The organism is Janibacter hoylei PVAS-1 (assembly GCF_000297495.1).
GTDB lineage: Bacteria > Actinomycetota > Actinomycetes > Actinomycetales > Dermatophilaceae > Janibacter > Janibacter hoylei.
The window spans coordinates 1-56535 of record NZ_ALWX01000006.1; the positions used below are offsets into that span (position 1 = coordinate 1).

The window sequence follows — 56535 nt, forward strand, 5'->3', positions numbered from 1 at the left end:
AGTCCGGGGGCATCCACCGATTGTGGGCRATGCTTGATCCGCCATGTCCGACTCTCGTCATCACGTCCCCGGCCAACCAGCGCCTCAAGGACCTCGTCACCCTGCGCCGCCGCCGCATCCGCGAGAGCACCGGCACGACCCTCGTCGAGGGGCTCGAGGAGACCTCGCTCGCTCTCGACGCCGGTGTCCGGCCGCGCACGCTCTTCCACTGCCCCGAGCTCATGCTCGACCCCCGGGTCGGTGCCGCTCTCGTCGAGCGGGCCCGCGACGCGGGGGCTGAGGTCGTCGAGCTCGGCCGCACCGCCTTCGAAAAGGTCGCCTACCGCGAGGGCCCCGACGGCATCCTCGCCAAGGTGCCGGCTCCCGGCCGACGCCTCGACGAGGTCGATCTGCCGGACGGTGCTCTCGTCCTCCTGTGCGAAGGGGTCGAGAAGCCCGGCAACCTCGGCGCGATGCTCCGCACCGCCGACGCCGCCGGCGTCTCGCTCGTCATCGCCGCCGACCCGGTGACCGACTGGGGCAACCCCAACGTCATCCGGTCGAGCAAGGGCACGGTCTTCAGCGTCCCCGTCGCCGCCGCGAAGACCGAGGAGGCCTGGGCCTGGCTGGCCGCCCACGAGGTCGAGATCATCGCGACGACGCCCGACACCCAGGTCGAGCACACCGACGTCGACCTCACCGGGGCCGTGGCGGTTGCCGTCGGGTCCGAGAAGTACGGGCTCACCGACATCGCGCTCGAGCGCGCCCAGCACCACGTGCGGATCCCCATGGTGGGCCGGGCGAACTCGCTCAACGTCGCCACCTCGGCGGCGATCGTCGTCTACGAGGCCGTGCGGCAGCGGCGGACCGCCTGACCGACCCGATTACGGCCCCACGCGTGGCCTGTGCCACCATGCCTGCATGCGCGTCGACCACGTCTCCTATGCCGCAGACCAGTCCGGTGTCAAGGCCACTGCCGAGCGTCTCGGCGAGGCCCTGGGCGTCACCCCGTGCGACGGGGGCATCCACCCGCGCTTCGGCACGCGCAACATGATCCTGCCGCTCGCACACGAGCGGTACGTCGAGATCGTCGAGGTCCTCGACCACCCGAGCTCCGACAAGGCCCCCTTCGGCCAGGTCGTGCGCGCCCGCTCCGAGGCCGGCGGCGGTTGGATGGGCTGGGTCATCCGCGTCGACGACGACCTCGCCGCCGTCGAGGCCCGCCTCGACCGCACCGCGGTCGAGGGCAACCGTCGTCTCGCCGACGGTCGCGAGTTCCTCTGGAAGCAGATCGGCATCAAGGGCACGCTCGCTGACCCGCAGCTGCCCTTCTTCGTCAAGTGGGGCGAGGGCTCCCCGCACCCCTCCGCCGAGGCGAGCACCGACGTCACCATCTCGTCCCTGATGATCGCCGGCGACCCGGCGCGGGTCACCGACTGGCTCGGCGGCCTGCCGCCCGAGGAGACCTCGTCGGTCATCACCTTCGACTTCGTCGCCCCGCACGGCACCCCCGGCCTGATGTCGGTCACCTTCAACACCCCGGGTGGCCCGGTCACCCTCTGACCGCCCCGACATGGCCTGGTCCGACCGCCTCGGCGACTTCTTCGCCCTCGACGACGACTGGGTCCGCCCCGGCGGCACGATCAGCCGTGGCGACGTCGTCTTCACCGCGGCCGTCGTCGCCGCCTCGCTCTTCGTCCTGGAGCTCATGCGTTCGCTCGGCGGACTCGTCGACAACGACTCCGGGCGGTGGATGCAGTGGGTCTACACCGCGGTCCCCGCGCTCTTCCTGCTGACCCGGCGGCGCTTCCCGCTCGCCACGGTCATCGCCGCCTCGATCGCCTACTGGGCCATCTCGACGATCGACCCGCCCATGGCGAGCCTGCTGTCGACGCAGATCGCGTACTTCCTCGTCGTCCTCGGTGGCGTGGCGTGGGCACGGCAGCGCAGCGAGATGGCGATCGTCTACGGGGTGATCATCTTCGCGATGTTCCTCTGGCTGGTCTGGGGGATGGCCGTTGGGCAGTCTTTGAGCGACCTGGTCCAGGCCGCTGACCCCGCCGCCTGGCTGCCCGCCACCATCGCCGCACCCCTCATGCTCGGTCTCATCAACCTCCTGTACTTCGGCGGCGCCGTCCTCGGCGGCCAGGTCGCCTGGCGTGCCGCCCGGCAGCGCGCCCGCCTCGAGCAGCAGACCGTGACGATCAGCGAGCAGACCGAGCAGCTGCGCGAGAGCGCGGTCGTCGAGGAGCGTCTGCGCATCGCCCGCGAGCTGCACGACGTCGTCGCACACCACGTCTCGAGCATCGGCGTGCAGGCGGCAGCGGCCCGCCGGGTCCTCGACCGTGACCCCACCGCGGCGAAGGGGGCCCTGGCCACCATCGAGGACGCCTCCCGTGACGCCGTCACCCAGATGCGCGGTCTGCTCGGCACGCTGCGGACCGGGGGCACCGTCCGCGACGAGGACGAGCACGCACCCCAGCCGACCCTCGCCGACATCCCGTCGCTCGTCGCCGAGCGGAGCAGCGCCGGCCTGAGCGTCGCCCACGAGGTCGTCGAGGCCACCGACGGGGACCTCGCCGCCGTGCCGCAGGCCGTCGGGCACTCGCTCTACCGCACCGCCCAGGAGGCGCTCACCAATGTCACCCGGCACTCCACCGCCCAGCGCGCCCGCGTCACCGTCCGCGTCGACGCGAGCTATGCCGAGGTCGAGGTGACCGACGACGGCCGAACGCGCCCCGGCACCTCCGGCACCGGCATGGGGCAGCTCGGCATCCGCGAGCGCATCTCCTCCCACAAGGGGTCGGTCGAGATCGGCCCGCGCCCCCTCGGCGGCTACCGGGTGCGGGCGCGGATCCCCCTTCGACCGGGGCCGTCGACGTGACCGCACCCCTGCGGGTCCTGCTCGTCGACGACCAGGCGCTCATCCGCTCCGGCTTCGCGATGATGCTCTCCGTCGAGGACGACCTCGAGGTGGTCGGGCAGGCGTCGACGGGCCGCGAGGCCATCGACCTGGCGGCCGAGCTCCACCCCGATGTCATCGTCATGGACGTGCAGATGCCCGTCATGGACGGCATCACCGCGACCCGCGAGGTCGTCGCGCGGGACCTCGGCCGGGTCATCATCCTCACGACCTTCGACAGCGACGACTACCTCTTCGCCGCGCTGCAGGCGGGCGCGAGCGGCTTCCTGCTCAAGAATGCGCAGGCCGAGCAGCTCGTCGACGCGCTGCGGGCCGTCGGTCACGGGCACGCGCTGCTCGCGCCCGAGGTGACCCAGCGGGTCATCGCCCAGATGTCCGTCGGGCCCGCCACCCAGCCGGGGGGTACCGGTCGTCACGCCGGGCTGCTCGGCCAGCTCACCGACCGTGAGCGCGACGTGCTGCGGCTCATGGGCGTGGGCCGGTCCAATGCCGAGATCGCCGACGAGCTCGTCATCGGCGCGGCCACGGTCAAGACGCACGTCTCGAGCATCTTCGCCAAGCTGCAGGTGCGTGACCGCGTGGGTGCGGTGATCATCGCCCACGAGTCGGGTCTCGTCGTCGACGGCGGCTCGGCGGGCTGACCCCCCTTCGTCGGACGAAGGGGGGGGGAGGGCCCCACCGTCGCGGGGGAGGTGCCTCCCCCCACGGGGGGAGGGGCCCGCGACCCCAAGACCAGCCTCGAGGCTGATCCGCGGTGCCGGCGGGATCCATAGCGTTGGGGTCATGGACACGACACCGCAGACGATCACCGTGGAGGGGCTGACCCGACGCTTCGGCGACTTCACCGCCGTCGACCACATCGGCTTCACCGTCCCCCAGGGCAAGATGACCGGATTTGTCGGGGGCAACGGCGCCGGCAAGACGACGACGATGCGCATGATCATGGGCGTCCTGTCGATCACCGAGGGGCGGGTGCTCTGGGGTGACCGGCCGATCACGGCCGCCGACCAGCGATCCATCGGCTACATGCCGGAGGAGCGCGGCCTCTACCCGAAGCAAAAGGTCGCCGACCAGCTGATCTACCTCGGGCAGCTGCGGGGCATGACCGCCAAGGCCTCCCGCGAGTCGGTCATGACCCTGCTCGAGCGCCTCGGGCTCGAGGAGCGCACCGAGGACACCGTCGAGTCCCTCTCCCTCGGCAACCAGCAGCGCGTGCAGATCGCCGCGGCGCTGATGATCGAGCCGGCCGCGCTCATCCTCGACGAGCCCTTTTCCGGGCTCGACCCCGACGCCGTCGACTCGATGGCCGACCTGCTGCGCGAGCACACCGCCCGTGGCGTGCCGGTCCTGTTTTCCAGCCACCAGCTCGACCTCGTCGACCGCCTGTGCGACGAGCTGGTCATCCTCGCCAAGGGGCAGGTCCGCGCCTCCGGTACCCCGACCGACCTGCGGGGCGGCGCGCCGCGCCGGCACCGCCTCGTCGCGGCCCGGGACGCCGGCTGGGTCCGTGACCTGCCCGGCATCGCCGCCGTCGACGTCGACGGGCCCGTCGCCGTGCTCGACCTGAGCGCCGACTCCGAGGCGGAGCGGCAGCGACTGCTCGGCGAGGTCCTCGCGGAGGGCCTGCGCCGCGGTGGCGTCACCGAGCTCTCCCCGATCATCCCGCCACTGTCCGAGGTCTACCGAGAGGTGACAGCATGAAGACCACACACGCATGGACCCTCGTCGCCAAGCGCGAGCTGTCCGTCCGACTGCGCGACAAGACCTTCATCGGGTCCACCCTGCTCTCGCTCGTCATCCTCGTCGCCGTCTTCGGGTTCCAGGCGTGGAATGCCAACAAGGCGACGACGTACGACCTGGCCGTCACCAGCCAGTCGCAAGAGATGGGCCAGGCGATCGTGGACGCGGCTCCCGGCATCGACGACAAGGTGAGCGTCCAGCTCATCGACGTCGACGACGCCGCAGCCGCAGAGGCGGCCGTCACGGACGAGAGCGCCGACGCCTACCTGGCGCCCACCGACGACGGCTGGCAGCTCACCGGCAAGGCGGACGTCCCGAGCACCCTCCAGGACATCGCCACCCAGACCGTGAGCAGCGTCGCCCTGGCCGCCAACGCCGACAAGGCAGGCACCGACATCGCGACCCTGCAGCGGGGGACGACCCTGACCACGGACATCCTCGACGGGGACGCCGAGCAGCAGGGCATCGCCAAGGCGGTCGGCTTCGGCATGGCGATCCTCTTCTACATGTCGGCGGCGATCTTCGGCATGTACCTCGCGATGAGCGTGACGGAGGAAAAGCAGTCCCGGATCGTCGAGATCATCGCGACGTCGATCCCCCTGCGCCACCTGCTCTTCGGCAAGCTCATCGCGGCCATCGCGCTCGCGGTCGGGCAGCTGCTGCTCTACGCGGCGGTGGCAGTGGTCGGCGCGAGCTTCACCGACTGGGGTGACATGCTGCCGGGCCTGACCTCCGGGCTGGCGTGGTTCGTCATCTTCTTCATCGCCGGCTTCACGATGATCGCGGCGCTGTACGCCGTGTCGGGTGCTCTGGCCTCGCGCCAGGAGGACATCCAGTCGACGTCCTTCCCCGTGACGATGCTGCTCATGGTGATGTTCTTCGGCGCGATGTTTGCCAGCGGCACGGTCGTCGACGTGCTGGCGTGGATCCCGCCCTTCTCGGCGATCCTCCAGCCGATGCGCCTGGTCTCGGGCGAGGCGCAGTGGTGGGAGGCGGTCATCAGCCTGGGTCTGCTCGCCGCGGCCACCGTCGCCGTCATCCTCGTCGCCGAGCGGATCTACCGCCGGGCGCTCATGCAGACGGGCGGCAAGCTCACGTACAAGGACGCGTGGAACGCCGAGCTCTGACGCACACGGACCGATCGGCCGGGCACCGCAGGGGTGGTGCCCGGCCGATCGTGCGCCCCTCCAGTGCCGGAGCGAAGGGGGAGAGCCGTCAGTCCTCGACGGCCCGCCGCAGGCGCAGGGAGTTGAGCACGACGAGCACCGAGCTCAGGGCCATCGCGGCGCCGGCGACCATCGGGTTGAGCAGGCCGGCCATCGCGAGCGGGATGGCGGCGATGTTGTAGCCGAAGGCCCAGGCGAGGTTTTGCTTGATGACGTCGAGCGTGGCCCGGGAGAGGGCGATCGCGCGGGGGACGGACTCGAGGTCGGCGTGGACCAGGACGATGTCGGCGGACTCCATCGCGACGTCGGTGCCCGTGCCCATCGCCATGCCGAGGTCGGCCCTGACGATGGCGGCGGCGTCGTTGATGCCGTCGCCGACCATGGCGACGACCCTCCCGGAGTCCTGGAGGCGCGCGATCTCGTCGTGCTTGTCCTGGGGGCGCACGTCGGCCACGACGTGCTCGGGGTCGATGCCCACCTGGGCGGCGATCTTGGTCGCGTTGTGCTCGTTGTCGCCGCTGAGCAGCCACACCTGCAGCCCCTCGGCCCGCAGGGCCCGGATCGCGTCACCGGAGGTGTCGCGGACCTCGTCGGCGACGGTCAGGGCGCCGCGGGCGACGCCGTCCCAGCCGACGAAGACGGTCGTGCCGGGCCGCTCGAGCGTCGCGAGCTCGGTCGGCACCTCGTCGAAGAGGTCTGCGCGGCCGACGGTGACCCGGGTGTCCTTGATCGTCGCGACCGCGCCGGAGCCCGGCAGCGCCTCGAAGTCCCGGATCGCCGGGACCTTGATGCCCTTGTCCTGGGCACGCCGGACGATCGCCCGGGCGATGGGGTGCTCGCTGCCCGACTCGACCGCGGCCGCGGCGGTGAGGACCGCGGCCGGGTGCAGGCCGGGGGCCGCGGCGAGGTCGGTCACCTGCGCGACGCCCGTGGTGATCGTGCCGGTCTTGTCCAGGACGATCGTGTCGATCCGTCGGGTGTCCTCGAGGACCTGGGCGCCCTTGACGAGGATGCCGCGCTGGGCGCCGCGGCTCGTGCCGACGAGCAGGGCCATGGGCGTCGCGAGACCCAGGGCGCAGGGGCAGGCGATGATGAGGACCGTGACGGCGACGCCGAGCGCCGTCGTCGCCGAGCCGCTGCCGATCCACCACCCGACGAAGGTGAGCAGCGCCAGACCGAGCACCGCGGGCACGAAGTAGGCCGAGACACGGTCGGCGAGCCGCTGGATGTCGGCCTTGCCGGTCTGGGCCTGCTCGACGAGGCGGACGATGGCGGAGTACGTCGTGTCGGACCCGACGGCGGTCGCCTCGACGACGAGCCGGCCGGAGGTGTTGACCGTGCCGGCGTCGACGTGGTCACCGCTGCGGACGTCGACGGGCAGGGACTCGCCGGTGACGAGCGAGGTGTCGATGGAGCTCGTGCCGTCGATGACGGTGCCGTCGGTGGCGACCTTCTCGCCCGGGCGGACGATGAAGTGGTCGCCCACCTGCAGGTCGTCGAGGGGGATGTTGACCTCGGTCGTCGCGCGGGTGCGGGAGTCGATCCGCTGGACGGCCACTCCCTTCGACCCGAGGTCCATGAGCTCGGTGAGCGCGGAGCGCCCCTCGTCGGTGCTGCGGGCCTCGAGCCACCGACCGAGGAGGAGGAATGTGGTGATGACCGCCGCGGTCTCGAAGTAGTAGTGGCCGTGAGGTCCGGCCCCGGTGAGCAGGGTGACCGTCGACCAGAGGTAGGCGGCGCTCACGCCGAGGCTCACGAGGGTGTCCATCGTGGAGGCGAGGTGGCGGGCGTTGAGGTAGGCCGCCCGGTGGAAGGGCCACGCCGCCCACGTCACGACCGGCGTGGCGAGCAGCCACTGCAGCCACGGGTTGGCGGCGAAGTCCCACGGGCCCATGGCGAGGACCACGACGACGAGGGCCAGGGCTCCGGCCACGACGGCCCGGCGCTGCAGATCGGCGCGCTTGATGGGCGTGTGCGTCGGGGGAGCGAGCCGGCTCTCGGGGGTGATGACGCTGGCACCGTAGCCGGCGGACTCGACCGAGGCGACGAGGTCGTCGACGGTGACGTCGTCGGGGTAGCTGACGCGCGCCTTTTCCGTCGCGAGGTTGACCACGGCCTCGACGCCGTCGATCTTGCCCAGGTTGCGTTCGATCCGGGCGGAGCACGACGCGCACGTCATGCCGGTGATCGCCAGGTCGACGCTCTGCCCGGAGGTCGTCGTGGTGGCCGGATCGGTCGTGGGGCTGGTGGTGCTCATGGGGTCATCATCTCGAGTCGTGTCGGCATGGCCGGGGGAGGCGAAGGGGGGTGGGTCGGGTCAGGAGCGCACGAGGCGGGCGATGGCGGCGCTGGCCTCGGTGACCTTGGCGGCCGCAGCCTCGTCGGACTCCTTGGCAGCGTCGACGACGCAGTGACCGATGTGGTCCTCGAGCAGGCCCAGGCTCACGGCCTGCAGCGCCTTGGTCGCGGCGGCGACCTGGGTCAGGATGTCGATGCAGTAGGTGTCCTCGTCGACCATCCGCGAGATGCCGCGGATCTGCCCCTCGACGCGCCTGAGTCGCTTGAGGTAGTCGTCCTTGCTGCCGCTGTACCCGGGCATGCGGTCCTCCGTCTCGTGGGTCTCACCATCGCGAACACCATACCCCCTTAGGGTATTTCCCCGACGCTCGAACCTGTGCATTTCCCTAGGCAAATACGGCAGGCCTGCGCATTTCCCTAGGCAAATACGGCAGGCCTGCGCATTTCCCTAGGCAAATACGGGGGGCCTGCGCATTTCCCTAGGCAGATGCGCAGCGTGAGGGAGAGCGGTCAGCCGATGAAGCGGAAGAGCGGGCTCGTTGGGTCGACCCGCTCGATGACCAGCGGGGAGGCCTCCATCCGGGCGAGGAGGGGGACCAGGTCGTCGGGGTGGCCGAGCTCGAGACCCACGAGCGCCGGCCCGGTCTCCCGGTTGCTCCGCTTGACGTACTCGAAGTAGGCGATGTCGTCGTCGGGCCCGAGCACCTCGTCGAGGAAGCGGCGCAGCGCGCCCGGCTCCTGGGGGAAGGTGACGAGGAAGTAGTGCTTGCGGCCCTCGTGGATCAGCGCCTTCTCGACGATCTCCGCGTACCGGGAGACGTCGTTGTTGCCGCCCGAGACGACCGCGACGACGGTCGACCCGGGCTCGATCCGCAGGTCCGGCAGGACGGTCGTGGCGAGGGCGCCGGCGGGCTCGGCGATGATCCCGTCCGCCTGGTACATCGCGAGCATCTCGACGCACAGGGCGCCCTCGGAGACCGAGGTGAGGTGGGTGCCGGTCGCCGCGACGGCCGCGTGGGTGAGGTCTCCGACGCGGCGGACCGCAGCCCCGTCGACGAAGGGGGAGACCTCCTCCAGGTCGACCGGCCGGCCGGCGGCGAGGGCTGCCGCCATCGACGCGGCACCCTCGGGCTCCACCCCGACGAGGCGGGTGGTCGAGGCGTGGGCGGCCAGCCACGTCGCCATCCCGCCGAGGAGCCCGCCGCCGCCGACGGGCACCGTGACGAGGTCGGGGACCCGCCCCAGCTGCGCGACGATCTCGTTCGCGACGGTGCCCTGACCGGCCATCGTGTCGAGGGCGTCGAAGGCGGGGACGACCACGGCCCCGGTGTGGGCCGCGTCCTGCGCGGCCGCGGTCGCCGCGTCGTCGTACACCTCGCCGGTGACGATGACCTCGACGAGGTCGCCCCCGAGGGCCGCGACACGGTCACGCTTCTGCCGAGGGGTGTTGCGCGGCAGGTAGATCCGCGCCCCGACGCCCAAGCGCTGACCGGCGAAGGCGACGCCCTGGGCGTGGTTGCCCGCGGAGGCGGCGACGACTCCCTTCGCCCGCTCCTCGTCGCTCAGGCCGGCGATGAAGTTGAAGGCTCCGCGCAACTTGTAGGAGCGGACCGGCTGGAGGTCCTCGCGCTTGAGCCAGACCTCGGCCCCGGTCGCGGCGGAGAGGCGGTCGCTGCGGTGCAGCGGGGTGGGGGGCAGCACGTCGGCGAACACCCGGGCGGCGGCATCGACGGCGGCTGCGGTGAGGAGGGGAGCGGTCACGACCCCACGGTAGACCTGCTCGCTCCGCCGCCCCCACCCCGCTCAGAGGAGGTCGAACTCCCGCAGCTCGTCCTCGGTCATCAGGCGCGAGCGGATGAGGAAGCGCACGCCCTCGGGCGCCTCGACCGAGAAGCCGGACCCGCGCCCCGGGACGACGTCGACCGTGAGGTGGGTGTGCTTCCAGTACTCGTACTGCGACACGCTCATCCAGAACTCGATCGGTGTGAAGCCCTCGCCGGTCAGGGTGCCGAGGTTGATGTCGGCCTGGCTGGTGATGAAGTCCCCCGCCGGGTAGCACATCGGCGACGACCCGTCGCAGCAGCCGCCGCTCTGGTGGAACATCAGCGGGCCGTGGCGCTGCTCGAGCTTCGCGAGCAGCGCTGCTGCCTCGTCGGTGAGGTCGACGCGTGCACCCATGGCGGGGGACTCCCTTCGGTCGGGCTCGATCAGAAGAAGCCGAGCTTGTTCTGGTCGTAGCTGACGAGCAGGTTCTTGGTCTGCTGGTAGTGCTCGAGCATCATCTTGTGGTTTTCGCGGCCGATGCCCGACTGCTTGTACCCGCCGAAGGCCGCGTGGGCCGGGTACTGGTGGTAGCAGTTGGTCCACACGCGACCGGCCTGGATCCCGCGCCCCATGGCGAAGGTCGTGTGCGCGCTGCGGGACCAGACGCCGGCGCCGAGGCCGTAGAGGGTGTCGTTGGCGATCTGCAGCGCCTCGTCCTCGTCGGCGAAGGAGGTCAGCGAGACGACCGGTCCGAAGATCTCCTCCTGGAAGATCCGCATCGAGTTCTTGCCCTCGAAGACCGTCGGCGCGATGTAGTAGCCGCCGGACAGGTCGCCGCCGAGGTCGACCGACTCGCCACCGGTGAGCACCTTGGCGCCCTCCTCGCGGCCGATCGCCAGGTAGCTCTTGATCTTCTCGAACTGGTCGTTGCTCGCCTGGGCGCCCATCGTCGTCTCGGTGTCGAGCGGGTTGCCCTGCGTGATCGCCTCGACGCGCTTGACGGCGTCGCCGACGAACTGCTCGTACATGCCCTGCTGCACGAGCGCGCGGGAGGGGCAGGTGCAGATCTCGCCCTGGTTGAGGGCGAACATCGTGAAGCCCTCGAGCGCCTTGTCGTAGAAGGCGTCCTGCGCGGCCGCGACGTCGTCGAAGAAGACGTTGGGCGACTTGCCGCCGAGCTCGAGGGTGACGGGGATGATGTTCTGGCTGGCGTACTGCATGATCAGCCGGCCGGTGGTCGTCTCGCCGGTGAAGGCGATCTTGGCGATGCGGGGACTGGAGGCGAGCGGCTTGCCGGCCTCGACGCCGAAGCCGTTGACGACGTTGAGCACGCCCGGGGGCAGCAGGTCGGCGATGAGCTCGACGACCTTGAGGATCGACCACGGGGTCTGCTCGGCCGGCTTGAGGACGATGCAGTTGCCGGCGGCCAGCGCCGGAGCGATCTTCCACACGCCCATGAGGATCGGGAAGTTCCACGGGATGATCTGGCCGACGACGCCGAGAGGCTCGTGGAAGTGGTACGCCATCGTGTTGTGGTCGATCTCCGAGATGCTGCCTTCCTGGGCACGGATCGCGCCGGCGAAGTAGCGGAAGTGGTCGACCGCGAGCGGGATGTCGGCGGCGAGCGTCTCGCGCACGGCCTTGCCGTTGTCCCAGGTCTCGATGACCGCGATGTCCTCGAGGTTGGCCTCGATGGTGTCGGCGATCTTGAGCAGGATGTTGGAGCGGTCGGTGGTCGAGGTGCGGCCCCACGCGTCCTTGGCGGCGTGCGCGGCGTCCAGCGCCTTGTCGATGTCCTCGGCGGTGCTACGGGCGACCCGGGTGAAGACCTGACCGGTCACCGGGGTGATGTTGTCGAAGTACTCGCCGTTCACGGGGGCGACCCACTCGCCACCGATGAAGTTGTCGTACTGCTCCTTGACCTCGATGGTCGAGTCCGAGCTGCCGGGCGGGCTGTAGACGGCCATGTCTGCCTCCTGGGGTCAATCGACGACGCACCGTTGCGAAGTCGTCCTGGGCCGACCGTAGGACGAGGAAGGTTGGCCAAAGGTTGGTCGGTCGTCAGCCGCCCAGTGCCGCGTCCACGACGGCCTTGGCGTCCGTCTGCACCTGGGCCAGGTGCTCGGGTCCGCGGAAGGACTCGGCGTAGATCTTGTAGACGTCCTCGGTGCCCGACGGGCGGGCGGCAAACCATGCCGACTCGGTGGTGACCTTGAGCCCACCGATGGCCGCGCCGTTGCCGGGGGCCTCGGTGAGCTTGGCCGTGATCGCCTCTCCCGCAACCGAGTCCGCGGTGACGGCGGCCGGGGTCAGGGCCTTGAGGGCAGCCTTCTGCTCACGGTCCGCGGGCGCGTCGACGCGGGCGTAGGCGGGCTCGCCGTGGCGGGCGACGAGGTCGGCGTAGTGCTCGCTGGGGGAGCGGCCGGTGGTCGCGAGGATCTCGGAGGCGAGCAGCGCGAGGATGATGCCGTCCTTGTCAGTGGTCCACACCGACCCGTCGTGGCGCAGGAAGGAGGCGCCGGCCGACTCCTCGCCGCCGAAGCCGACCGAGCCGTCGAGCAGGCCGGGGACGAACCACTTGAAGCCGACCGGCACCTCCCACAGGTCCATGCCGAGGTCGGCCGCGACGCGGTCGATCATGGAGCTCGACACGAGCGTCTTGCCGATGCGCCGGCTCGACCATCCCGGACGCGCGCCGCCGTGCAGGTACTGGATCGCGACGGCGAGGTAGTGGTTGGGGTTCATCAGCCCCGCGTCGGGCGTGACGATGCCGTGCCGGTCGGAGTCTGCGTCGTTGCCGGTCGCGATGTCGTACCGATCGCGTTGTGCGACAAGGCTCGCCATGGCCGCAGGCGAGCTGCAGTCCATCCGGATCCTGCCGTCCTTGTCGAGGGTCATGAACCGCCACGTCGGGTCGAGGAGCGGGTTGACCACTGTCAGGTCGAGGCCGTGGCGCTCGCCGATCTCGCCCCAGTAGTGCACGGCCGCCCCGCCCATCGGGTCGGCGCCGATCTGCACTCCGACGTCCCGGATCCGTTGCAGGTCAACGACGCTCGGCAGGTCGGTGACATAGGCGGCGAGGTAGTCGTGGTCGGTCGCGGCGGCCCGGGCCCGGGCGAAGGGAGTCCGCCGCACCTGCCGCAGGCCGTCGCGCAGGTGGGCATTGGCCGCGTCGGCGATGGCGCTGGTGACGTCGGTGTCGGCGGGCCCGCCGTGGGGCGGGTTGTACTTGAACCCACCGTCGCTCGGGGGGTTGTGCGAGGGGGTGACGACGATGCCGTCGGCCAGCCCCGTCCCCTTCGCCGTGAGGTCCTTGCCCCGGTTGGCCGTGAGGATCGCGTGCGAGATCGCGGGGGTCGGGGTGTAGCCGTCGCGGGAGTCGACGAGGACGGTGACACCGCCGGCGACGAGGACCTCGAGGGCGGTGGTCCACGCCGGCTCGGAGAGGGCGTGCGTGTCGCGGCCGAGGAAGAGCGGGCCGTCGATGCCGGCCGCGCGGCGGTGGTCGACGATTGCCTGGGTCGTCGCGAGGATGTGCGCCTCGTTGAAGGACCCGGTGAGCGAGGAGCCCCGGTGCCCGCTCGTGCCGAAGGCGACCTGCTGGTCGACGTCGTCGGGGTCGGGCTGGACTGCGTAGTAGGCGGTGACGACGTGGCTGACGTCGATGAGGTCCTCGGGCAGTGCGGGCTGGCCCGCTCGGTCGGCTGCGCTCATGGCCCGACGCTACCGCCCTACCGCAGCACCGCCGCCAGCCGCGCGGTCAGCGGTGCCCGGGCCGGGTGGCGCCCATCGCCCAGCTCGTCGAGTGCCCGCTGCAGCACCTCGGTGTCGGCGACGACCTCGCTGTAGGCGAGGACCGCCGAGGGGTCGGGGTCGGTGAGCAGGCACTCGCGGACGGCGACCGCGAGGTACTCCGCGGTCTCGGTGAGCAGGGGTGAGCTGGTCCCGGGGACGAGGTCGCCGCCGTAGGCGTCGACGGCGGAGCGGGCATCGCCGCGCCGCACCGCTGCTCGCACCGCGTCGACGTCGCTGACCACCGGCAGGTCGAGTCGGTAGGGGCGCGATGCGAGCCGGCCGCCGAGGGCCGAGCGCAGGTGGCTGACCTCCGACTTCAGGGTGCTCGTCGAGACCCGCTCGTCGCCGTAGAGGTGGGCGTGCAGCTCGCCGAGCGAGAGCCCGTCGGGGTGCAGCGCGAGGATCGCGAGGATCTCGACCTGGCGTCGGGTGAGGAGCAGCCGTGACCCGTCGAGGTGGACCTCGCTCGCGCCGAGCAGCCGCAGGTGCAGCCCCTGGTGGGCGGGCAGGGTCAGCGTCGACGCGAGCGACGACGCGGGGATCGCCGTCTCGAGGAGACGCGCCAGCGCCTGGGCGGTGGCGGCGCCGATGGGGTGGCTGCGGTCCCACGTCGTCGACAGGTCGAGCACCCCGAGCTGGGCACCGGTCACCGGGTCGTGGACGGGCGCGGCCCAGCAGGCCCAGCTGTGCACGATCGGGGCGTAGTGCTCGGCGGCGAAGACGGTCGAGACGGCGTCGGTGCGCAGGGCGAGGTTGAGCGCATTGGTCCCCACGCTGCCCTCGTCCCACCGGCCGCCGGCGACGAAGTTGACCTGCTCGGCGGCGCTGCGCATGACCCGCCCGCCGTAGGTCCACAGGATGCGGGTCTGCGGGTCGGTGACCGCGACGACGAGGTCACCGTCCTCCGCGGCGGACCGCAGCGCGCCCTCGAGGCGGTTGACGGCGGCCGACAGCGGTGACTCCGCGAAGAGGGTGGCGGTCTCCCCTTCGTCCGCCAGTGGCGCGGCCTCGACGGTCGCCGGCAGGTGCTCGGCGGACCGCTCCCACGACGAGAGGATCTCGGGGCGCACCTGCTCGGGGGCACTCCCCTCGCGCCAGTGCTCCCAGGCGCGCTGCAGCGTGCGCTGTCGGCCGGACTCCGCCATCGGCCACCTCCTCGTGGTCGCCGCCAGCGTAGAGCGCGGGCTGCGCATCTGCCTAGGAGAGGCGCAGGCCCCGCCGTATTTCCCTAGGGAAATCACCGAACCACACCCGACCGCACCTCGTCGCTTTGACGTGGGGGCCTCGCGCGCTGTCCCATGGACCTATGACCGACCTCGCGATCGTCGACGCCGCTGCCACCCCGCTCCAGGCCCGGGTCGGCACCAAGTTCGCCTACAGCACGACGGGGGTCCGCGAGGCGCTGCTGTCCTTCGCGGTCTCCAACGCCCACGACATCCTCGAGGAGGAGATCCTCATTCACGCCGGCGGGCGTGAGGTGCAGGCGCGTGAGCTCGCGGGCAACCACGGCACCCGGCTCCACCTCGTCGAGGGCGTCGGCGACGGGTGGCTCGAGGTGACCTACTCCGCACTCGTCGACATCACCCGGCCGACCGGCGACCAGGTGGGACGCGAGATCGACTTCGACCGGTGGGTCTTCACCCGGCCGAGCCGCTACGCCGAGTCGGACCGCCTGGCGCCCATGGCTGCTCGGCTCTTCCCGACCCAGACGGGCGTGGAGCGGGTCGAGGCCGTCGGCGAGTGGGTCAACACGCACATGGCCTACATCTCCGGCTCCAGCCGGGGAACCGACGGCGCGGTCGACTCGATCCTCCAGGCGTCGGGGGTCTGCCGCGACTTCGCGCACGTCGTCGTCGCGCTGCTGCGTGCGCTGGGGACGCCGGCGCGCCTGGTCTCGGTCTACGCGCCCGGTCTTCAGCCGATGGACTTCCACGCCGTCGCCGAGGCCTGGGTCGACGACGCCTGGCACATCGTCGACGCGACGCGGCTGGCGCCACGCGAGTCGATGATCCGCATCGCCACCGGCCGCGATGCGGCCGACACCGCCTTCCTCACCACCCGCGGCGGGCGCATGACCTTCAACCGGCAGGTCGTCACGGCCACGCTCACCGAGGGCACCCTCCCGCAGGAGGACCCCTCCGCGCTCGTGCGTCTGCCCTGAGGACGGCTGTCCCATGCTCGTCTAGGTTTGGGGCATGTCACTCCGCAGACGGCCCACGGCCGTGCCCCGCCTCATCGCGGGCGTCGTCATCGTGCTCTGGTTTGTCGTGGCCGGCGTCGGTGGCCCGCTCGTGGGGCAGCTGAGCAGCGTGCAGGACAACGACCAGGCGTCCTTCCTGCCCGCCGACGCCGAGTCGACGCAGGTGAGCGCGCGGCTCGGTGACTTCGGCGCCGACGCGACCTTGCCCCTCCTGCTCGTCGTCGAGGACGACGGCGGCATCGACCGGTCGACGATCGGCCTGCTGCAGGGCTGGGCCGAGCGGTTGCCCGACCAGCAGGTCGACAGCGTGCCCGGCACGCTGGGTGACCTGCTCGCGTCCGACACCGTGCCGGTGATCCCCGCTGACGACGGGGCGGCCGTCCTCGTCCCGATCGAGCTCGACGCCGCCGAGGTCGAGGAGCGTGTCGACGGCGAGGCGATCTCGACACGCGTCGTCGACGCACTTCGCGGTGACCTTGCTCCCGACGTGACCGGAGAGGTCTCCGTGACCGGACCGGCCGGCTTCACCGCTGACCTCGGTGAGGCCTTCGCGGGCATCGACGGGATCCTCCTGCTCGTCGCGCTCGCCGTCGTCCTCGTCATCCTCGTGCTCGTCTATCGCAGTCCGGTCCTCCCCTTCGCCGTGCTCGTCACGAGCGTGTGCGGTCTGGCCCTGGCCGCGCTGGTCATCCACCCGATGGCCGAGGCCGGGTGGATCCAGCTGTCGGGACAGAGCCAGGGCATCCTCTTCATCCTCGTCGTCGGGGCCGCGACCGACTACGGGCTGCTGCTCGTCGCCCGCTATCGCGAAGAGCTGCACCGGGCCGACCCGCTGCCCGCGCTGCGCGTGGCCTGGCGGCAGACGCTCGGCCCGGTCATGGCGAGCGGGCTGACGGTCATCGCCGGCCTGCTCTGCCTGCTGTTGTCGGACCTGGGCAACATCTCGGGTCTCGGGCCGGTCGGCGCCCTCGGCATCGTCGGGGCCATGGTGGCCGCGCTCACCCTGCTGCCTGCGGTGCTGGCGCTGCTGGGGCGCGTCGCTTTCTGGCCCTCCCCGCCCCGCCGCGACGACGCGCCGCGGCACCGCCTCTGGCAGGGCGTCGCCGACCGTGTCACCCGACGGCCGCGCCGCACGTGGGTCGTCACCGCCGCCGCGATGTTCGTCGCGGCGGGCGCGGCGACGACTTTTGACGCCTCGGGCATCACGCAGGCGCAGTTCTTCACGACCGAGGTCGAGTCGGTGCGTGGGCAGGAGGTCATCGACAGGCACTTCGACGGCGGTGACCAGCGGCCGGTCCAGGTGATCGTCCCGGCGTCCGCGACGACCGAGGCGAAGGCGGTGCTCGCCGACCACCCGCAGGTGGCCGAGCGCGTCGAGGAGTCGGCCGAGCGGGGCGGCTCCGACGCCCTGCTGAGCGCGCCGCTCACCGTGGGTTCCGAGTCCGACGAGGCGCGCGAGGTCGTGCTCGAGCTGCGTGACGAGGTGCGTGCCGTGAGCCCCGAGGCCCTCGTCGGCGGGGCGACGGCCACGAGCGTCGACACCGACGCCGCGAGCCAGCGCGACTACGTCGTCGTCATCCCGGCGATCCTGCTCGTCGTCACGCTCATCCTTGTCGGTCTGCTGCGATCGGTCGCCGCGGCCGCGTTGCTCGTCGTCGTCAACGTGCTCGGCTTCGCGGCGACGCTTGGGGTCGCCGCGGTGGTCTTCGGCCTGCTCGGGTACCCCGGCGCAGACCCGTCGACCCCTGTCCTCGCCTTCGTCTTCCTCGTGGCGCTCGCGGTCGACTACTCCATCTTCCTCATGACGCGGGCGCGGGAGGAGTCGCTGCAGGTGGGCACGCGCCGCGGCATCGCCCAGGCGGTCGCGGTGACCGGCGGGGTCATCACGAGCGCGGGCGTGGTGCTCGCGGCGACCTTCTCGGCGCTGTGGGTCATCCCGCTGCTCTTCCTCGCGCAGATCGCCTTCATCGTCGCCTTCGGGGTGCTGCTCGACACCATCGTCACGCGCTCGATCCTCGTCCCCTCCCTCGTGGCCGATCTGGGGGACCGCGTTTGGTGGCCGTGGGCAGGGCGGATCGCGGCCGACGAGCCGCGAGAGTGATCGAGGTGGGTCCCTCGGGCCCACGAGGTGCTCCGCAGCGCCGGTACGGGGGCGGGCTGCTCGCGGGGTGAGACGCATCTGGTGCACGCCCCACCTCCTGAAGTTACTCTGGAGTAACCAAGGTCGATCACCGGCGATCGACCCCCTGCCAGGAGGCCTGCCATGCGTCGCCCTCGAGTCCTGTCCACCCTCGCTGCGACCGCGGCACTCCTCGTCGCAGGTGCCTCAGGGGGTGCGTCTGCTGCCCCGGCGTCCACCGCTGCAGCGAAGACCCGACCCCACTACGTGACGCTCGGTGACTCCTACTCTGCCGGCAACGGGGCCGGCGCCTACGTGGAGAAGACCTGCTGGCGCTCACCCAACAACTACGGCCAGCGGGTGGCGACGCGGCAGGGTGCCACGCACACGACGGCCGCGTGCAGCGGCGGCGTCATCGACGACATCCTCTCCCCGCGTGAGCTCGGGTCCCCGACGCTGCGGACCCGGACCTACCGCGTCCCGGTGGGTGCGGTCGACGCACGCGCCCAGTGGCTGCGCCAGGCCAAGGCGGACAAGCTGTGCGGCACGCCGAGCCAGCGCGACTTCTCCTACACCTACTCGATCCGCTCGAGCGCCTCGGCGGGCTCCCTCTTCACCGCCACCGTCCGCTGCCAGCTCGTGGCACGCCCGCAGATCGACTCCGTGACGACCTCGACCGATGCGGTCTTCGTGACGATCGGCGGCAACGACCTGGGGTTCACGACGATCGCCACGCAGTGCATGGCGCTACGGGCGGCGGCCGGCTGCAAGCAGGCCATCGACGCTGCCAATGCCGAGATCGGCACCCTCAAGTCACGCACCAAGACGGTGCTCAAGGCGGTGCACGCCCGCTCCGGTGGTCGCGCAGAGGTCTACCTCCTGGGCTACCCGCACCTCATCAACACCCGGAGCCACAAGCTGAGCTCGACCTACGACTTCGGGCAGGAGCTCGACCGGCTGCAGCGGCGTGGCGACACGGCGCAGCGGGCCGCGATGCTCGAGCTGGACCGATCCACGACCGGGCGGGGCGGCTTCACCTTCGTCGACGTCAAGCCGGACTGGGGTGGCTACACCCACGGCATCGACCCGCGTCCCCTCGCCAGCCAGTCCAATGCCTGGCTGGTGCCGATCTTCGGCACCGGTCGCGAGTTCTCCGAGTGGGTGCACCCCAACGCCGCCGGGTGGGGCGCGAGTGCGCTGGCGCTCTACGCCGCCATGCGCTGAGCCACCCGGCGCCGGCAGATCAGTCGAGCAGGTCGACCAGCTGCGGCGCGATACCGATGTAGGTGGCGGGCGTCATCGCCGCGACCCGCTCCTCGACGTCGGCCGGCAGGCCGAGCCCACGGACGAAGTCGACGAGCTCGGGTTGACCGATGCGGCGCCCGCGGGTCAGCTCCTTGAGCCGCTCGTAGGGCTCGTCCATGCCCTCGACGCCCCGGGCGCCCAGCGCCCGCATCACCGACTGGATCGGCTCGCCGAGCACCTCCCAGTTGGCGTCGAGGTCGGCCGCCATGGCCTCGGGCACGGCGTCGAGACCGGCCAGGCCGCGGCCCGCGTTGTCGATCGCGAGGAGCGAGTGGCCGAGCGCGGTGCCGATGTTGCGCTGCATCGAGCTGTCGGTCAGGTCTCGCTGCAGGCGCGAGGTGACGAGCGTCGTCGCGAGCACGTCGAGGAGGGCATTGCTCACCTCGAGGTTGGCCTCGGCGTTTTCGAAGCGGATCGGGTTGACCTTGTGCGGCATCGTGCTCGAGCCGACGGTGCCCTGTCCACGCACCTGGGCGAAGTAGCCCATGGAGATGTAGCTCCACACGTCGGTGCAGAGGTTGTGCAGCACCCGGTTGTAGCGCGCGATGTCGGCGTAGATCTCGGCCTGCCAGTCGTGCGACTCGATCTGGGTGGTCAGCGGGTTCCACGTCAGGCCGAGACCCTCGACGAAGGACTGCGAGATCTCCAGCCAGTCGGCCTCGGGCACGGCGGCCAGGTGGGCGCCGAAGGTGCCGGTGGCGCCGTTGATCTTTCCGAGGTACTCGTCGGACGAGATGCGCCGCACCTGCCGCAGGAGCCGGTGCGCGAGGACAGCGAGCTCCTTGCCCATCGTGGTCGGCGTGGCCGGCTGTCCGTGCGTGTGGGCGAGCAGCGGCACGTCGCGCAGCTCGTCAGCCAGCGTCGCGACGGCCTCGGCGAGGGCGTCGGCTCGCGGCAGCCAGACCTGCTCGACGGCGCCCTGGACCATGAGCGCGTAGGAGAGGTTGTTGATGTCCTCGCTCGTGCAGCAGAAGTGGATGAGCTCGCACAGCCCGGCGTCCTCGGGCGCCGGCGCGATCTGGCGCAGGCGCTCCTTGAGGTAGTACTCGACGGCCTTGACGTCGTGCTGGGTGACCTTTTCGGTCGCGGCGAGCTCGGCGATGTCCTCGGGGCCGAAGTCCTCGACGACCTGCCGCAGGGCGGCCTGCTCGTCGGTGGTCAGCTGGCGCACGCCGGGCACGACCTGCCGGCTCGTCAGGTGGATGAGCCACTCGACCTCGACGTGCACGCGCATCCGGTTGAGCGCGGGCTCGCTCAGGTGGTCGATGAGCGGTGCGACGGCCGGACGGTAGCGACCGTCGAGCGCGCCGAGGGCGATCTGGGGCGTGGCGTCAGCGAGGCTCTGCATGGCGCCATCCTCCCAGAGACGAAGGGGGGCCCGGTCCCGGCGTCCACTGCAGGCCCGGCCGGTACGGCCGGTCAGGAGGTGTACGCCTGCGCGACGTCCTCGGCGATGGTGGTCAGCTGCTTGTCCGTGCGGTCGCCGTTGAGATCGGCCGCGAGGACCGTCAGGGTGAGTCCCCCGTCGAGCTCGGCGAAGAGGTAGACGTTGCCGCCTGAGGCGCCGGCCGGGTCGAGGGTGACGAGGGTGGCCTTCGTGCCGTCGTCGAGGGTGCGGCTCTCGGTCTTGGCGCCCGTGCCGGCGAACTCGTCGCTGGCGGCAGCGTCCTCGACGCTGGTGCCGTCCTCCGCGAGCCCCCAGCTCAAGGAAAATCCGGTGCCTTCGCCGAGGTCGGCCTCGTCGCCGGGGAGGACGTTGCACTGGCCTGAGAGATCGGAGACCTCGACGGGGAAGCCGACCCACTCCTCGAGCTCGTCGGGGGTCACCGCGCCGCAGTCGAGCCCGCCGCCTGCGCCGGAGGCGGAGGTCTCGCTGCCCTCCGACGACGTCTCGCTGCCCTCGGACGAGGTGCTCGAGCTCGTCGCATCCGTCGGGCTCGACGTGCGGCTCGACGCGGCCGAGCTCGAGGGGCTCTCCTCGGGTGACCCGGAGCAGGCGCCGAGGAGCAGCGCGGTGCCGAGGACGAGGGCGAGGGGGGCGGGGCCACGGGTCATGGGTTCACTCTCCGAGCTCGTGGCGGACGTGCGAGATGATGCCGTCGAGCGCGGCATCGATCTCGGCATAGGTGCGGTCGAAGTCGTTGTCGTCGCCGTACCAGGGGTCGGCGATGGCGAGGTCGTCTCCCTTCGGCCCGCTCGGGTCGTAGGAGCGGATCATCCGGATGCGGTCCTTGGCCTCGCGGGTACCGGCGAGACGTCGCAGCACCGTGTAGTGGCCGTGGTCGGCGGCGAGCACGAGGTCGCGGTCGTCGAACCTCCGCTTGTCGAAGGTGCGGGCCCGGTGGTTCGAGTAGTCGCCGGTGTGCCCGTGACGGTGCATGGCCGCGATGGTGCGCGGGTCGGCGGGGTTGCCCTCCTCCCACGCGGTGGTGCCGGCCGAGTCGACCACGACGCGGTGGCCGAGCCCAGCAGCCTCGAAGCGCTCGCGCAGCAGCCACTCGCCCATCGGCGACCGGCAGATGTTGCCGGTGCACACCACGGTGATCCGGTAGTCGCTCATGCCGTCATCGTCTCCCACTCCTCCGGGAGCAACCACGAGAGACCCTGTGGTCCCGCTGACAGTGCCAACGTCCCGAGCAGCGGCAGCTCGCGGTGTCGCAGCACCTCGCTGTGCAGGGCGACGGCGTGCAGGGTGCCCGGCGTCGTCGGGTCGGCCGCGAGGACGACACCGGTGGAGATCCCCTTGTAGCGAAGGGCGGTCCCCGCGTCGGCGAGGGTGCCACCCCGTGGGTCGAGACGGGCCAGCAGGCCGGGGGCGGTGAGCAGGAGCAGGCCGTCGGTCGCCTCGACGGCCCGCAGGGCGCGCCGGGCGAGCGGGTCGGGGCCGGGCGACAGCGCCATCAGGTGGACCTCACGCCCTTCGTCGCGCAGCGCTGAGGTGCAGGCGGCGGCGGTGTCGGTCACGTTGACGCCCCGGGCGTCGGTGAGGAGGACGACGCGGGGGAGGTGCGACCTCGGAGAGCGCGCTCACAGGCCGACAGCCCGGCGCAGCTGGGCCCCGGTCCACCGGTGCCGGTCGGGGCCGGCGGCTTCGGCCTCGCGCACGAGCTCGACGATCCGCACGCAGACGGGCGTGCTCGAGCCGTGGTCGGCACCCAGCTGGACGACGATGCCCTGCAGCTCGTCGATCTCGGTGGCGCGACCGGCGTCGAGGTCGTCGGCCATCGACGAGCGGGCGGTCGGTGCGACCTTGAGCGAGGCGCGGGCGACGTTGGCGAAGACCGGCGTCGGGGTCCGCAGGAGGCGTGGCATCGCGGAGGCGGGGAGCGGGGTGAGCCGGCTGGGCGTGATGCCGAGCCGCCGCGCGAGGGCGAGTGCCTCGTCCTGGCAGGCCGCGAGCACGACGCGGCAGTCACGGTCGCGCAGCTCGACGGCGAGCGGCAGGCCGGTGAGCGCGTTGATCGCGTTGTTGAGGTTGAGCAGGAGCTTGGCGTAGAGCACCGCCCGCATGTCGGGCTCGACGTCGACGCGCAGGCCGGCCCCGTGGGCCGCCTTGACGAAGGGGTCGACCCGGGGGTGGTCCTTGGCGACGAGGTGCCCGCTCGTCGTCTGGGTCCAGTGGGTCTCGCCGGAGCGCACGACGTTGAAGGGCACCATGCCGGAGAGCACGAGTGGTCGTGAGGCCCTGCTGGGGAAGGCGCCGGCGAGTGCCTCGTCGATCGCGCTCGCATTGCGCAGACCGTTTTGGAAGGACAGGACGATGGAGTCGTGACCGAGGTAGGGGGGCGATCTGGGCGACGGCGGCCTGCAGGTCGAGGGTCTTCGTCGTCAGCAGCACGATGTCCGCGCCGACGGTGGCGCTCGCCTCCGTGGCGAGGGTCAGGGCGTCAGGTCGCACGACCCGGGTGCGGCCGCGCAGGTCGGTGACGGTGAGGCCGTCGCGCTCGATCGCGTCGACGAGGTGTGGCCGCCCGACGAGCGTGACATCGGCTCCGGCAGCCAGCCAGCCGCCGATGTAGGTGCCGACGCTGCCGGCCCCCATGACCGCCACGCGTGTGCGCTCCACTGTGCTCACCCCTTGCCGAGCCGTCGGCCCCGAGTCCAGCGCCGCTGCGACGATCCTAGTCGCAGGGGTGCGGTCACTCGCGGGTCAGGGAGACCCATCCGTTGGCGTGCTCGCCGCGTGCCGGGTGCGTCGGCACCAGCTCCGCCACGGTGTAGCGGGTGCCGCCGACCGAGAGGGTCTCGTCGAGCCGGATCGTCCGCCGGTCGGACCCCAGGTGCAGGCCCGCCCGGTCGGGGTCGATGTTGAAGGCGATGAGCCGCACGCCGTCGACATCCGTCGGCAGGTTTTGGCGGAGGACGGTCGCGCCGGCCAGTGGGGTCCGCTCGGCCTCGGCCGAGTCGTCCCCGCAGGCGGAGAGGGCGCTCGCGCCCAGCAGGGCCAGGAAGGTCCGCCGACCCAGGGCCGGCCCACGTCGACCGGTGCGTGCATCCATGTCTCATGCCCCCTTCGTCCTGGCGAGCGTAGGCGCGCGGCCGGGGGGAGGGCGAGGGGGAGCGCTCCCCGGGGGACGACGAAGCGGCCGGCCCGAGATCGGGCCGGCCGCTCCTGCACTGCGGCGAAGGGAGGTCACCCCACGGTGGCGAGGTCCTCGGCGGGCTCCTCGGCCGACGTGCGTCGGGTGAGGGCCTCGCCCTCGACGTCGACGTTGGGCAGCACCTTGTCCAGCCAGCGCGGCATCGCCCAGGCCTTGTCGCCGAGCAGGTACATCAGCGCGGGGATGAGCACCATGCGCACGACGAAGGCGTCGAGCAGGACGGCGGCCGCGAGCGCGAAGCCCATCGACTTGATGAGGTTGTCCGGCTGGAGCATGAAGGCGGCGAAGACCGAGATCATGATGAGCGCCGCGGCGGTGACGACGCGAGCGCCGTGGCGGAAGCCGTCGACGACGGCCTCGCGGGCCGTGTCGCCGTGGACGTAGGCCTCACGCATCCGGGTGACGAGGAAGACCTGGTAGTCCATCGCCAGCCCGAAGACGATGCCGATCATGAGGATCGGCAGGAAGCTGACGAGCGGTGCCCCGTCGACCAGGCCGAAGGCACCCTCCTGGAAGATCGCCACGGTCGCGCCGAGCGTCGCCAGGGTCGACAGCACGAAGCCGAGCGTCGCGGTGAGCGGCACGAGGATCGAGCGGAAGACGAGCATGAGCAGGACGAAGGCGAGGCCGACGACGACCGCGAGGTACGGCACGAGGGCGTCCTGCAGCTTCTGCGACACGTCGGTCTGGATCGCGGTGAGGCCGGTGACGCCGAGGGTCGTGCCGGTGGCCTCCTCCTGCGCGGGGATGCCGTCACGGATCGTGTGGAGCAGCTCCTCGGTCGCCTCGTCGCTCGCGCCCGCGGCGGGCGTGACCATGACCTGGGCGCCGGTGCCCTCGTCGTTCATCGCGACGACCTGGGCATTGGTCACCCCGTCGAGCTGGCCGAGCCACTGGGCGACCTCGCCGTATGCGGCGGGCGCCTGACGCGGGTCCTCGATGTCGCGGCCGTCGACGACGACGACCATCCGGGCCTCCTGGCCGCGGCCGAAGCCGTCGGCGATGAGGTCGGCGGCATCGCGCTGCGAGGTGCCGGGGGCGGGCGGTCGAGTCGCTCGGCAGGGCCAGGTGCAGGTCCTTGGCCGGGATGGCCAGGGCCCCGAGGGCGAGCACGGCCACGAGGGCGGCGAGGACCGGGCGGGCGCCGATGGCCCGGGCCCAGCGCGTGCCGCCGTTGTCGACGTGCTGCCCCTCGTCGACGGCCTTGTCCTTGCGGATCTGGCCGGCGAAGGCGCGGTGCCCGAGGGCCCCGAGCACGGCGGGCAGCAGCGTGAGGGCGACGAGCACGGCGGCGAGCACCGTGGCGGCGGCGGCCAGGCCCATCGCGGTGAGGAAGGGGATGTTGACGACGGCCAGCGCGACGAGCGCGATGATCACCGTCAGGCCGGCGAAGACGACGGCGGACCCGGCGCGGCCGACGGCCAGGCCGATCGCGTGCTCGCGGTCCGTGGTGCGCCGCAGCTCGGTGCGGTAGCGGGAGAGGATGAAGAGGGCGTAGTCGATGCCGACGGCCAGACCGAGCATCGAGGCGAGGATCGGGGTCGTCGTGCCGAGGTCGAAGACCGCGGTCGACGCGGTGATGCCCGTGATGCCGATGCCGACCCCGACGAGGGCAGTGAGGATCGGCAGGCCGGCAGCGACGAGGGAGCCGAAGGTCAGGACGAGGACGACGAGGGCGACGGCGATGCCGATGAGCTCGCTCGTCATGCCCATCTCGGGCATACCCTGCATGCCGGTGCCGGTGGCCTCGACGGTCAGCCCCGCGTCTCGGGCGTCGTCGACGGCCTCGGTGACGGCGTCACGGCTGGTCTGCTCGACGTCGGTGACGGTCTCGACGTCGAAGGTCCACTGGATCAGGCCGGTGCGGCCATCCTCGGTGAGCGGGGAGACCGCGGCGGCGTTGGCCCGCGCCACCTCGGTGGGCTGGCCGCTCTCCTTGGCCTGGTCGAGGTACTGCTGCTCGACCCCCTTCGCCGCGGCGACGGGGTCGACGAACTGCTCCGGGGCGCCGACCTGGGGGGGCGGCGCGCAGGTCGGTGAGCAGGTCCTCGACAGCTGCCGCATTGGCCGGGTCGGAGAGCTTTTCGCCTGCCGGTGCCTGGACGACGACGGTGCCGGTGGCCTGGTCGAAGGCGTCCTTGGCGCCGGGGAAGAGCTCCTGCTGCAGGGTCTGCGCCTGCTCCGACTCGATACCGGGGATCGTGAATTTGTCGCTCAGCGGCTTGGAGAGGGTGCCGGCGACGGCGCCGATGCCGATGAGGACGACGAGCCAGCCGATGAGGAAGACCGGCCAGCGCCGGAACGCGGTCCGGCCGAGGCGGTAGAGGGCGTGGGCCATGAGGGTGCCTTTCGAGGCGTCGGGGTGGGCCGGCCGCGTCGTCGAGGCCGATCGTGCTGGACGAAGGGGGTTACGCCTGGTCGGCGAGGATCCCCCGGGCGATGGTGAGGTTGGCTCGGGCCCGGGCGGAGAGCGGGCCCAGGGGTGGGGGTGGCAATGTACTGGACCACGGAGTGCTGGATGACGCCGCCGACGATGGCCAGAGCCATCCGGGCCCGGGTGTCGTCGACGCCCTCGCGCTCGGAGAGATGGGTGACGAGTCGCTCGCTCAGGTCCTCGACGTGGGCCTTGACCCGGACGAAGAGGTCGGGGTTGCGCTCGATGACGTCGTGGAGCTGCTGGAAGTCGGCGGGGGTGCCGTCGTCGGCGTGCAGGCAGTCGAGGGTGACGGCGAGCACGTCGTCGACGAGGTGGCCGGTCGGGCCGCCGTCGCGCAGGGTCTGCGCCTGCTCGTCGGTGAGCTCGGGGAGCATGCCGAGGACCGCCTCCTCCTTGGAGGAGACGTGGTTGAAGAGGGTGCGCCGCGAGACCCCGACGGCGCGGGCGAGGTCCTCGACGGTGAAGCCTGAGTAGCCGCAGTCCACGGCGAGCCGCTGAGCGGCGGCGATGATCGCGGAGCGGCGGCTGCCGGCTCGCATGGTTGCACTATCGGTCACACAGTGCACTCTTGCACTCTCGAACCCTTTGTGCAAAACCCTTCTGCTCCGCCGGACGCGACGAAGGGGGTCGACCGTGGCGGTCGACCCCCTCCGGGTGCTGTGAGGAGACTCAGGCGGCGACGGGTGCACCCAAGCGGGCGATGAGCGCCTGCAGTGCGGCATCGGCGTCGCTGTCGACGAGTCTGCCGTCGGCGAAGGCCTCGAAGGAGGAGCCGACGCCGAAGGTCTCCTCGACGACGTCAGCGCCGGCGATCTGCAGCGAGCGGACGGCGTCCTTGCGGGCCCACTCGGCACCGTAGGGGGCGCCGGACGCGGCCAGGACGATGGCGCGCGTGCCGTGGATGCTCGCGGCCTCGCGCGGGCGGGAGGCCCAGTCGATGGTGTTCTTGACGACGCTCGAGAGGGTGCCGTTGTACTCGGGGGTGACGACGACGAGGGCGTCAGCGGCTTCCACGGCCTCGCGCAGCTCGGTGGCGACCTGCGGGACCGAGCCCTCGATGTCGAGGTCCTCGGAGTAGTGCGGCAGGTCGGCGCCGCGGTTGAACCACGTGGCGGTCGTGCCCTCGGGCAGGTGGGCTGCGGCGGCCTCGGCGAGGCTGCGGTTGGTCGAGCCGTCGCGCAGGCTGCCGAGGAGGAAGAGGACGTTCATCAGGGGGGACTCCTGGGGGTTTTGGTCAAGTGCTTGACCATGGTGATCGCGGCCGGCGAGTAAAGTCAAGTCCTTGACCAATGGCTTACCATGGGCGCATGACCCCCGACCTGCCCTCCCCGCTGGCCGGCTCGTGCCCCGGCGAGGGGCAGGCACCGCTCGTCAACCTCCTCGCCCGCGCCCAGGCGAGCTTCGTCGCCGACTTCGAGACGCGGCTGCGTGACTCCGAGATCGAGGGGCTCTCGCTGGCTCACTCGGCCAACGTCCTGCGGCACCTGTCCGAAGGGCCCCGGCGGGCGCGCGAGATCGTCGACCGGTGCGGGGTGACCAAGCAGGCGGTCAGCCAGCAGATCGCCCACCTCGAGCGCAACGGGTACGTCGCCGTCGAGCCGGACGCGCAGGACCAGCGGGCGCGCATCGTCAGCCTCACGGCGAAGGGGGGAGTGCGCCCAGGCCGTCGTCGGCCGTCTCTTCGAGGAGGTCGAGCGCGACTGGGCCGAGCGGATCGGGCCGGCGCAGGTGGCCGCTCTCCGGTCAGCGCTCACCGACCTGCTCGGCGGCGGGACCTGCTGAGTCGTCAGGCCTCGCCCGTCGTGCCGCTCGTCTCGCCGTGCTTCTTGCACGTGGCCGTCCACGTCGTGCCCTCGGTGGCGACCGTGAGCTTGCGGCGGCAGGTGGTGCAGTAGGTCGGGGCGTGGGCTGCCAGCTCCTGGCGGCACAGCACGTGGTTGCCCTTGCTGGCGGACGTGCCGCAGTGACCGCAGTAGGTGACCGCGACGACCGGCGGGATGGCGCCGAGCGTGTCGGGGTCGCTCCAGCCGGAGTCGCCGGCGGTGGGGAGGTCAGTCATGTCGACGATTGTGGCGCATGGCTGCTCCCGGGCCTCCGGCGCACCCCGGGAGGTCACGTCTCGGTCACTCCCGGCGCGCGAGGCAACCCGGAGCCCCGGCGGGGCGTCCATGATGTCGATACCGCGCGCAGGGGGGCGCGCGGTCGGAGCAGGGGAGCAGGACACATGGCACGAGCACGACTGCCGCTCGCGGCCCTCGTCGCCGGCATCGCACTCGCCGGGTGCGGGTCGCAGACGGCGCCGCAGGCCACACCCACCGGGGCCTCGTCGCCGGAGGCGACCACGAGCTCGCCGACCCGGTCGCCGAGCGCCACGTCGTCCAGCTCGTCCACCTCGGCCGGCCCGACGAGCTCGCCGACCTCGCAGGCGACCTCGAGCCGCCCCCTTCGTCCCGGTGACGAGGGCGCCCGGGTGCGGCGGTTGCAGCAGGACCTCAATGCCGCCGGCTACTGGCTCGGCACCCCCGACGGGACCTACGGTCACCTGACCTCGCAGGCGGTCATGGCCCTGCAGAAGTCGGCCGGGCTGGACCGTGACGGCATCGCCGGCCGCAAGACCCTGGACGCCCTGGCGAAGGGGGTCCTCCCCCCCCTGCCGAGCGGTCCGACCAACCGCGTCGAGATCGACCTGGAGCGGCAGGTGCTCATGGTCGTGCGCGGGGGCGAGCTGAAGTACGTCATCAACACGAGCACCGCATCGGGCGAGACCTACATCTCCCGCGGGCAGCCCGCGGTCGCGGTCACCCCCACGGGCACCTTCACCGTCGGTCGCACCTTCCGCGGGTCGGAGGTCGCGCCGCTCGGCACCCTCTACAGCCCGCGCTACTTCTACGGCGGCTACGCCGTCCACGGGTCCGGCTCGATCCCCGCCTACCCCGCCTCGCACGGCTGCGCGCGCGTGAGCAATGCGGCCATGGACATGATCTGGGACGAGGACCTCATGCCGGTCGGCTCGACCGTCGTCGTGCGCTGAGTCGCCCCACCCAGAGGCCGGAGGGAGCCAGCCTCACCTCGCGTCGCGGTAGACCTCGTCCGGGTAGGTCGCCGACATGCCGGCGTCGTTGCGCAGGGTCACCTCGCCGTCGCCGAAGTCCACCTCGACCTCACCGTCCAGCGGCCACGGGTGCGGCTCGTAACGGATACCGCCGGAGTCGGCGTAGTAGAACTCCACGACGTGCTGGTCGGGCGCGACGACATTGGTGTTGACCCGCTCGCGCGCACAGCGCTCCCGTACGGTCACCGTCGGGTCGTCGGTGAGCTCCTCGCACCACTGCTGCGTCCGCCCGCCGACAAGGTGGGACTCGGCTATGCCGACGGCTCCGGCCAGTGCGAGGACAGCGGTGGCGCCCGTGGCGAGACCCACGAGCGCCACCGGCCACCGCGGTCGCGGGTCAGCCACCGAGCAGGTCGCTCAGCCCGCCGCTGCTGCCACCGGAGCTCTGGTGGCCGCCGTCGGTCACCGACTCGGCCGGCTGGACGAGGACGTAGCCCTGACCTCCGAAGGCCATCTGGAAGGTCTCGCCGGTGCCACCGCGCAGCATCGACTTCATCCCGCCGGTGTCGACCTTGATGTCCATCCGGACGCCGCCGGTCCACATGACGACGGCCTGCGCGTCACCGAAGGTCGGGGCGCTCGCGACGTCGAGGGCGACGGGCTCCCCCTTCGTCGTGATGGCGACGTAGCCGCTGCCGCGGAGGGTGACGTTGTAGAGGCCGCCGGTCATCGCGGCGCCGCGGGCCTGGATGCGCTGGATGTCCCAGTCGATCGAGGCGCTGAAGGCGAGCACGTTGTTGCCGTTCACGGAGATCATGTCGTTTTCGAGGTACATGACCTGGATCTCCTGCGCCTCGTTGGCGACGAAGAGCTCGCCCTGACCGGTGCAGGTCAGCATCTTGACGCCCTCGCCGGTCGCGGCCTGCTTGAGGAACTTGCCGACGCCGCCGGAGCCCTTGTTCTCGAAGCGGACATCGCCCTGGTAGGCGACCATCGACCCGGTGCGCGCCATGACCGGGCCGTGGCCCATCTGGATCTTGAGCAGCTTCTTGTTCTGCAGCGAGAACTGGTCGGAGCTCTGCTCCTCCTTGAAGTCCTGGAAGAGGGAACCGTGAATGGGCATGCGTGGACCTTTCAGCTCGGCCGCCCCCTGCGGGCGTCACGTGACCGTCACTCTAGAGCGATCGGTGCCCGACCCGACAGTGCCGCCGACGGGGAGGTCTCCCCGTCAGATCGCCCTCCGGCCACGGGGCTGCAGCATGACGCGCCGGGCCCGGCGCCCCTAGGGTGAGGAGTCCGTCGGGCCGATCGGGCCCGCCCCGAGCGAAGGGATGACCGTGGGCTTCTTCGACAGGGCGCGGGCCGGCTACGACAGCCTCGCGGGCCGGGCCGACCAGGCCCTCGACGCGGCCACCGCGAGCCGCGGCCAGTCCGAGATCGACCAGCATTACCGCGATCTCGGGCTGCTCACCTATCTCGCGTCGACCGGCCGCCCGGTCGACACCGCGACCCAGCAGCACCTCGTCGCCGTCCTGCGCGCCTACGAGGAGCGCGGCGCGATCCGCGACTTCGGGCTGGCGACCACCGGCCGTCCGCCGGCCGGCATGCCCGACCAGTCGGACCGGCCGGGCGGGTCCGACGGCATCCCGCAGCCGCCTCCCGAGCGGGCCGGGCGCCACGGCGACTTCCTCACCCAGCAGCGGGTCGAAGTGAGTCCGCAGCCTCCGCCCGGCGCCCCTGCCCAAGGTTTCGAGCAGTCCTACGGCGAGTACGAGCCCGGGCCGCAGGACCCGCCGAGCATCGGCGGCACGTGGGGCCCGCCCCAGCAGGACAACGGCGGCCCCACCCGTTGGCGGCCGGTCCGACGCGACGAGGAGTGAGCCCGCCTCAGATCGCGACCATGACCGCGAGCACCGGTGGGGTGACGAAGGCCGCCACGCAGATGCCGTAGAGCACGAGCGTCTGCCACGGGGCCGGGTCGTCGGCGACGAGCAACCGGAGGCGTGCGGCAGCCGCCCCCGCGCCGGCCGAGACGCCGGGTGTCAGCTCGGCCTGCGCCGCCTCGGCGAGGGAGACCAGGGCCCGCCCGAGGGCGACCTCGCCGACCTCCTCGCGAGCGGCCCGGTCGGCGAGCGCCTCGACGAGCAGGGCGACCTCGCGCAGTGCGGCGTCGGTCCGCAGCAGCCTCGGGGTCGCGGTGTGCAGGACGGTGAAGAACTCGAGCACGAGGTCGTGCCGCTCGCGCAGGTGGGCCTCCTCGTGGGCCACGACCGCGGCGAGCTCGTCGTCGGGCAGGGCGATCAGGGCCGCCTCGGTGATGACGAGTCGGGACCCGGCGCCGGGGACGCAGTAGGCGGAGAGCCGCTCCGAGGGGAGGACCCGGGTGTGGTCGCCCTCGTGGCGACCGACGAGGTCGACGAGCTGGCGGTGCTCGGCCCGAGCCGTCCGGATGCGGGTGCCGACGTCGTGCCCGTTGAGCAGCAGCCGCACGAGCACGCCGATCGAGGCGATGCCGGCCACGACGAGCACGGCAACCTCGACGGGGGTCGACTGCGGCCGCGGGTGCACAAGGGCCAGGGGTGCCGCGGTGAGCAGGCACAGGACGGCCGAGAGGGAGAGCGACTGCCAGACGAAGAGCGCCGCCCGCGGGCTGCGGCGCAGCCTCTCGATGCGCACGAGCAGGCGCGGCGCGGTGAGGAGTGCCGCTGCGCAGAGCAGCAGCAGGGCGGCGATCACCCTCGAGAGTCTGCCTGACCCCGTCCTCGACGACGGCGGGGCCGGTCGCCCTGGGCCTCGACCTCGGCCATGGCCTCGCGGACCGCGGCGAGGTCGTCGGCACTCGCCTCCGACAGGAAGTGCAGGATCGCCGCCTGCCGCTCCTGGCTGCTCAGGTCGTGCAGCGGGCTGCGCATCGCCTCCGCGGTGAGCGACTCGCGACTCGCCGCCGGGCGGTATCGCCAGGCTCGGCCGTCGCGCTCGCGGGTGGTCACTCCCTTCGCCTCGAGACGGGAGAGGACCGTCATGACGGTGGTGTAGGCGAGGTCGCGACCGGTGAGCCCGGCCAGCACCTCGCGGACGGTGAGGCCGCTGTCGGTGGACCACAGGACGTCCATGACCGCCTGCTCGAGATCACCGAGCGATGCGTGCTTGGCCATGGTGGGCTCCTCCCTCGGTGATGGTCACGGTCCGGTGCATCCGGTCGAGGCCGGTGCCGTGGTGGGTCACCATGATCACCGACCGGTCACCGGCGTGCTGCAGCAGGTCGGCGATGACGGCTTCGGCCGTCGCGTGGTCGAGGTGGGCGACGGGTTCGTCGAGCAGGATGACCGGCCGCCCGCTGGTGATGGCGCGGGCGATGGACAGGCGAGCGCGCTCGCCGCCGGAGATGCCGCGTCCGCCGGTGCCGAGCCGGGTGTCGAGGCCGTCGGGGAGCGCGGCGTGCCAGCCTCCGAGCCCCGCTCGACGAAGGGAGTCGACGAGCGCCGCGTCGTCGGCCTCGGATGCCGCGAGGGTCAGGTTGGCACGCAGGGTGCCGGCGAAGACGTGCGGCTCGTCGTCGACGACCGCGACGAGGTCGCGCACCTCGTCGAGCGGCAGGGCCGTCACGTCGGTGCCGTCGACGGTGTACGTCCCCGAGCTCGGGTCGAGGTGGCGGGCGAGCACGGCCAGGAGGGTGGACTTGCCGGCGCCGTTGGGGCCGGTGAGGGCGAGGTGCTCGCCCGGCTCGACCGTCAGGTCGACCGGACCCACGTCGGTGCGGCCGGGTAGCCAGCCGGCCGTCAGGCCGCGCAGCTCGAGCCGCGGGGCGCCGCGCCCCCCGGTCCCGGAGTGTGTCCCACGTGCCGCGTGGGCGGTCGCCCCTCGACCGTCTCGAAGGGTCACCACCGGCTGCTGCTCGAGCAGGTCGTCGAGGCGGTCGGCGCTGGCGCGGGCACGAGCCAGCGCCCGGGTCGCCTCCGTGAGCACTCCGAGCGCTTCGCCGGTGGCGACCGGGGCGAGGACGAGCAGGGCACGCACGGGCGCGCTCGCATCCGACGTCGCGGACAGCGCGGCAGCGGTGAGTGTCGCGACCCCGGTGATGACGAGCACCGCTGCGGCAGAGAGGGACCGGCCGCGGGCCTGCCGACGCGTGGCGGCCCGCAGCTGCTCGTGCGCGGAGCGCAGCCAGCCGGCTGCGGTGCCGGTGCCGCCGACGGCGCGCAGCTCGTCGGCCTGGGCGGTGACGAGCTGCGCGACCCGGGCGACCTCGCCCCGGGCGTCGAGCACGGCACCCTGGGCGCGCGACTCGAGCCGGTCGGCGACGACGGCCACGCCCGCGACCGCCAGGAGCATGCCGGCGATGACGAGGCCGACCTGCGGGTCGACGAGGGCGGTGAGTGCCGCGGTGAGCACGCCGGCGGTGAGGGCGGACAGGGCCGGCACGGTGACGCGGACCGAGGCCTCGACGACGTCGGTGAGGTCGTCGACGACGCCGGTGAGCACGTCGGTGCGGCCGCGCCGCCCCAGCCGCGCGGGGGTGAGCGGGATGAGTCGGCGGTAGGTGTCCGTGCGGGCGTCGGCGAGGTCGGCCAGGGCGGTGTCGTGGCTGCGCAGGCGCTCCCAGTAACGAAAGACCGGTCGGGCCAGGCCGAAGGTGCGCACGGCGACGATCGCGGTGAGCAGCAGCATGATCTGCGGCCGCTGGTCGGCGCGGACGATGAGCCAGCCCGACGTCGTCGTGAGGGCGATGCCGGCCGCGGTGGCCACCCCGCCGAGCAGCCCGGCGACGACGAGCCCGCGGCTCAGGTGCAGCGGCCTCATCGGACGACCTCCGGCTGCGTCAGCGCGAGGTGCTCGTCGGCCCGGGCCACGAGGTCGGGCTGGTGGGTGACGGCGATGACGGTGCGTGTGGCGGCGAGCTGCTCGATCACCGCGCCGATGGCGTCGACGGAGCCCGGGTCGACGTGCGCGGTGACCTCGTCGAGGAGCACGACCGGAGCGTTGGAGAGGAGGGCGCGGGCGAGGACGAGGCGGGCCCGCTGACCCGCCGACAGGCCGAAGCCGTCGTCGCCGATGCGCGTCTCGAGGCCCTCGGGCAGCGCGGCGACGAGCTCGTCGAGACCGACCTCGTGCAGCGCCCGCCACACGTCCACCGACTCCTGCGGCCCCCCGATCGTCAGGTTGGCGCGCAGGGTGCCCGCGCCGAGGAAGGGTCGCTGGGTCACCAGGTGCACGTCACCGGCGCGGACCTCGCCCCGGTCGGGTCGGCGGATGCCGGCGACGAGCTCGAGCAGGGTCGTCTTGCCGCAGCCCGAGGCCCCGGTGACCACGGTCAGGCCCGGACCGGCGGTGAGGTCGACGTCGGTGAGCGTCGCTCCCTTCGCCCCGGGGTGGGTGTAGGTGACGCCGGCGAGGGTGACGACTTGGCCGGCCCCGCCGCCGCCAGTCCGCATGTCCCTGGGGAGATGCGGCTCGTCGAGCTCGGCGAGGATGTCGTCGAGGGCGGCCGCGCCGTCGGCGGCGGAGTGGTACTCCGTGCCCACCCGGCGGATCGGCCAGTAGGCCTCCGGCGCGAGCAGGATCGCGGTGAGCCCGACGAGCAGGTCGATCGACCCGTGCGTGAGGCGCAGGCCGACCGCGACGGCGACGATCGCGACCGAGATCGTCGCGAGCAGCTCGAGGGCCGCGGCGGACATGAAGGCCAGCCGCAGCGTGCGCATCGTCGCCCGGCGGTGACGCTGGCTCACCTCGCCGATCGTCGTGACCTGTCGCTCGGCCCGGCCGTAGGCGACGAGGGTGGGCAGCCCGCGCACCACGTCGAGGAAGTGCCCCGACAGGTCACGGAGCGCACCCCAGCGGCGCTCGGTGTCCTCCTGCGTCGTCGCGCCGATGAGGGCGGCAAACAGGGGCAGCAGCGGCACCGTCAGCACGACGATGACCGCGCTCGGCCAGTCGACGACGAGCAGGCAGGCGATGGCGAGCGGCGGCACGACGGCCGCCGAGACCAGGGCGGGCAGGTACCGCGCGACATAGGGCTCGACGGCGCTCGTGCCCTGGGTGGCCAGCGTCAGTGCCGTCGCGGCGAAGGGGGCGTCCCCCTCCCCGCCGTGGCGGCGCCCGTCCGCCGGTCGCCGTGACCAGACCCCGATCAGCTGCTCGCGCAGCTGCGTCGCGACGAGCGCGCCGGCCCGTGCCGCCACCGTCTCGGAGACCGCGCCGAGCAGGGCCCGGGCGGCGAAGAGCGCGCCGGTCCACAGCGCCGGCCCCACGAGGTCGGACCCGCGCACGACCGCCACGACGAGCGCGGCGAGGGCGAAGGCCGTCGCGATCGTCGCGACGCCCTGCGCGACGCCGACGACCGCGAGCGTCGCGACCGGCCTGCGGGTGGCCGGCGCCACCCGCAGGATGCGCGGGTCGAAGGGGCGCACGTCAGCGGGCCCCGGCGTCCACGGCCGGCCGTGCCGGCAGGTGCTCGACCGAGAGGCGGCGCCGGAAGACCCAGTAGGTCCACGCCGTGTACGCGAGCATGATCGGCGTGAAGACGACCGCCGCCCAGGTCATGATCTCCAGGGTCATCGGTGAGCTGGCCGCGGCCTCGAGCGTCAGGTCGGGGCTGTCGCCGCGACCGTTGATGGCGTTGGGCGTCAGCATGAGGAAGTAGCTGACGACGGTCAGGCCGATCGTCGTGGTGGTCCCGACGAAGGCCCAGCCCTCCGCCCCCTTCGCATTGGCGGCGATCGAGGCGAGGAGCGCGACGGCGGCCAGCGCCATCGTCACCCACGCGGCGGTCGTGCCGCGCTGCGCGCCGAGCCAGCCGAAGAGGACCACCGCGAGCACCGCGGTCACGAGGCCGCTGCGGGTGGCGACGGAGCGGGCTCGGGTGCGGACGTCGCCGGTGGTCTTCAGCGCAAGGAAGTGCGCGCCGTGCGTCAGGCAGGCCGCGGTGAGTGTGAGGCCACCGAGGACCGCCACCGGCGTGAAGAGACTGAGCAGGTTGCCGTCGAACTCCGTGTAGACGGTGCTGCCCATCGTGTGCTCGGTCATCGGCAGGCCCGCGACGAGGTTGGTCAGGGCGACGCCGACGACGAAGGGGGCGAGGTAGGACCCGCCGACGATGGCCAGGTCCCAGCGGCGCACCCACTCGCGGTCGTGCCGCTTGTGCCGGTACTCCAGCCCCATGTTGCGCAGGATGAGCGTGACGAGCAGCAGCAGCAGCGCCAGGTACATGCCGGAAAACATCGTGGCGTACCAGTGCGGGAAGGCCGCGAAGGTCGCGCCACCCGCGGTGAGCAGCCACACCTCGTTGCCGTCCCAGTGCGGGCCGATCGTCGTGAGCATCGTGCGCCGCCGTCTCTCCCGCTCAGGGCCCTCGTCCCCCGGGGCGCGGTCGAGCACGGGCAGGAGCATGCCGACACCGAAGTCGAAGCCCTCGGTGATGAGGTAGCCGGCCCACAGCACGGCCAGCAGGACGAACCAGATGGTGATGAGATCCATGTCAGTGCTCCCGGTCAGTAGGCGAACTCGAGCGGCGCGTCGTCCTCGACGATGCGGGGCTGCTCGAAGGGCTCGGCGCCCTTGCGGATGGTGGCGAGCAGGAGCCGGACCTCGACGACGGCCAGGCCGCCGTAGAGGAGGGTGAAGACGATCATCGACGTCCACACGTCGGCGGTCCCGACCGAAGGGGAGACGGCCGTGTGCGTGGCCATCTCGCCGAAGACGACCCAGGGCTGGCGGCCGACCTCGGTGAAGATCCACCCGAAGCTGTGGCCGAGGACGGTGGCGATGGGGGTGAGGACGATGGGCGCCGCCACCCACCGCTGCATCGGGACGCGGTCCTTGCGGGTGGCCCACAGGACCCAGGCGCCGACGGCCATGGCGAAGAAGCCGGTGGCCATCATCAGGCGGAAGTTCCAGTAGGTCATCGCGATCGGCGGGACGTAGGTGTCGGCCTGGGTGAGCTCGCCGTCGGCGAAGGTGGCGCGGTACTCGTTCTCCAGGTCGACGATGCCGCGGACCTCGCCGTCCCACGAGCCGGTGCCGAGGAAGGAGAGCAGGCACGGGATCTCGATGACGTGCGTGGGGTCCTCGCCGCCGAGGCCGGCGACGGTCAGCACGGAGAAGGGGGCGCACTCGCCCTTCGGCGGGGTGTCGTAGAGGGCCTCGGCCGCGGCCATCTTCATCGGCTGGACCTCGGTCATGACCTTGCCCTGCAGGTCGCCGCTGATGGCGACGCCGAGGCCGGCGACCAGGACGACGACGGCACCCAGGCGCGTCGCGTGCCGGTACATCCTGCGGTTGGTGGCGTCGCCTCCCTTCGTCGTGTGCCGGCGCAGCTGGAAGAGGCCGACGGACATGACCATGGCGCCGCCGACGAGGTAGCAGGCGGTGATGACGTGGGGGAAGGCGACGAGCTGCACCGGGTTGGTGAGGATCGCGACGAAGTCGGCCATCTCGGCGCGGCCGGTCTCCTCGTTGATCCGGTAGCCGACGGGGTGCTGCATGAAGGAGTTGGCGGCGAGGATGAAGTACGCCGACAGCAGGGTGCCGACGTGCACGATCCACATGCAGGCCGCATGGAGTCGCTCGGGGATGCGGCCCCAGCCGAAGATCCACAGGCCGAGGAAGGTCGACTCGAGGAAGAAGGCGAGCAGGGCCTCCAGGGCCAGCGGAGCGCCGAAGATGTCGCCGACGAAGCGGCTGTAGGTCGACCAGTTCATCCCGAACTGGAACTCCTGCACGATGCCGGTGACCAGGCCGAGGGCGAAGTTGATCGTGAAGAGCTTGCCGAGGAACTTCGCCATCCGCAGGTGGCCCTCGTCCCGCGTGCGGATCCATCGGGAGTGGTACCAGGCGACGATCGCGGAGAGCCCGATCGTGATCGGCACGAAGAAGAAGTGGTAGACGGTGGTGATCGCGAACTGCCACCGTGCGAGGTCGAGGACGTCCATCCAAGTTCCTTCTACTACGTCGATGAATACGACATGACGTAGTAGATGCTACACCCGTCCCCGGTCCCTGAGTGGCCGCCGCATGCCAAGACCCCGGTCCCTGAGGAGCTTGCTCTGCAAGCGTCTCGAAGGGCCGGGGTCCCGGTGGAGGCGACTCAGCGCACGCGGTGCAGTCCCCGCTCGCGGTCGACGATCTCGAAGCTCGCCTGCGTGTAGGCCCGGGAGCCGCGGGTCGTCACCCTGTCGAGCGAGCGGAAGTCGGCGCGCAGCGAGTCCTTGGTGACGAGGGTGCGCACGTACCCGCGCTGGTTGCCGGAGAAGCGCAGGTGCGGGTTCCACGCCATGATCGGGTCCGACCAGGCGCCGTCGCCGTCGCCACCCGACGTGATCGACGTGGTGACGAGCTCGGTGCCGATGACCTCGCTGTCGGGGTCGGTGAAGTCGGCCTTGATGTCCGCGGCCCAGTGCTTGTGGACGTCGCCGGTGAGGACGACAGGGTTGCGCACGCCGGCGTCCTGCCAGGCGGCGGTGACGCGGTCGCGGGAGCCGGCGTAGCCGTCCCACGAGTCCATGCTGACGTTGTGGTCGTCGGTCGCCTCCTTGCCGTCGCGGGTGGCGAAGAAGACCTGCTGGCCGAGGAAGTCCCAGCGAGCACGGCTGCGGGAGAAGCCGTCTCGCAGCCAGGCCTCCTGCCGGTCGCCGGTGAGGGTGCGCGACGGGTCGTTGGCCTCGGCGCAGTTGGAGTCCCAGCCGTCGTCGCAGGCCTGGTCGTCGCGGTACTGCCGGGTGTCGAGCATGTGGAAGTTGGCCAGGCGCCCCCACGACAGGCGCCGGAAGATCCGCATGTCCGGGCCGCTCGGGATCGAGGAGCGGCGCAGCGGCATGTTTTCGTAGTAGGCCCTGAAGGCATTGGCCCGCCGGGCGAGGAAGCGCTCGGGGGTGTCATTCCACTCCGGGGCCTTGGTGTCCTGCGGGATGCCGCCGGCCCCAGTTGTTGTCGACCTCGTGGTCGTCCCAGACGACGAGCCAGGGGGCGATCGCGTGGGCGCTCTGCAGGTCGGGGTCGGTCTTGTACTGGGCGTGCCGCAGCCGGTAGCCCTCGAGGGTGACGGTCTCCTCGCCGGCGTGGGTGCGGGTGGCGGTCGGGTTGGGCTTGCCCTCGTACTGGTAGTCGCCGAGGTGCAGCACGATGTCGGGCTCGTCGTCGGCGAGGTAGCGGTAGGCGGTGAAGTAGCCGGCCTCGTAGTGGGCGCAGCTGGCGAAGGACATCGCGAGCGCGGACGGCATCTCGCCCTGAGCCGGGGCCGTGCGGGTGCGACCGACCGGGCTGAGGTGCCCGTCGACCTTGAAGCGGTACCAGTACTCCCGCCCGGGCCGCAGCCCGTCGACCTCGACGTGGACGGCGTGGGCGTCGGCGGCGCGGGCCCGGACGGTGCCGCGGTCGACGGGGCGACGCATCTGCGGGTTGTCGGCGACCTGCCACTGCACCTGGACGTCGCGTCGCGGCATGCCGCCCCGCCCGTCGGCGGCGAGCGGCTCGATGGCCAGGCGGGTCCACAGGACGACGCCCGTGGGGGTCGGGTCGCCGGAGGCGATGCCGAGCTCGAAGGGGGAGACCCGCACCGGGCCGGTGGCGACGAGGAGCGGGGAGGGGGCCGCGGTGGCGACCGCGGAGGTGGTGGCGATGGTGCCGGCGGCGAGACCGCCGGCGAGGACGTGGCGACGCGAGAGGGTCATGGGCCGACGCTCTCGTGCCCGCGTGAACTCGCTGGTCCGTCGGTGTGAACCCGGCTGCCCCCGCACATGATCCGGGCGTGAAGAGCAGGTCAGCGGATGGTCAGGCCCGGGAGACCCGGTACCGCGCGAAGGCGGGGACGGCGGCGGAGGCGAGCAGGGTCAGCACGATGACGAGCACGCCGCCGGCGATGGTCGTCGCGGCCGCACCGAGCTGGCCGGCGGCCAGGCCGTGGAGCACGTCTGCGACGCGCGGACCGCCGGCGACGACGACGATGAAGACTCCCTGGAGCCGACCGCGCATCGCGTCGGTCGCGGCCGTCTGCAGCATCGACGAGCGGAAGGCCGCCGAGGCGACATCCGCCGCACCGCCCGCGGCGAAGAAGATCACGGCGACCGCGAGCCACAGCCCGGCGCTCCCGTCGGCGAGGGCGACGGCGATGCCGAAGCCGGCGATCGCGCCACCCCACACGAGGATCGCGACGATGACGGCCAGGCCCTGACGCTCCACCCGCGAGACCCACCCCGACATCACCCCACCGAGGAAGGCTCCGGCCGGCATGGCCGCGAAGAGCAGGGCGAAGGCCACGCCCCCTTCGGCCGGGCCACCGAAGTCGAGGTGCGCCATCTCGGGGATCAGCGCACGCGGCATGCCGAAGACCATCGCGATGAGGTCGACGACGAAGGACATGAGGAGCACCGGCTGGGTCGCCAGATAGACGAAGCCGTCGACCACCGACCGCAGACCGGGGGTGGACCCGGCCGCTTGCTCCACGGGCAGCGGCGGCAGCGAGATGACCGCCCACAGGGTCGCGAAGAGGCAGATCGTGTCGACGAGGTAGAGCCACGAAAACCCGAGCAGCGGGATGAGCGCACCACCGACGAGGGGCCCGGCGATGGCACCCCCGGTGAAGACCGTCATCCCGAGCGTGTTGGCGGCGGGCAGCAGCTCGGGCGGCAGGATGCGCGGGTAGACGGCCGATCGGGTCGGCTGGTTGACCGCGAAGAAGGCCTGCTGCAGGGCGAAGATCGTGAGCAGCAGCCAGACGTTGGTGTTGCCGAGGGCCGCCTGCACGAAGAAGAGGGCCGACGTGATGATCAGGCCCCACGTCGTCACCGTGAGGATCCGCCGCCGGTCGAAGTGGTCGGCGAGCGAGCCGCCGTAGAGCCCGAAGACGACGAGCGGCACGAGCCCGAAGACGCCGGTGAGCCCGACGTAGGCGCTCGACCCGGTCATCGAGTAGATCTGCGCGGGCACCGTGACGACCGTCAGCTGCGCCCCGATGACCGTGACGATCTGCGCGGTGAAGAGCCGTCGGTATGCCGGGACCTGCAGGGGGCGGGTGTCGGCCAGCAGGCCCCGGAGGCGACGCACCGCGTCACCCTACGCCAGGTGTTAGCCAGGCTCGCCGGGCGCTTCCGTATGCCAAGCGAAGGTGTCGTCGCTTGGAAGTGGGGCAGCTTGGGGACGTTCATTGCGCAGCAGGGATAGCTTGCCGTTCTTCAGGCGCCGCAATCGGACACTTTGAGGTGGACTGATTCCGGCAGCCAAGGCCTCGTGCAATAGATCGCCAATCAACCAGATCACTTCCTTCTCAACTGACCGGGAGCGGCGACCCAAGCCGTTGAGAGGATCGCACATCACTTGGTCGATCCATTCCTCGACGAACCCTTCTGGAAGTTCGAGCGAAACGCTCTGTGGGGAAGTGGCCTCCTCCACCGGAACATCAACAATGAAGGAGCCATCCCTCTCGGCAGGGCGCCAATGAAGCCCGGTCGCGTCGAGAATTCTACCGGAGGCGCTCATTGTTTTGGGCAGTGAGTCGATGCCGGGAAAACCGTTGTTACCCGTCGTGTTTTCATTATTGTAAGAAAGTCGGGTCGAAGTGCATCGGCGGCGCCGGCCCCGAACAGGGTGATTCCAATCGCGACCATTGCCGACAGGGGCGACCTGAAAATCATGGTGTTTTTGCGCCGAAGGCCCGCGGCGTCCATTGTTCCCAGCGTCATGTGAAAACCATGCTGCTCGCCAACTGATTCTGTCATGGGTTACACGGGTTTGACCCTGTCAGCCGAGCTCGGCGACCGCCTCGGCGACCTTCTCGTGCTCGGCCCGCAGCCGCTTGAGGAAGTCCTTGGTCCGCGCGTGATGCGGGTTGTTGATGACCTCCCTGGGCGCGCCCTGCTCGACGACGACCCCGCCGTCCATGAAGACGACCCGGTCGGCGACGTCACGGGCGAAGGCCATCTCGTGGGTGACGACGATCATCGTCATGCCCTGGGCGGCGAGGTCGCGCATGACCTCGAGGACCTCGCCGACGAGCTCGGGGTCGAGCGCCGACGTCGGCTCGTCGAAGAGCATGAGCTTGGGCTGCATCGCCAGGGCCCGGGCGATGGCCACCCGCTGCTGCTGGCCGCCGGAGAGCTGCCCCGGGTAGGCGCTCGACTTGTCACCCAGGCCCACCTTGTCGAGCAGCTCGAGGGCCTCGGCGCGCACCTCGGCCTTCGACCGTCCCTGCACCCGGACGGGCGCCTCCATGACGTTCTCGAGTGCCGTCATGTGCGGGAAGAGGTTGAACCGCTGGAAGACCATGCCGATCTCCCGGCGCTGGGCGGCGATCTCCTTGTCCTTCAGGCGAAAGAGCTTGCGGCCCCCCTTCGCCTGCTTCTCCCGGTAGCCCATGAGCTCGTCGTCGACGAAGATCCGTCCGGCCTGGATGTCCTCGAGCTGGTTGATGCACCGCAGGAAGGTCGTCTTGCCCGAGCCCGAGGGCCCGAGGAGGCAGACGACCTCGCCGGGGGAGACCTCCATGTCGATGCCCTTGAGCACCTCGTTGCTGCCGTAGGACTTGCGCACCTGGACCGCGCGCACGACTGGCCGGCTCACTTGCCGCCTCCGATCGTCAGACCCATGAGGCGGGTCCGGTTGGTGTCGGTCTTCGCCTGCTTCGACGTGTTGCCGTAGCCGCGGCCGAAGTGCCGCTCGAGGAAGTACTGCCCGATCATGAGGACCGACGTGATGACGAGGTACCAGAGGCACGCGGCCATGAGCGTCGGCATGATCTTCAGCGTCCGGTTGCCGATGGCCTGGGCCTGGAAGAAGAGCTCGGTGCTCAGCGGTAGCGCCATGAGCAGCGAGGTGTCCTTGAGCATCGCGATGGTCTCGTTGCCCGTCGGCGGGATGATGACGCGCATCGCCTGCGGCAGGATGACGCGCCGCATCGACAGGCTCGGCTTCATGCCGAGCGCGGCCGCGGCCTCACGCTGCCCCTCGTCGACCGACATGATGCCGGCGCGGGCGATCTCGGCCATGTAGGCGGCCTCGGACAGGCCCATCGCGATGATGCCCCAGATGAGGGTGCTGCTGATCTGGTTGACGTTGAAGGTGAAGAGCGTCAGGTCGCTGCTCATCCCGAGCCAGCCGGCGAGCTGCTGGCTGAAGGGGAAGGGCCCGATGTCGAACCTCGGGTAGAGGTAGCCGATGCCGGTGCCGAAGAGGACGACGAGCACCAGGCGCGGGATGCCGCGGAAGAACCACGTGTAGAGGAAGCCGACGAACTTCAGCACCGGGTTGTCCGACAGGCGCATGACGCCGATGACGATGCCGAGCGTCACGCCGATGAGCATGGACCCGATCGTCGCGAGGATCGTGCCCTTGACGAGCCCCTCGAGCACCGGGCTGTAGTTCATCACCTGGAAGGCGAAGGGCCAGTCCCACCGCGGGTTGGTGACGAAGCTGGAGATGATCATCGCGAAGACGATCGCGATGACGACCAGGGCGACCCAGCGCCCCGGGTGGCGGACCGGGACGGCGTCGATGGGGCCGGCGTCCTCGGACACGGGGGCGGTCCCCCCCTTCGCCTGCCGAAGGGGGGACCGCCGCGTCGTTCGTGCTGGACATCAGGGGTTGACGGCGAACTCGTCGATGCCGCCGGACTCGTTGCCCCAGTTCTTGAGGATGGCCTCGTACGAGCCGTCCTCCTTCATGCTCGTGAAGGCAGCGGCGATGGCCTCGCCGAACTCCTCCTGGTCCTTCGGGATGACGATGCCGTAGGGGGCGGAGTCGTAGATGTCGCCGAGGGCCTCGAGCTCCTCGCCCTGCTGCTTGACGGCGTAGAGGCTGATCGGGGAGTCGGCGGCCATGGCCTCGGTCTTGCCGGAGACGAGGCTCGCGGTGACCTTGGACTGCTCCTGCTCGACGACGATCTTGATCTTCTCGTCGCACTTCTTGTTGAGCTCGGTCAGCTCGTCGAACTGGACGGTGCCCTTCTGCACGCCGACGGTGGCGCCGCACGGGTCCTTGGGGTCGACCTTGCCGGGGTTGCCCTTCGTCGTGACCCACTGGGTGCCGGCGTCGAAGTAGCTGATCATGTTGACCTGCTTCTTGCGCTCGTCGTTGATCGTGAAGGAGCTGACCGCGACGTCGTACTTCTCGGAGGTCACGCCGAGGATCAGCGAGTCGAAGGAGGCATTGCTCCACTTCGTCTCCAGGCCCATCTTGGCGGCGGCCGCGTTGAAGAGGTCGACGTCCATGCCCTCGACGGTCTTGCCGTCGTCACCGAGGAACTCGTTGGGCGCGTAAGAGGCGTCCGAGCCGATGTTGAGCGTGCCCGCGCTCTTGATGTCTTCCGGGACGAGCTTGGCCACCTCGTCGTCCACGGTGACCTCCTGGGCGGCCGAGGACTCGCCGCCACCGGCGTCGGTGCCCTCGAGGCTGTCGGACCCGCAGGCGGTCAGGGCGCTCGCGCCGAGCGCGAGCGTGGCGAAGAGAGCGACGTGGGCACGGCGCATGGTCATCCTCCAGGTGTGCAGAAGGGGCACTGGATGCGTGCCCGGTGCCGGTCATCGTGCCACCGAGCCGGTCGCGGCGGGGAGCACCCCGCCGCGACCTTGACCCAGTCGTGACTCGTGCGCCGCTCAGCGTCCGCTGCGGGCCAGGAGGGCCTGGACGAAGACCCGCTCGATGTCGTCCGGCGTCTCGGCGATGTAGCTCGTGCCGCCGGTCTCGTCGGAGATCTTCTGCAGGGCCGTCGGGCTGGCCTCGCCCATGCCGATGGTGATGACCCGGACCGGGCGCTTGGCGTCGTAGGAGTCGTCGAGCCGCGACAGCAGCTGGTTGAGCGACAGGCCGCCGTTGGGGTCGTCGTTCTCACCGTCGGTGAAGACGACGAGCGAGTTGACGTAGTCGGGGTCGTACTCCTTGACCATCTTCTGGTAGGCCGCCCAGATCGAGTCGTAGAGCGCCGTGTCGCCACCGATGTACTTGTCGCCGCCGTCGATGAGCTTGCGGAGCGACTCGCGGTGGGTGGTGCCCCCCTTCGTGCTGTCGAGGCGCTTGATCGGCGCGAGCACGCGGTGGTCCTTGCCCTTGGACAGGTCGCTGCTGAAGACCCAGCCGCCGACCTGGCTGCCGGCGGGCAGGATGCCGACACCCTTGGTGAGCGACCCCTTCGTGACGTCCCAGCGGGTCATCCCGGCAGTGGGGCTGTCCCACTCCATCGAGCCGGAGACGTCGATGACCGCGAGCATCCGCATGTCGGTGCGCATGCGGTCCCACGTCTCGACGGCGGCGACCCGCTCGTTGCGATCGAGGGGCTCGAGGGTCGTGACGTCGGGGGCGGCGCTGCCGGCCACCTCCGGGCCGCCGGCACCATTGGGGTCGCGGAAGCCGGCCTCGGTGAGCGCCTCGCGCATGTCGAGCGTGCCGAGCTCGGTCCGGGCGGAGTCGGCGTGCTGGAGCAGCTCGCCGCTCAGCTCGGGGTTCATGATCCACGGGTAGTCGAGCGAGAGCGTCCCCTTCTCCGGCACGACGGCGCGAAGGGGGGTGACGTCGGGGTTGTCCTCGTTGTACGTCGCGATCTGCTGCTCCGACGCGGGGAAGGGCTGGGTCCCCTTCTGGTCGGAGGTGTAGTCGGCGAAGAGCTTGTTGAGCGAGGGCGCGGCGAAGCGCGACATGAAGATCAGCCGCTCACCGGTCTGCAGGCCGATCCGCTCGGGCTGGCCGATGCGGCTGGCGTGGAAGGCCAGCCGGCTCGAGGTGTCGGTGTCGGGGTTGGCCATCCGCAGCCCGCCCTCGTTGTTGAGCAGCGACCCCCACGACGAAAACTTCGTGACCTTGGCCTTCTGATCGTCGCCCGACGCGAGGACGACGGGGGAGGAGGCGATCGACTGCCCCTCGAGCCACTGTCCGGTGGTCTTGCTCGCGTCGACGGCGTCGATCCACGTCGAGCTGTCGGGGATCCACACGTCGGGGGCCTGGCCCTCGTTGATGTTGCGGGCCGTGTCGGCGGCGGAGGCCGAGGTGACGTCGAAGTCGGCGCACGCGTCGCTCTCCTTGACCTTGGCCAGCGCGTCCTCGAGGGGCTCGGCGATCTCGGGGGTCGCGGCGACCGTGAGCTTGCGGCCGCCGCAGGCGGAGTCGTCGCCACCGCCGCGCAGGGCGGCGAAGGCGCCGCCGCCGCACAGCGCGAGCACGAGCAGGACGGCGACCGGCAGCAGCCATGCAGGGCGTCGCGTCGCGCGGTCGTCCTCGCTGCGGTGGCTGCGGCGGGGCTGCTCGTCGGCCGGGGTGCTGGGCTCTCCGGCAGCCGCCGGGGCGGGCTCCGGAGAGGTCGAGTCGTCCCGCGCCGGGGTCGACTCCGGGCCGGTCTCGTCGTCGTCCCACAGGTCGTGTCGCCGGGTGGGGCGGCCGTCGCCACTCATCGTGCTCTCCTTCGTCGCCGGCACACCCTCGTTACCGGCCGGTCAAGTATGACCCACTAGGTGACCACAGGTGGGCGGCGATCGCGCTGGGCTGTGCCGATGATCACCGCGGCCTGCCATGCTGGCCCCATGACCAACTTCCTCATTCGGACCGGCGTCAACGCCGTGGCGCTGTGGGTCGCCGCGTGGCTCATCGACGGGATCCACCTGGCCGACGGTGACGCGACCTTCGCCTCCAAGTTCGCGACCATCGTGCTCGTCGCGCTGATCTTCGGTGTCGTCAACGCGGTCGTGAAGCCGATCGCCAAGGTGCTGACCTTCCCCTTCATCGTCCTGACGCTGGGGCTGTTCACCTTCGTGGTCAACGCCTTCCTACTCCAACTCACCGAGTGGATCTCCTCGCCGCTGGGCCTCGACTTCGAGATCACCGAGTTCTGGTGGGACGCGGTCATCGGCGCCCTCGTCATCACGATCGTCTCGATGATCCTCAACTGGGTCCTGCCGGAGAAGGAAGACCTCGACGACTGACCCCGCATCTCCCTAGGCAAATACCCACCCCCGACCACATTTCCCTAGGCAAATACCCACCCCAGGCCACATTTCCCTAGGGAAATGGCCACCCCAGACCGCATCTCCCTAGGCAAATGACAGCCTGGGTGGTCCAGAGGCCGCATTTCCCTAGGGAGATGCGGCCTCTTGTGGATAACTGGAAGGGTGGCGGTGGCCGGCTGGGCAGGGTGGGCGCATGTCAGCGTCACCACTTCGCGTCGCCCCGTCCGAGCTCGGCGACATGCCGCTCTTCACCACTGCAGAGGCCGAAGGGAGAGGCATCTCCCGTCGCGATCTGGCCGTCTTCGTCCGCCGCGGCCTCTTCTGGCAGCCGGCCCGCGGGTGGTACTCGAGTCGCACGGATGCGCAGATCGACGAGCGGCACCTGATCCGCGCGGCCGCCGTCCTCAGGTCGCAGGCCGAGGGTGCGGTCGCCATCCGCCACACCGCGGCCGTCGTCCTCGGTCTGCCGTTGGTGCGGACTGATCTCGGTCGAGTCGAGATCGGCACGGCAGGTGGTGCTCACGGCCGGACGACGAAGGGGGTGCGGGTCACCGGGGTCGACCTCGACCAGCTGGCCTGCGTCGAGGTGCAGGTGCCGGGCCTCGGCACCCTCCGCAGCGCTTCGCCCGCCTGGGCCGTCGTCGGTACGGCCACGAGCAGCAACCCGCTGGCCGCGCTCGCGGCCGGCGATCACGCCCTTCGTCATGGGCTGTGCACCCGGGGCGAGATCGCCGCGGCTCTCGATGCGGCCCGAGGGGCCACGGGCGTGGGGCAGGCCAGAGAGGCCCTGGTGCACCTCGAGCCGAAGCACGAGTCGCCGGGGGAGACGCTCACCGCGGCCGTGCTGCGCGGCAGCCGTTGGGACTTCGAGCCACAGGTCTGGCAGACCGTGGCCGGCCGCAGCTACCGGATGGACTTCGCCAACGAGGAGCTCATGCTGGCCGTGGAGTTCGACGGGCAGGTCAAGTACGTCTCGCCGGAGGTCAAGGAGGACGAGCTGGCCCGTGAGGAGGATCTGCGCTCCATCGGGTGGGACTTCGTCCGGGTCGTCTGGGACGACTTCGAGGACGAGCGCCAGATCCAGCGGGAGGTCGACGACAAGGCGACCGCGCGAGCCCGCGGCCTCACCTGACGCCCGCTCGTCCATGCCCTGGCCTGACGAATTTCCCTAGGCAAATACCCAGGGGGTCGGGTATTTGCCTAGGGAAATGTGGAAGGGGTGGTGATTTGCCTAGGGAAATGTGGAGTGGGTGGGTATTTCCCTAGGGAAATGTGGAGGGGTTTGGTGATGTGCCCAGGGAGATGCGTCAGGCGGGTCCGAAGGCCCGGGCCACCTCGATGAGCCGGTCGTTGGCCTCGGTCTCGCCGATGCTCACCCGCACGCCCTCGGTGCCGTAGGGGCGCACCGACAGGCCCGCCTCCGTGCACGCCGCGACGAAGGCACCCGTGCGCTCGCCGAGCGGGAACCACACGAAGTTGGCCTGGCTGTCGGTCATCTGCCAGGCCGCCTCACGCAGCGCGGCGAGCACCCGCTCGCGCTCGGCGACGATGCCCTTGACCCGCACGTCGAGCTCGTCCTTGGCCTCGAGCGAGGCGATCGCGGCGGCCTGGGCGAGCAGGTTGACGCCGAAGGGGGTCGCCGTCTTGCGCAGCGCCTCGGCCACCGGCTCCGGCGCGACCGCGTACCCGACGCGCAGGCCGGCCAGCCCGTAGGCCTTGGAAAAGGTGCGCAGCAGCATGACGTTGTCGTGCTCGCGCCGCAGCGCGAGGCCGTCGACCTCCCCTTCGCCCTCGACGAACTCGAGGTAGGCCTCGTCGACGACGACGAGGAGGTCACGGGGGACCTTGGCGATGAAGGCCTCCAGCTCCGCGTGGGTCACCGACGGGCCGGTCGGGTTGTTGGGCGTGCACACGAGGACGACGCGGGTGCGGTCGGTGATCGCCGCGGCCATGGCGTCGAGGTCGTGGCGCTGGTCGGCGGTGAGCGGCACCTGGACCGACACGGCGCCGGCGATCGCCACGACGATCGGGTAGGCCTCGAAGGAGCGCCACGCGTAGACGACCTCGTCGCCCGGGTCGCACGTCGACTGGATGATCTGCGCGAGCACGCCCACCGACCCGGTGCCGGTCGCGATCTGCTCGCGCGGCACCTCGAGGTGCGCGGCGAGGGCGTCGGTGAGCGCGGTGACCCCCAAGTCGGGGTAGCGGTTGACCTCGGTCGCCGCGGCCGCGATGACGTCGACGACCGAAGGGAGCGGAGGGTTCGGGTTCTCGTTCGAGGAGACCTTGTAGACCGTCAGCCCCTCGCGTGCGGCGGGCGGCTTGCCGGCCACGTAGGCAGGGACCTGGTCGAGGGCGGAGCGCAGCCGCGGGGTGTCCATGCGCGCACCCTAGCCCTCTCCGCCCGGTGGCCCGGACCCGGTTTGGGTGTCCACCTGCTGAGACGCTAGGTTGGCCCACGCCAATGAACTGTGGCTCGGGTCACACGCCCGCCGCAGCCGATCGAGGCGTCGACGACGACGTCCTCACGTGGCCGCGGCGAGGTGACCCCTCGAGCCGGGCCGAAGGGAGCAGCAGTGAGCGACAGCGACGTCGCCGGCCACGCCGGGACCCGAGGACACGTGGCAGGGGCCTTCGAGCCCTCGCCGGAGATGGGGCCGACGCCCCCCTCCCAGATCACCGGGCACTTCTCCGACGACAACCCGGAGATGGTCCAGTTCGTCGACGCTGACGGCAACCGCCTGGAGACCAATGCGACCAATGCGCCCTACGCGCAGATCGTCGAGGGCATGACGAGCGAGGACGCGCGCACGATCTACCGCGACCTCGTCCTCGTGCGCCGCATCGACGCCGAGGGCTTCGCCCTCCAGCGTCAGGGCGAGCTCGGTCTGTGGCCGAGCCTCTTCGGGCAGGAGGCCGCCCAGGTCGGCGCCGGTCGCGCCCTGCGCCCCCACGACTACGCCTTCCCCGGCTACCGCGAGCACGGCGTCGCGTGGTGCCGCGGCGTCGACCCGGTGAGCCTCTTCGGCATGTTTCGCGGCGTCAACCACGGCGGGTGGGACTCCAACGAAAACAACTTCCACCTCTACACGATCGTCATCGGCAACCAGATGCTCCACGCGGTCGGCTACGCCATGGGCATCACGGCCGACGGGGCCATGGGCACCGGCGACCCCGAGCGGGACGCAGCGGTCATGGCCTTCACCGGTGACGGCGGCACGAGCCAGGGCGACTTCAACGAGGCGCTCGTCTTCGCGGCCGTGACCAATGCGCCGGTCGTCTTCTTCGTGCAAAACAACCAGTGGGCGATCTCGGAGCCCAACGACAAGCAGTTCATCATCCCGCCGTACCAGCGCGCCCGAGGCTTCGGCTTCCCCGGCGTCCTCGTCGACGGCAACGACCCCCTCGCCACCTACGCCGTGGCCAAGGACGCGCTCGACAAGGCGCGCAGCGGCCAGGGGCCGACGCTCATCGAGGCCTACACCTACCGGATGGGCGCGCACACGACCTCCGACGACCCGACGAAGTACCGCAGCGACGCCGAGGTCGAGATCTGGAAGCACAAGGACCCGATCAAGCGCATGCGCGGCTTCATGGAGGAGCGCGGGCACGCCGAGGCGGAGTTCTTCGGCGCCGTCGACGCCGAGGCCGATGAGATCGCGGCGCGGGTGCGCAAGGCCTGCCAGGAGATGCCCGACCCGGAGCTACCGACGATGTTCGACCACCAGTACACCGAGCCCCACCCCGTCGTGGACGCCGAGCGCGAGGAGTTCCTCGCTTACCACGCCGGCTTCGCCGAGGAAGGAGACGCCCGATGAGCGGCCAGCGCCTCTCCCTCGCCAAGGGCCTCAACGCCGGCCTGCGTCGCGCCTTGGAGCGCGACCCCAAGGTCGTCCTCATGGGTGAGGACGTCGGCAAGCTCGGCGGCGTCTTCCGCATCACCGAAGGCTTGCAGAAGGACTTCGGCGAGCACCGCGTGCTCGACACCCCGCTCGCCGAATCCGGCATCGTCGGCACGGCGGTCGGGCTCGCCCTGCGCGGCTACCGCCCGGTCGTCGAGATCCAGTTCGACGGCTTCGTCTACCCGGCCTTCGACCAGATCGTCAGCCAGGTCGCCAAGATGCACGCCCGCTCCCTCGGCCACCTCAAGGTGCCGATGGTCATCCGCATCCCCTGCGGTGGCGGCATCGGTGCGGTCGAGCACCACAGCGAGTCAAACGAGGCCTACTTCGCGCACACCGCCGGTCTGCGGGTCGTCTCGTGCAGCAACGCGGCCGATGCCTACTGGATGATCCAGCAGGCGATCGAGACCGACGACCCCGTGATCTTCTTCGAGCCCAAGCGCCGCTACCACGAGCGCGGCGAGACCGAGATCGACGAAGGGGGGTGCCCCGGACCTCGGTCTCTACGACGCCCGCGTGGCCAAGGAGGGCAGCGACCTCACGCTGCTCTGCTACGGCCCGATGGTCAAGACCTGCCTGCAGGCGGCAGCCGCCGCCGAGGAGGAGGGCCGCAGCCTCGAGGTGATCGACCTGCGCTCGCTCAGCCCGCTCGACCTGCCGACGATCACCGCGTCGGTGCGCAAGACCGGCCGCGCCGTCATCGTCCACGAGGCCCAGACCTTCGTGGGTCTCGGTGCCGAGATCGCCGCCCGGGTCCAGGAGGAGTGCTTCTACCACCTCGAGGCGCCGGTGCTGCGGGTCGGTGGGTACAACATCCCCTACCCGCCGAGCCGCTTCGAGGAGGAGTTCCTCCCGACTCTCGACCGTGTCCTCGACGCCGTCGACCGTTCGTTCGAGCACTGACCAGGAGACCACTGTGGCCGTCAAGAACTTCAACCTGCCCGACCCCGGTGAGGGCCTCACCGAGGCCGAGGTGACCACCTGGAAGGTCAAGGTCGGCGACGAGGTCGCCGTCAACGACATCGTCATCGAGGTCGAGACCGCCAAGTCGCTCGTCGAGCTGCCGATCCCCTTCGCGGGGACGGTCGTCGAGCTGCTCGCCGCCGAGGGCGACACCGTCGACGTCGGTGCCCCGATCATCGCCGTCGAGGTCGGCGGCGCCGACCCGGAGCCGGCTGCCCCCGTGTCCGGCGAGGCGGAGGAGGCTGCTGGCCCGAACCTCGTCGGCTACGGCGCCAAAGCCGGCAGCACGCGACGTCGCGCCCGCACGTCCCGTCGAGTCGACTCGGCCGCGGACGGCCTCGCCCCTCAGGGATCGGCGGCACCGGCACCGGCTGCGGGAGGCCCACCTCCGGTCCCTGCCCTTCGAGACGCTCGACCCCCGCGTGCCCTGGCCAAGCCGCCGGTGCGCAAGCTCGCCAAGGACCTCGGCGTCGACCTGCAGGCGGTCGCGCCGTCGGGTGACGGTGGGATCGTCACCCGGGCGGACGTCGAGGGCGCTGCCTCGGCCCTTCGAGACGGGCGCCGGGCGCCCTCCTCAGGGACCGGTGGGAATCTCGAAGGGACGCCGGGCGAGGACATGCGCATCCCCATCAAGGGGGTGCGCAAGGCGACGGCCGGGGCGATGGTCGCGTCCGCCTTCACCGCCCCGCACGTCACGGAGTTCATCACCGTGGACGTCACGGCGATGATGGACCTCGTCGACCGGCTCAAGCGCGACCGGGCCTTCGCCGACGTCAAGGTGACGCCGCTGCTCGTCGTCGCCAAGGCGCTCTCCCTGGCCCTGCGCCGTCACCCCGAGGCCAATGCCAGCTGGGACGAGGCCGCGCAGGAGATCGTGCTGCACGGCTCGGTCAACCTCGGCATCGCCGCGGCGACCCCGCGCGGGCTCCTCGTGCCCAACATCAAGGGCGCCGACCAGCTCTCCCTGCACGACCTGGCTGCCGCCCTCGGCGACCTCGTCGGCACCGCCCGCGAGGGCCGCACCCAGCCGGCCGACCTGGCCGGCGGCACGGCGACGATCACCAATGTCGGCGTCTTCGGCGTCGACACGGGCACTCCGATCCTCAACCCGGGCGAAGCGGTGATCCTCGCCTTCGGCGCGGTGCGCCGCACGCCGTGGGTCGTCACGGCCGCCGACGGCAGCGAGTCGATCGAGCCCCGCTGGGTGACCCAGCTGGCGCTCTCCTTCGACCACCGCCTCGTCGACGGCGAGCTGGGCTCCAAGCTGCTCGCCGACGTGGCCGCACTGCTCCACGACCCGGGGACGGCCTTCCTCTGGGCCTGACCGCTGCCGGGCACGACGAAGGGGGCGCACCCGGTGCGCCCCCTTCGTCGAGCCGTCCGTCAGAAGACGATGGGCAGTACGTCCATGCTGGGCGTGATGTCGCGCGGGTAGTTGGTGTGGCTACCGCCCTTGCCGGCGAAGTAGAGCAGGGAGTCGCCGTCCGGGCGGACCGCGACGATGTCGCCCTGCTTGTTGTCGGCGCCGCCGGCGTCACCCGGCACGGCGACGGACCGGTAGCGGTCCCAGCCGGTCGACGTCTTCGTCGTCATCGTCCAGCCGGTGCCGGTCGAGGTCCACGTGCGCATCCGGCCACCGGAGGAGACGCCGCGCAGGTCGTCGCGGCCGTCGCCGTTGACGTCGGGGACGAGCTCGATGTTCTGGTACCACTTCGCCGGGACACCGTAGCGGCGCACGAAGCGCAGCGTGCCGGAGTCGGAGAGCTCGTACTGGTCGGTGGAGCCGCTGGCGCGACGGTTGATGACGTCGAGTCGGCCGTTGCCGTCGACGTCCCCGCCCGAGGCGAGGTCGGTGTAGGCGTCCCAGCCGGTCGCGATCGTCTTGGGGGTGCCGAGCTGGCCGGAGGCGGTCGTGAGCAGCAGCTGGAGGCGGCCGTCGCCGCGACGGACGAGGACGTCGGACCTGCCGTCGCGGTTGACGTCGCCGGCGTGGCCGAACCAGTCGGCGTCGGCGAAGCCGGTGCCGACCGAGCGGCGGGCCGCGAAGTCGCCGTTGCCGTCGCCGTTGTGGACGTAGACGCGTCCGCTCTGGTTGCGCCCCATGAGGTCGACCTTGCCGTCGCCGGTGAAGTCACCGGAGCGGCCGCGCGGGTCGGGCTGCGGGGGGGTGGGGGCCTTGAGCTGGGCGCGGTTCTTGTAGACGATCCGCGACACGCCCTCGATGGTGGAGATCTCGGTGCTCATGGCGCCCGGGTTGTCGTGGGTGAGGACCGCGATCGTGTAGTCGGTCGAGCTGACCTTGGCCCAACCGATGCTGTTGACGTGCCAGCCGTCGGTGCGCGGGAGCCAGCCGTTCTTCAGGGCCACCGAGCCGGAGGGCGCACCGGCCGTGACGCCCCAGTCCTGAGAGGAGTTGATGTTGCGCATCTGGGTGAGGCCGTACATCCGGTTGGTGTAGCTGAGCGCCTTGGAGGGGCGGGCGTAGTGCTCCATGAGCTCGGCCTGGTCGGCGGCCGTCGTGCTCGTCAGGCCCCAGTGGTTGTAGGGGTCGGCGTAGGTCTGGTCGAGACCGAGACGGTCGGCGGCCCGGTCGAGCCCGCTGCGGCCGCCGATGTGGTTGAAGAGCGCCGTGGTCGCGTTGTTGTCGCTGTTGCGGATCATCGGCACGATCTGGGACTTCTCCCAGGAGGTGAGGCCGCGACCGGCGTCCTGCGCCTTCATCATCACGGCGGACATGATGTGCACCTTGACGATGCTCGCCGTGACATTGCGCGAGGAGGTCTTGGTGTAGGTCCACGAGCGACCCGAGCCGGGGACGCGCACGGCGACCCCGACGGCGCCGGGGCGGGAGTTGAGGTAGCTGCGCAGCTCCGACTCGAAGGGGAGGCTGGCGGCGGCCGCGTAGGGCTCGGCGGAGCGCTGCGCGGCGGGCGGCGGGGTGTCGTCCACCTCGACGGTGAAGGTGAGCCGGCCAGTGACCTTGCCGGTCGTCTGGGCCTTGAGGGCCTGGGTGGCGGGCAGCAGCTTGGTGATGTCCGTGGAGACGGAGTCGGTGGTCGCCGTGCACGTCGCGCCGGTGCCACTCGGCTCGATCCTCACCTGGTGGCCGGATGCGTCCTGGCCGGTGAAGCCGGGGCGGCCGACGACCGTCAGCGGCCCGTCGGTGATCTCGGCGGTCCCTCCGCGGGACAGGTCGCCGGTGACCGTCACCGTGTCGGCGCCGATGCCATCGCAGATGACGTCGATCTCGGTGGGTGCGGACGGCTGGGCCGGCGCGGCGAGGGCCGGGGTGGCCGCGAGAGCGGCGGTCGTGGTGAGGACGAGTGCCGTGAGTGCGGTGCGACGGTGCGACATTGCGGGTTCCCCCAGAGCGTGGCGTAGGACGCTGGTCATCCTTGCAGACGCCCGGACGGAGTGCCGGGTTGCCTCAGGTCAGGGCCGGTGACGCTCGTCGGCCGCCACGGCATCGCAGAAGCGGTCGACGTAGGCGATGAAGGCGCTGATGTCGCCCTCGCTCCAGTCGCCGAGCAGGTCGGCGAACCACGCCTCGCGGCGGGCGACGAGCTCGTCGAGGAGGGCGGCCCCCTCGTCGGTGAGCGCGACGAGCTGGGCCCGGCCGTCCGCGGGGTCCGGGACCTTGGCGAGGAGCCCGAGGCCGGTGAGGTGGCTGACCTGCCGGCTCACGGTCGAGGCATCCGTGAGGTTGCGCTCGGCGATGTCGCCGACGCGGCTCGGGTGCTCACGCACGGCGACGAGCACAGAGTGGTGACTGGGCTCGACGCTCGGGTGGACCCGTGGGGCCCGGGCACGGGTCGCGTGCAGCATGCGCAGCATGCGGATGACGCTCGTGCTGAGCTCGTCGGATGAGGCGGGCACGATCGCTCCCTTCGTCGTGGTGGGCGGTGCCGGGCGGGTGGGGCCAGTTGCCTAGATTAGAGGGCATGTCTTCCTCCCCGGGCACCGCTCGCACCACGCCGTCACCGCTCGGGATCCTCGGGGTCGTCTCGATCGTCGCCGTCGTCGCAGCCACCGCCTTCGGTGGTGGCGCCGCGCCGCTCGAGCTCGGTGACCCGGGCGCCTTCGTCCGGTGGTCCCTGCCGGTGCTGCGGGTCGTGCACGACGCCGCGGCCGCGGTGACCGTCGGCGCCCTCGTCGTCGGGGCCTTCCTCGTCCCGGAGACGACCCGGACCTCGCGCCGCGAGACGCTCGCCCAGGTCGCGGGTGGGGCGGCGATCGTCTGGTTCCTCGCCGGCGTCGGGCGGATGCTCACGGACTTCGCCTCGCTCGCCGGCATCCCGCTCACCGACGGCACCTACCTCTCCCAGCTGACCGCCTTCGTCTGGGAGCTCGACAGCACCCGCACAGCGGTCATCTCC

The 56535-nt window shown here is 71.3% G+C and carries 53 protein-coding genes and 2 pseudogenes; 17 read left to right on the plus strand and 38 right to left on the minus strand.

All coding sequences use genetic code 11. From position 1 onward, the window contains the following. Positions 1–29: 29 nt before the first annotated feature. The 6 genes from B277_RS01835 (at position 30) to B277_RS01860 (ending at position 5769) form a co-directional block, all read left to right on the plus strand. Positions 30–854: a TrmH family RNA methyltransferase gene (locus B277_RS01835; RefSeq protein WP_007924508.1), complete on the plus strand. Its 825-nt coding sequence runs from the start codon at positions 30–32 to the stop codon at positions 852–854. A gap of 46 nt (positions 855–900) precedes the next feature. Continuing rightward, a complete protein-coding gene (locus B277_RS01840; RefSeq protein ID WP_007924509.1) occupies positions 901–1542 on the plus strand; it encodes a VOC family protein in 642 nt (213 codons plus the stop codon). 10 nt (positions 1543–1552) lie between these two features. Then, positions 1553–2863: a sensor histidine kinase gene (locus B277_RS01845; RefSeq protein ID WP_040880565.1), complete on the plus strand. Its 1311-nt coding sequence runs from the start codon at positions 1553–1555 to the stop codon at positions 2861–2863. Next, entirely contained in the window at positions 2860–3543 is a 684-nt protein-coding gene (locus B277_RS01850) for a response regulator (protein WP_007924518.1), read from the plus strand. The genes B277_RS01845 and B277_RS01850 overlap by 4 nt, the downstream gene beginning before the upstream one ends. Positions 3544–3685: 142 nt before the next feature. Continuing rightward, positions 3686–4603, plus strand: a complete 918-nt coding sequence (locus tag B277_RS01855; protein ID WP_007924520.1) for an ABC transporter ATP-binding protein — start codon at positions 3686–3688, stop codon at positions 4601–4603. After that, a complete protein-coding gene (locus B277_RS01860) occupies positions 4600–5769 on the plus strand; it encodes an ABC transporter permease (protein WP_007924533.1) in 1170 nt (389 codons plus the stop codon). Before B277_RS01855 ends, B277_RS01860 begins: the two co-directional genes overlap by 4 nt. Before the next feature lie 88 nt (positions 5770–5857). Here B277_RS01860 and B277_RS01865 read toward each other — a convergent pair whose 3' ends face one another. From B277_RS01865 to B277_RS01895, 7 genes are all read right to left on the minus strand, one after another. Then, positions 5858–8065 carry a heavy metal translocating P-type ATPase gene (locus B277_RS01865; protein ID WP_007924534.1) on the minus strand — a complete coding sequence of 736 codons (2208 nt, stop codon included), beginning with the start codon at positions 8063–8065 and terminating at the stop codon, positions 5858–5860. A 60-nt stretch (positions 8066–8125) separates the two neighbouring features. After that, positions 8126–8407 carry a metal-sensitive transcriptional regulator gene (locus tag B277_RS01870; protein WP_007924535.1) on the minus strand — a complete coding sequence of 94 codons (282 nt, stop codon included), beginning with the start codon at positions 8405–8407 and terminating at the stop codon, positions 8126–8128. 209 nt (positions 8408–8616) lie between these two features. Then, complete coding sequence (ilvA, locus tag B277_RS01875) at positions 8617–9867, minus strand: threonine ammonia-lyase IlvA (RefSeq protein ID WP_007924536.1); 1251 nt, start codon at positions 9865–9867, stop codon at positions 8617–8619. A 42-nt stretch (positions 9868–9909) separates the two neighbouring features. Next, complete coding sequence (locus B277_RS01880) at positions 9910–10284, minus strand: DUF779 domain-containing protein (RefSeq protein ID WP_007924537.1); 375 nt, start codon at positions 10282–10284, stop codon at positions 9910–9912. A 29-nt stretch (positions 10285–10313) separates the two neighbouring features. Next, a complete protein-coding gene (gene exaC / locus B277_RS01885) occupies positions 10314–11837 on the minus strand; it encodes an acetaldehyde dehydrogenase ExaC (protein WP_007924538.1) in 1524 nt (507 codons plus the stop codon). A 94-nt stretch (positions 11838–11931) separates the two neighbouring features. Continuing rightward, entirely contained in the window at positions 11932–13584 is a 1653-nt protein-coding gene (gene pgm / locus B277_RS01890; protein ID WP_007924539.1) for a phosphoglucomutase (alpha-D-glucose-1,6-bisphosphate-dependent), read from the minus strand. Between the two features lie 17 nt (positions 13585–13601). Then, positions 13602–14810: a sigma-54-dependent transcriptional regulator family protein gene (locus tag B277_RS01895; RefSeq protein ID WP_007924540.1), complete on the minus strand. Its 1209-nt coding sequence runs from the start codon at positions 14808–14810 to the stop codon at positions 13602–13604. Between the two features lie 161 nt (positions 14811–14971). Here B277_RS01895 and B277_RS01900 point away from each other — a divergent pair, with 161 nt between their 5' ends. From B277_RS01900 to B277_RS01910, 3 genes are all read left to right on the plus strand, one after another. After that, positions 14972–15826: a transglutaminase-like domain-containing protein gene (locus B277_RS01900; RefSeq protein WP_007924542.1), complete on the plus strand. Its 855-nt coding sequence runs from the start codon at positions 14972–14974 to the stop codon at positions 15824–15826. A gap of 34 nt (positions 15827–15860) precedes the next feature. Then, positions 15861–17966, plus strand: coding sequence for an MMPL family transporter (locus B277_RS01905; protein ID WP_040880552.1), 2106 nt, complete (start codon positions 15861–15863; stop codon positions 17964–17966). Positions 17967–18128: 162 nt separating this feature from the next. Next, positions 18129–19208, plus strand: a complete 1080-nt coding sequence (locus tag B277_RS01910) for an SGNH/GDSL hydrolase family protein (protein WP_128277215.1) — start codon at positions 18129–18131, stop codon at positions 19206–19208. A 19-nt stretch (positions 19209–19227) separates the two neighbouring features. Here B277_RS01910 and purB read toward each other — a convergent pair whose 3' ends face one another. The 11 genes and pseudogenes from purB to B277_RS01955 form a co-directional block, all read right to left on the minus strand. After that, on the minus strand, positions 19228–20637 hold the full coding sequence (gene purB, locus B277_RS01915) for an adenylosuccinate lyase (RefSeq protein ID WP_007924548.1): 1410 nt from the start codon (positions 20635–20637) through the stop codon (positions 19228–19230). Between the two features lie 71 nt (positions 20638–20708). Continuing rightward, complete coding sequence (locus tag B277_RS01920) at positions 20709–21344, minus strand: hypothetical protein (protein ID WP_007924549.1); 636 nt, start codon at positions 21342–21344, stop codon at positions 20709–20711. Positions 21345–21348: 4 nt separating this feature from the next. Further along, complete coding sequence (locus tag B277_RS01925; RefSeq protein ID WP_007924551.1) at positions 21349–21849, minus strand: low molecular weight protein-tyrosine-phosphatase; 501 nt, start codon at positions 21847–21849, stop codon at positions 21349–21351. After that, positions 21846–22253, minus strand: a complete 408-nt coding sequence (locus tag B277_RS01930) for a hypothetical protein (RefSeq protein WP_007924553.1) — start codon at positions 22251–22253, stop codon at positions 21846–21848. The genes B277_RS01925 and B277_RS01930 overlap by 4 nt, the downstream gene beginning before the upstream one ends. Positions 22254–22316: 63 nt before the next feature. Beyond that, complete coding sequence (locus tag B277_RS18255; protein ID WP_420795260.1) at positions 22317–23051, minus strand: ketopantoate reductase C-terminal domain-containing protein; 735 nt, start codon at positions 23049–23051, stop codon at positions 22317–22319. A gap of 25 nt (positions 23052–23076) precedes the next feature. Beyond that, positions 23077–23331 (minus strand): annotated as a pseudogene (locus tag B277_RS20160) (2-dehydropantoate 2-reductase N-terminal domain-containing protein); the annotation flags it as partial. A gap of 97 nt (positions 23332–23428) precedes the next feature. Continuing rightward, positions 23429–23788 (minus strand): hypothetical protein, encoded by a 360-nt coding sequence (locus B277_RS15645; protein WP_007924557.1) that lies wholly within the window; start codon positions 23786–23788, stop codon positions 23429–23431. Positions 23789–23922: 134 nt separating this feature from the next. Continuing rightward, complete coding sequence (locus B277_RS18635; RefSeq protein WP_238539353.1) at positions 23923–24762, minus strand: MMPL family transporter; 840 nt, start codon at positions 24760–24762, stop codon at positions 23923–23925. Further along, positions 24644–25954 carry an MMPL family transporter gene (locus B277_RS18640; protein ID WP_007924560.1) on the minus strand — a complete coding sequence of 437 codons (1311 nt, stop codon included), beginning with the start codon at positions 25952–25954 and terminating at the stop codon, positions 24644–24646. Before B277_RS18640 ends, B277_RS18635 begins: the two co-directional genes overlap by 119 nt. 150 nt (positions 25955–26104) lie before the next feature. Beyond that, on the minus strand, positions 26105–26866 hold the full coding sequence (locus B277_RS18645) for a TetR/AcrR family transcriptional regulator (protein WP_007924562.1): 762 nt from the start codon (positions 26864–26866) through the stop codon (positions 26105–26107). A 130-nt stretch (positions 26867–26996) separates the two neighbouring features. Further along, positions 26997–27536: an NADPH-dependent FMN reductase gene (locus tag B277_RS01955; RefSeq protein ID WP_007924563.1), complete on the minus strand. Its 540-nt coding sequence runs from the start codon at positions 27534–27536 to the stop codon at positions 26997–26999. 98 nt (positions 27537–27634) lie between these two features. Between B277_RS01955 and B277_RS15650 the strand changes: the two genes are divergently transcribed. Next, positions 27635–28222: a MarR family winged helix-turn-helix transcriptional regulator gene (locus B277_RS15650; RefSeq protein WP_007924564.1), complete on the plus strand. Its 588-nt coding sequence runs from the start codon at positions 27635–27637 to the stop codon at positions 28220–28222. Here the strand turns inward: B277_RS15650 and bsaP are convergent. Continuing rightward, entirely contained in the window at positions 28114–28386 is a 273-nt protein-coding gene (bsaP, locus tag B277_RS17245) for a biotin synthase auxiliary protein BsaP (RefSeq protein WP_007924566.1), read from the minus strand. The genes B277_RS15650 and bsaP overlap by 109 nt on opposite strands. Before the next feature lie 165 nt (positions 28387–28551). Here bsaP and B277_RS01965 point away from each other — a divergent pair, with 165 nt between their 5' ends. Then, positions 28552–29358 carry a L,D-transpeptidase family protein gene (locus B277_RS01965; RefSeq protein ID WP_083853590.1) on the plus strand — a complete coding sequence of 269 codons (807 nt, stop codon included), beginning with the start codon at positions 28552–28554 and terminating at the stop codon, positions 29356–29358. A gap of 33 nt (positions 29359–29391) precedes the next feature. On the opposite strand, the gene B277_RS01970 is transcribed toward B277_RS01965, so the two are convergent. Both B277_RS01970 and B277_RS01975 read right to left on the minus strand, forming a co-directional pair. After that, the gene (locus B277_RS01970) at positions 29392–29784 is read right to left on the minus strand and encodes a hypothetical protein (protein WP_007924570.1); all 393 of its coding nucleotides are present in this window, start codon (positions 29782–29784) and stop codon (positions 29392–29394) included. Then, a complete protein-coding gene (locus B277_RS01975; RefSeq protein ID WP_007924571.1) occupies positions 29777–30502 on the minus strand; it encodes an AIM24 family protein in 726 nt (241 codons plus the stop codon). The genes B277_RS01970 and B277_RS01975 overlap by 8 nt, the downstream gene beginning before the upstream one ends. A gap of 214 nt (positions 30503–30716) precedes the next feature. Here B277_RS01975 and B277_RS01980 point away from each other — a divergent pair, with 214 nt between their 5' ends. Beyond that, positions 30717–31259, plus strand: coding sequence for a hypothetical protein (locus B277_RS01980; protein ID WP_040880559.1), 543 nt, complete (start codon positions 30717–30719; stop codon positions 31257–31259). Between the two features lie 7 nt (positions 31260–31266). Here the strand turns inward: B277_RS01980 and B277_RS01985 are convergent, their stop codons facing one another. The 14 genes from B277_RS01985 to B277_RS02040 all read right to left on the minus strand — a co-directional run bounded on the left by B277_RS01985 (position 31267) and on the right by B277_RS02040 (position 46742). Next, positions 31267–32115 carry a M56 family metallopeptidase gene (locus B277_RS01985; RefSeq protein WP_007924573.1) on the minus strand — a complete coding sequence of 283 codons (849 nt, stop codon included), beginning with the start codon at positions 32113–32115 and terminating at the stop codon, positions 31267–31269. Next, entirely contained in the window at positions 32112–32534 is a 423-nt protein-coding gene (locus tag B277_RS01990) for a BlaI/MecI/CopY family transcriptional regulator (protein ID WP_007924574.1), read from the minus strand. Before B277_RS01990 ends, B277_RS01985 begins: the two co-directional genes overlap by 4 nt. Continuing rightward, positions 32509–34179, minus strand: coding sequence for a thiol reductant ABC exporter subunit CydC (gene cydC, locus B277_RS01995; RefSeq protein WP_007924575.1), 1671 nt, complete (start codon positions 34177–34179; stop codon positions 32509–32511). Before cydC ends, B277_RS01990 begins: the two co-directional genes overlap by 26 nt. Then, positions 34176–35786 (minus strand): thiol reductant ABC exporter subunit CydD, encoded by a 1611-nt coding sequence (gene cydD, locus B277_RS02000; RefSeq protein ID WP_007924576.1) that lies wholly within the window; start codon positions 35784–35786, stop codon positions 34176–34178. Before cydD ends, cydC begins: the two co-directional genes overlap by 4 nt. A 1-nt stretch (position 35787) precedes the next feature. After that, on the minus strand, positions 35788–36852 hold the full coding sequence (gene cydB, locus B277_RS02005) for a cytochrome d ubiquinol oxidase subunit II (RefSeq protein WP_007924577.1): 1065 nt from the start codon (positions 36850–36852) through the stop codon (positions 35788–35790). 14 nt (positions 36853–36866) lie between these two features. Continuing rightward, positions 36867–38306, minus strand: a complete 1440-nt coding sequence (locus B277_RS02010; protein ID WP_007924578.1) for a cytochrome ubiquinol oxidase subunit I — start codon at positions 38304–38306, stop codon at positions 36867–36869. Positions 38307–38461: 155 nt separating this feature from the next. Then, the gene (locus tag B277_RS19675) at positions 38462–39283 is read right to left on the minus strand and encodes an alkaline phosphatase D family protein (protein ID WP_337590143.1); all 822 of its coding nucleotides are present in this window, start codon (positions 39281–39283) and stop codon (positions 38462–38464) included. Beyond that, complete coding sequence (locus tag B277_RS19680; protein ID WP_337590142.1) at positions 39249–40043, minus strand: alkaline phosphatase D family protein; 795 nt, start codon at positions 40041–40043, stop codon at positions 39249–39251. The genes B277_RS19675 and B277_RS19680 overlap by 35 nt, the downstream gene beginning before the upstream one ends. Positions 40044–40143: 100 nt before the next feature. Beyond that, on the minus strand, positions 40144–41415 hold the full coding sequence (locus B277_RS02020) for an MFS transporter (RefSeq protein ID WP_007924579.1): 1272 nt from the start codon (positions 41413–41415) through the stop codon (positions 40144–40146). A gap of 21 nt (positions 41416–41436) precedes the next feature. Next, entirely contained in the window at positions 41437–41847 is a 411-nt protein-coding gene (locus B277_RS17250; protein WP_128277210.1) for a hypothetical protein, read from the minus strand. 261 nt (positions 41848–42108) lie between these two features. Continuing rightward, complete coding sequence (locus tag B277_RS02025; protein ID WP_007924580.1) at positions 42109–42927, minus strand: amino acid ABC transporter ATP-binding protein; 819 nt, start codon at positions 42925–42927, stop codon at positions 42109–42111. Then, complete coding sequence (locus tag B277_RS02030; protein WP_007924582.1) at positions 42924–43880, minus strand: amino acid ABC transporter permease; 957 nt, start codon at positions 43878–43880, stop codon at positions 42924–42926. Before B277_RS02030 ends, B277_RS02025 begins: the two co-directional genes overlap by 4 nt. 60 nt (positions 43881–43940) lie before the next feature. Further along, complete coding sequence (locus tag B277_RS02035) at positions 43941–44837, minus strand: ABC transporter substrate-binding protein (RefSeq protein WP_007924583.1); 897 nt, start codon at positions 44835–44837, stop codon at positions 43941–43943. A 120-nt stretch (positions 44838–44957) separates the two neighbouring features. Beyond that, positions 44958–46742 carry a substrate-binding and VWA domain-containing protein gene (locus tag B277_RS02040; protein WP_128277208.1) on the minus strand — a complete coding sequence of 595 codons (1785 nt, stop codon included), beginning with the start codon at positions 46740–46742 and terminating at the stop codon, positions 44958–44960. A gap of 129 nt (positions 46743–46871) precedes the next feature. Between B277_RS02040 and B277_RS02045 the strand changes: the two genes are divergently transcribed. Then, entirely contained in the window at positions 46872–47270 is a 399-nt protein-coding gene (locus tag B277_RS02045) for a phage holin family protein (RefSeq protein WP_040880562.1), read from the plus strand. Positions 47271–47487: 217 nt separating this feature from the next. Next, on the plus strand, positions 47488–48426 hold the full coding sequence (locus B277_RS15655; RefSeq protein ID WP_007924586.1) for a type IV toxin-antitoxin system AbiEi family antitoxin domain-containing protein: 939 nt from the start codon (positions 47488–47490) through the stop codon (positions 48424–48426). A 175-nt stretch (positions 48427–48601) separates the two neighbouring features. Here the strand turns inward: B277_RS15655 and hisC are convergent, their stop codons facing one another. Then, positions 48602–49675: a histidinol-phosphate transaminase gene (gene hisC, locus B277_RS02055; RefSeq protein ID WP_007924588.1), complete on the minus strand. Its 1074-nt coding sequence runs from the start codon at positions 49673–49675 to the stop codon at positions 48602–48604. A gap of 195 nt (positions 49676–49870) precedes the next feature. Between hisC and pdhA the strand changes: the two genes are divergently transcribed. The 3 genes and pseudogenes from pdhA (at position 49871) to B277_RS02070 (ending at position 53483) form a co-directional block, all read left to right on the plus strand. Continuing rightward, the gene (gene pdhA, locus B277_RS02060; protein WP_007924589.1) at positions 49871–51112 is read left to right on the plus strand and encodes a pyruvate dehydrogenase (acetyl-transferring) E1 component subunit alpha; all 1242 of its coding nucleotides are present in this window, start codon (positions 49871–49873) and stop codon (positions 51110–51112) included. Further along, positions 51109–52099 (plus strand): annotated as a pseudogene (locus B277_RS02065) (alpha-ketoacid dehydrogenase subunit beta). Before pdhA ends, B277_RS02065 begins: the two are co-directional and overlap by 4 nt. A gap of 13 nt (positions 52100–52112) precedes the next feature. Beyond that, positions 52113–53483, plus strand: a complete 1371-nt coding sequence (locus tag B277_RS02070; protein ID WP_007924593.1) for a dihydrolipoamide acetyltransferase family protein — start codon at positions 52113–52115, stop codon at positions 53481–53483. 59 nt (positions 53484–53542) lie between these two features. Here B277_RS02070 and B277_RS15660 read toward each other — a convergent pair whose 3' ends face one another. Together B277_RS15660 and B277_RS02080 are read right to left on the minus strand one after the other, a co-directional pair. Then, positions 53543–55513: an FG-GAP-like repeat-containing protein gene (locus B277_RS15660; RefSeq protein ID WP_007924595.1), complete on the minus strand. Its 1971-nt coding sequence runs from the start codon at positions 55511–55513 to the stop codon at positions 53543–53545. Positions 55514–55591: 78 nt separating this feature from the next. Further along, positions 55592–56035, minus strand: coding sequence for a MarR family winged helix-turn-helix transcriptional regulator (locus B277_RS02080; protein WP_007924597.1), 444 nt, complete (start codon positions 56033–56035; stop codon positions 55592–55594). Between the last annotated feature and the right edge of the window lie 500 nt (positions 56036–56535).

Coding starts and splice junctions, on each gene's coding strand:
- bsaP (WP_007924566.1), bottom strand. CDS start 28,386: ATGACTGACCTCCCCACCGCCGGCGACTCCGGCTGGAGCGACCCCGAC.
- B277_RS01920 (WP_007924549.1), bottom strand. CDS start 21,344: ATGACCCGTGGCCCCGCCCCCCTCGCCCTCGTCCTCGGCACCGCGCTG.
- B277_RS02035 (WP_007924583.1), bottom strand. CDS start 44,837: ATGACCATGCGCCGTGCCCACGTCGCTCTCTTCGCCACGCTCGCGCTC.
- pgm (WP_007924539.1), bottom strand. CDS start 13,584: ATGAGCGCAGCCGACCGAGCGGGCCAGCCCGCACTGCCCGAGGACCTC.
- B277_RS15660 (WP_007924595.1), bottom strand. CDS start 55,513: ATGTCGCACCGTCGCACCGCACTCACGGCACTCGTCCTCACCACGACC.
- B277_RS18640 (WP_007924560.1), bottom strand. CDS start 25,954: ATGCGGCAGCTGTCGAGGACCTGCTCACCGACCTGCGCGCCGCCCCCC.
- B277_RS01865 (WP_007924534.1), bottom strand. CDS start 8,065: ATGAGCACCACCAGCCCCACGACCGATCCGGCCACCACGACGACCTCC.
- B277_RS01860 (WP_007924533.1), top strand. CDS start 4,600: ATGAAGACCACACACGCATGGACCCTCGTCGCCAAGCGCGAGCTGTCC.
- B277_RS01895 (WP_007924540.1), bottom strand. CDS start 14,810: ATGGCGGAGTCCGGCCGACAGCGCACGCTGCAGCGCGCCTGGGAGCAC.
- B277_RS01840 (WP_007924509.1), top strand. CDS start 901: ATGCGCGTCGACCACGTCTCCTATGCCGCAGACCAGTCCGGTGTCAAG.
- B277_RS01925 (WP_007924551.1), bottom strand. CDS start 21,849: ATGAGCGACTACCGGATCACCGTGGTGTGCACCGGCAACATCTGCCGG.
- B277_RS01900 (WP_007924542.1), top strand. CDS start 14,972: ATGACCGACCTCGCGATCGTCGACGCCGCTGCCACCCCGCTCCAGGCC.
- B277_RS01955 (WP_007924563.1), bottom strand. CDS start 27,536: ATGAACGTCCTCTTCCTCCTCGGCAGCCTGCGCGACGGCTCGACCAAC.
- B277_RS15655 (WP_007924586.1), top strand. CDS start 47,488: ATGTCAGCGTCACCACTTCGCGTCGCCCCGTCCGAGCTCGGCGACATG.
- B277_RS01835 (WP_007924508.1), top strand. CDS start 30: ATGCTTGATCCGCCATGTCCGACTCTCGTCATCACGTCCCCGGCCAAC.
- B277_RS02040 (WP_128277208.1), bottom strand. CDS start 46,742: ATGAGTGGCGACGGCCGCCCCACCCGGCGACACGACCTGTGGGACGAC.
- B277_RS02010 (WP_007924578.1), bottom strand. CDS start 38,306: ATGGACGTCCTCGACCTCGCACGGTGGCAGTTCGCGATCACCACCGTC.
- B277_RS02045 (WP_040880562.1), top strand. CDS start 46,872: ATGACCAACTTCCTCATTCGGACCGGCGTCAACGCCGTGGCGCTGTGG.
- B277_RS19680 (WP_337590142.1), bottom strand. CDS start 40,043: ATGACCCTCTCGCGTCGCCACGTCCTCGCCGGCGGTCTCGCCGCCGGC.
- exaC (WP_007924538.1), bottom strand. CDS start 11,837: ATGGCCGTCTACAGCCCGCCCGGCAGCTCGGACTCGACCATCGAGGTC.
- B277_RS15650 (WP_007924564.1), top strand. CDS start 27,635: ATGACCCCCGACCTGCCCTCCCCGCTGGCCGGCTCGTGCCCCGGCGAG.
- B277_RS01965 (WP_083853590.1), top strand. CDS start 28,552: ATGGCACGAGCACGACTGCCGCTCGCGGCCCTCGTCGCCGGCATCGCA.
- B277_RS01845 (WP_040880565.1), top strand. CDS start 1,553: ATGGCCTGGTCCGACCGCCTCGGCGACTTCTTCGCCCTCGACGACGAC.
- B277_RS01855 (WP_007924520.1), top strand. CDS start 3,686: ATGGACACGACACCGCAGACGATCACCGTGGAGGGGCTGACCCGACGC.
- B277_RS01910 (WP_128277215.1), top strand. CDS start 18,129: ATGCGTCGCCCTCGAGTCCTGTCCACCCTCGCTGCGACCGCGGCACTC.
- B277_RS01870 (WP_007924535.1), bottom strand. CDS start 8,407: ATGCCCGGGTACAGCGGCAGCAAGGACGACTACCTCAAGCGACTCAGG.
- B277_RS17250 (WP_128277210.1), bottom strand. CDS start 41,847: ATGAGCGCCTCCGGTAGAATTCTCGACGCGACCGGGCTTCATTGGCGC.
- cydB (WP_007924577.1), bottom strand. CDS start 36,852: ATGGATCTCATCACCATCTGGTTCGTCCTGCTGGCCGTGCTGTGGGCC.
- cydC (WP_007924575.1), bottom strand. CDS start 34,179: ATGAGGCCGCTGCACCTGAGCCGCGGGCTCGTCGTCGCCGGGCTGCTC.
- B277_RS01880 (WP_007924537.1), bottom strand. CDS start 10,284: ATGGGTGCACGCGTCGACCTCACCGACGAGGCAGCAGCGCTGCTCGCG.
- B277_RS01990 (WP_007924574.1), bottom strand. CDS start 32,534: ATGGCCAAGCACGCATCGCTCGGTGATCTCGAGCAGGCGGTCATGGAC.
- purB (WP_007924548.1), bottom strand. CDS start 20,637: ATGCAGAGCCTCGCTGACGCCACGCCCCAGATCGCCCTCGGCGCGCTC.
- B277_RS18645 (WP_007924562.1), bottom strand. CDS start 26,866: ATGCGAGCCGGCAGCCGCCGCTCCGCGATCATCGCCGCCGCTCAGCGG.
- hisC (WP_007924588.1), bottom strand. CDS start 49,675: ATGGACACCCCGCGGCTGCGCTCCGCCCTCGACCAGGTCCCTGCCTAC.
- B277_RS15645 (WP_007924557.1), bottom strand. CDS start 23,788: ATGGATGCACGCACCGGTCGACGTGGGCCGGCCCTGGGTCGGCGGACC.
- B277_RS01975 (WP_007924571.1), bottom strand. CDS start 30,502: ATGCCCATTCACGGTTCCCTCTTCCAGGACTTCAAGGAGGAGCAGAGC.
- B277_RS01905 (WP_040880552.1), top strand. CDS start 15,861: ATGTCACTCCGCAGACGGCCCACGGCCGTGCCCCGCCTCATCGCGGGC.